A 56,375-nucleotide genomic window follows, 5' to 3' on the forward strand; every position below is an offset into this window, starting at 1 on the left:
AGCGCTTGTCGGGCCGACCATCTGCTGGCATGGCTGCGCGGCGGCGTGATCGGCCGTGGCGACGCCATCGAACTGGCCGAACCCTGGCACATCGAGGGCTGGCGACAGGCCCGAGCGCGCGTCTTCATTCAGGCACTGAAGCTGCATCGGACGTTCTTCGAGCTGGAGGCGGCACGGATGCGCTCCAACCTGTTTCTGATCAACGCGATGTTGACCGGCGCGCACCTGCAGGGATTCTCGCGCGAGGCGATTCGCTCGGCTTGGGCCTCGTTGTTTATGGTCGTGCCGGTACTCAGTAGCACCTTTGCCTCGTTCGCACGCTCTTTCCGCTCATTGGGGCCGGGGGAGATCGGCTGGCTGCTGGTGGATGAAGCCGGACAGGCCCCCCCGCAAGCGGCGGTGGGCGCGTTGTGGCGCTCCCGACGCGCGCTGCTGGTGGGCGATCCCCTGCAACTCAAGCCCATCGTCACCGTGTCCGACGCTGTGCTGGAACACATGCGCACGCGCTATCGCGTCGATGCGCATTGGCTCCCCAACAGACAGTCCGCGCAGACCTTGGCGGATCAGGCCACGACATGGGGCCGTCTGGCGGGGCCGACCGGCAGCAAGACGTGGGTGGGGCTGCCCTTGGTCGTGCATCGGCGCTGCGACAAGCCGATGCACGGGCTGGCCAACCGCATCGCCTACGACGGCGCCATGGTGTACGGCACCATCGCACCGCGCGCCGACAAGGAGACGCGCGCCCGCCTGCCGACGGGATGGATCCACGCCAGCGGAGCATCCGACGGGAACTGGGTGCCAGCAGAAGGAGAGGCCCTGCGGGCACTGCTGACTCTGCTGCGCGAGGACGGCGTGGATGCGGCCGAAATTTCGGTGATCACGCCCTTCAAGGCTGTTCAGGAAAACCTCAAACGCCTGCTCGGTGACTCGATGGTTTCCGGAACCATCCACACCATGCAGGGCAAGGAGGCTCCAGTCGTCATCATGGTGCTGGGCGGCAATACCGAAGGTCCCGGCGCACGCGATTGGGCAGTCTCGGAGCCTAATCTGTTGAACGTGGCAGCAACACGGGCCAAGCGGCGCTTCTACGTGATCGGTGACCGGAACGATTGGCAGAACCGGTCGTTGTTTTGCGATGTCATGGATCTCTTGCCGCTCCAGCGCCTTCCCGAGTGCGAAGCGATAGTGGCGACCTGACCTCAGTAATCGTGCCGGGCTGGGATCGATACGCGTGCGGGTCTTGCATCGATCCACTGGAGGCAAGCGAAGCGCGCAGCGCCGTAGGCGCGAAGGCGTGAGGGATTGAAGCCGAATGGCCGTGACGGCGAGGACGGCACGGGGCGCAGCCCGAAAGCCCGGCGGCGCATCGCGCCGACACGCCCCGGCTCCGAGCCTGCTATTACGCCGCAGGCCAGCTACATGAAGAAGCTGCCCTGATCGGAGTAACCCGCAGGCTCGATCCCAACATCCGCAATGCGCGACTGCAAAGCACGCTTGCAGTGGACATCCTCGCCACCGTCCTGAAGCCAAGCCCCCAAGCGCCGCTCCACCCAACCAGAAGCCACCGCGTCCCCACTGCTCAAATCGCAATACCACTCCGGCTGGATGTCAGCTTTCCGAGGCTTGAGAACAACATTGATGGAAAGCTCGCCGCCGCTGATCGCATCCACACTGGCGACCGCCGGCAGATCTCCATCGAACACGAAGCGATAGGTGCTGCGCTTGCAGTGATGACTGTCTTCGGCACCACCGGGCCACCAGTTCTCGCCTTCCGACAGCCCGAACAGGCGCTGTTCGAGGCCAGCGTTGACAGCCGCCACCATCAGATTTCGCCAGACCCACCAGCGCGCGCTGCGCTGCGTTCGCAGCGGGAAGGTCTTGAACGGCGAATAGGAGTGCTCGAACTCCGGCAGCAGCCGCAGATCGTCGGGTGCTGCGTAACCGAATTGCTGCAGGCGTTGCACCAGCCGGGCATTGCTCGGCTTCTGCGCCTCTGCGGTCGCGCGGCCAGCAAGCGCAGCACGCAGCGCCGCATGGGTATTGAATCCCAAGGCTGCGGCAACCGCTTCGCTCAGGTGGGACGAAGAAACACCTTTCACGCCCCGCTGTGCCCTCTGCTTGAGGGTGCGCAAGGCAGCTTCAGAAACGAAAAACGTTGAGACAGTCATGCCAAATTCCTCAGTGACTGGCCGATGTCTGCCGATTACGCATCGACCGGGGAATAGGCACGGTCAGCGAAGGAGAAGCGTGGAAACGTCGTTTAACCCGGCAGCAGGTTCAGCGTGACGCGGCTGCAGTTTTCATCATACCGCAAGGCCACCAGTACAGGCATGGCATTTTGCTGTGGATGTTGATGAAACCGGGCGCTGCCACTGCCGCGCCCGGATTTTTGCGTCCACCGCGCCCAGGGCGGAACGGCCTGGGCGCGGTGCTGATCGCGGTTATTCCTTCGTCTCGATGATCCACCACACGGCGCGCGGCAAGGCCTGGCCCGTGATGGGGTGAATATCCGTGAGGTCGGCGCGGGCCGTCCAGCCCGAGGCCGGTCGGTAGCCGCGCACATCGCCATCGCCGTGCCAGCGGCGGGCGCGTACCGTGCCGGGCACGTAGATCACCGCCATGTGCGGGCGGCTGGTGCTGGTGCGTGTCATGGGGGCTTCTCCTTCCAGCGAAGCACCCCGGTCGAAGCCGGGGCGCTCGCCTTCGGCGCGGGTCAAGCGGCCAGCGCCTCGGCCGGTTCATCAGCCACGGCCTCGGCGTCCTCCGGGGCGTCCTGCTCCGGACCTTCCACCTGTACCGCCTCCTGCGGCCCTTCGGCCTTGAAGATGGCGGGCATCCAGCCCGTGCCGTCGGCCAGCCGCTCGGCTTCGCTGGCAATGTCGGCCTTCTTGAGCTTCGCCAGCCGCGAGACGTGCTCCGGCGCGTACTCGGCCACGGCTTGCAGAATCACGGCCTTCGGAACGTGCTTGAAATATCCCTCTGCGGTCGGCATCCACCACGCCGCCATGTCGAGGCCCACGGCCTGCGCCAGTTCTTCGCCGGGCTGACGCTGCGTGGTGCGAGGCGTCACCACGTCCACCGTGGAAGCCACGCACACGGCCAGCAGCTTGACCAGCTCGCCTTGCTCCATTGCCAGCAGCGCGGCGAACAGTTCGGCGCTGTCCTCGGGCAGCTTGCCAGCCCATGCCTGTTGCAGTTCGCGCAGTGCCACGGCGGCGGACGATTCCGGCCAGTCCGGGGCCATGCTTTCCAACCGGTCTTGCTGCGTGAGGCGCACGCCCAGCGGCAGAGAATCACGGTTGAGGCCGTAGCGGCTTTCCTGCAAGACGGTCTGCACCATGCCATGCACCAGCGCGGCCAGCGCCGCTTGCGGATGCCGGGCGACTTCGATTTGCAGCGCGGCGGTGCGGTGCGCGCTCAAGCGCTGCGCCAACCGGTCGGACATGGCGGGGGCTTTTGCTTCGTCCGTCGTTTCGCCTTCGTCGTCGTTCTCGGCGTCCTCGCCGCCGAAGCCCTGCCGCAGCCGTTCCAGCGTGCGCAGCGCCTTGGCCTCGGCCTCGCGCAGCAGCCCGCGATGAATGACGGCCTCGCCGTTGCGGTCGATGGTGACGATGGCCCCGGCTGTGGCTTTCACGTTCGGGCCGTAGTCCTGCAAGCCATCTTCCAGGGCCTGCAATTGCTCGCCCAAGGCTTCGCCTTCCTCTTGCAGCGAATCGGCCTTGTCCTCGTCCTCGGCATCCAGTGCGGCGTCGAGCGCTTCGCCTACCTCCTGCATCTTGGTTTGCAGCTTCTCGATGCGCTGTGCCTCGCGCTTGCTCGGTTCGCGCCGCTCCCTCGGGGCGCGCTGGAAGGCGCGCAGGTCGGCATGGGTCACGCCGGGCGTGGCATCCACCCATGCCCAGCCTTCGGCCTTCACCTCGGCGGCGATGCCTGCTAGCTTGTCTTGCGCCAGCCGTTCCAGCAGCGCGGCATCGGTCAGATACACGCCCGCATCGCCTTCCGCGAACAGGTCGCGACGCACGCCACCGCCAGCGGACTCGTAGGCATCCAGCCCGACAAAGCGCACCTGCGGATGCCGGTAGGCGTCGATTTCGCGCTCGGTGAGACGTTCGCGCAGCGCGGACGGTTGGCGCTGCCACGTCGGCGCATCGTAAAACGCGCCTTCCTGCGCGGCGTGGTCGTCGGTGATGGAAAGGGCCATCAACTGATCGAGCGTGACGGCATCGGCGCGATAGTCGGTCATCAGGCGCGGCGAGACGTTCGCCAGCTTCAAGCGACGCTGCACCACCAGCGGCGTCACGCTGAAATCCGCCGCAATGTCCTCGATGGGCCTCCCTTCGGCCACCAGCGCGGCGAACGCCTCGAATTGGTCTGCCGGGTGCATGGCTTCGCGCTGTACGTTCTCGGTGAGGCTGGCGGTACGGGCAGTGCCATCGGCCACCAGCAGGCAAGGCACCTCCCATTCCTTCGGGATGCGGTGTTTCTTCGCCAGCAGCTTGAGGGCAGCAAGGCGACGGCCACCGGCCACAACTTCGTAATGCTCGCCATCGGCGGCGGTAATCACGATGAGGTTTTGCAGCAGGCCCACGCGCTGGATGGATGCGGCCAGTTCAGGGATGGACATGCGCGGGGTCTTGCGCACGTTGCGGCCCGTGGGGCGCAGCATCAGCCGCGACAGGGGAACCAGAATAAGGTTCTTGCTCGGATCGGCGGCTTCCAGCGGGATTGGGGCGGCGGTGTTGATGGCGCGGGCTTCGGTTTTGGTAATCGCGTTCATGGTGTATCTCCAATCAATTGAAACAAGGAATGGAGGGGAAACCGCCCCTCCGGCGGGAGGGACGATTCAGGCTTTGAGGGCGCGCATGCCATCGGCCAGCAGCCACAGGGCGCGGTTCAGACGGATGTTTTGATCAATGCCCTGTACCGGGCGTGTGCTCTGCCTGCGGCCATTCGCGGCGCGGCCATGCAATCCGCCCTTGGTCAAGTTCTCCTGCGTGCGGTTGAATACGCTCCACAGGTCGGGGCGGCGGTCGTCGAACCGGCGCGGCATCAGGATTTGCGATTCCTTGATGGGTGCGGGCTTGTCCGGGTCGTCGTACTTGAGGGACAGCGCAGCGCGGGCGAACACTTCGGCCTCGCCATCGTCCAGCGTGATGCCGCGCATCAGGTCGCGGGATTCCTTCACGTGCTCGAAGCCGCTCAACACTTGATAAGCGCCTTCGATGACGAGCCCGGCCACGTCACCCTTGTGGGGCACGCGCACATCTGCCACGGTGTCGCCGCAGACAAGGCCATTGCTGCAAACAAAGCGGAACATCCCGGCCAGCATCTGATAGCTGCTCGTGCCGTCGTGCGAGTTCAGCAGCACGATTTCATTGGCTTCTGCGCCGTTGATCTGGCTGGCGTGACGCAAGCGCAGCATGTGTTTGGTGTGTTCCCGCTTGCCTTCATCGCGCACGCGGGTCTGCGTCACCATGAAGGGCTGAAAGCCTTCTTTCCGAAGTTCGGCCAGCACGGCGGCGGTGGGGATGTAGCTGTACCGCTCGGAACGGCTCTCATGCGGGGCGTCCGCGAAGATGGACGGGGCCACGCGGCGGATTTGGTCATCGGATAGCGGGGAATCGCTGCGCAGCGACGGGGAACGGGAAGCGAAGCGGGATGCGAGTTGCATGGTCTTTCTCCTGACAAAAAGGGTTGGCTGTTCACACCGCACACCGGATTCCAAGATTCGGAGCCCAGCCTTTCGGCTGTTCGGTGCGGTCGGCACGAGGAACCCGGTTGGCCTCGTTGCCACCGTCTTTCCTGAGTTCATCGCCCGCGACGGTCAGGAGCGCGCGGACGGGGGCCGTCAAGGAGACAAGCGCAGGGTTGGTGCGGCCCGCAGGCGCAGCCGAGGACACGGCCCTGCGCGCCTTGACGGCACACGGACGCGGGCTACAGTCGCGAGCAAGGTGATGGAGTCAGGGGAGATGGCTGGACAGACAACGGCCTTCCCTGTGAGCTGACCGCACGGCAAGCGAAGCGCGCAGGCCCGGATTTGGAAGCCGGGCCGGAGGCGTCAGGGATGTGGAAGGCTGGCGAATGCCAGTCCCATCAGGGATGAGCGAATAGCGAACCTGGAGCAGCGCGGTCCGCGAAGCGGAGACGCGTGACGGTGAGATGTGAGTAGTATTGTTTTTCTGATAGATTGAACGGATAAATATTGTCCATTCACTCAGCAGAAATACTATGCAAAACCCAAATAATGCGACATTTCACTATTGCTGCATTTATGCTGCCAAAGGCATTATCGACCCGAATAAGAAGCTGGATTCGGCATTACTGAAAGACGAGAATGTTGTGGTTCGACTTCTAGGATCTGATGCTTATGAAAACCTGGTTTGGCGAATTGTTTCGCCGGCAGGCAAAAAAGGGATTGAAGATCTTGATGACAAGGCCAGAGAAAAACTTGAACTTCGCCGAAACAGCTTAATCCTTCAAGCTCTGCATCATGCTGTAATCCATGTCGAATCATGTCTTCCTCTAGATATTGTCCGCATTTATCAGGAGGAAAACTCCGAGCTACCAGCTTATGTTAAAGCCCCGCTAAAGAAAAATGCAGAACGTGCTTTTAAATCTGTTTCAGCAGCAATGACATTTGCCAGAGGGAATTTTCTCTCGAAAAATTATGATTTCATCCATGAGCAATACTACGTTACCGACGATCAATCTACGGTAATTCAAAAGCTGCACCCTGCCACTATCTCAGATGGGGATTTAAAGACGAAACTGAGTATGGAAGAGGTGCAGGTTACAGAGAAATTAGCATCCATTCTCCATAATGACAAAGAAATAAATAAGATAATTGATATCTACTCAGAGTCTCTTACGCCATACAAGAGCGGTCATCTTCATGCCTTTATTGCCGCGTGGACTGCTCTTGAAATGTTTGTTGCAACACAATTTAAAGAAATTCAATCAAGCGTAGCCATAAATATCAACGGAACTGCTGCACATAATGATTTTTCAAGCCGCATGCTTGCCGTCATGAAGGACAAATATCGCTTGGTAGATAAGTTTGCAGCTTTATCAAGCTATTATGAAGATGCAGATGCTGATGAGGACATAGCAGTACTCAAGAGCATAAAAGAAATTAGAGATAAGTTCTTCCATACAATGGAAGGAGAAATAAAGGACTTACCATTGGATCAGACTAGGGAATTGATCTCGAAGTACCTTCAAATCTATCTTGAAAGAAAATGTGAGGGCTTTGTTTTTCAAAAAGCTGCTAGATAGCACCGCACAACGCAAGCAGTCAGGTGTCAGCGACGGCTGCCAGGACGCAAGCACGCAAGGCGCACGCAGCCCTTGACGGCGAGAACGCCGTGATACGGTGAAGGGAACAGCAAGATCGCCCCACACCGCCACCGACCACACCTGCCTTCGGCAAGTGCGCAGCACGCGCAGGCCCACGAAGGCCGGAGCTGCGCCGTCGGACGCAGCAAAAAGGGGCCGAAGCCCCTGGGTTTAGAGCAGGCCACGCTCTGCGAATGACGTTGTGGCCTCGCCGCCGACGACGATGTGATCCAGCGTGCGCACGTCTACCAGCGCCAGGGCTTCCTTGAGGCGCTGGGTCAGCAGCTTGTCCGCCTGGCTCGGCTCGGAATTTCCGCTCGGATGATTGTGCGAAAAGATCACGGCCGCTGCGTTGTGTTGCAGTGCCGTTTTCACGACTTCGCGCGGATACACCGATGCCTGGTCGATGGTGCCGCGAAACATCTCTACGTATTCGATCAGACGGTTCTGGCTGTCGAGGAACAGCGCAGCGAAAACCTCGTGCTCGAAGCTGGCCAGCTTGGTGCGCAGATAGTCCTTGACCAACGCCGGCGAAGTAAACAGCGTCCCGCGCGGAATCTTCTGGTCGATGACATACCGCGCAGCTTCCAGAATTTGGCCGGCAGTGGCCGGGATATAACGCCCCTGGTCGTCACGCACCAGCAGCGAGGAATCGAGAGACAGAGAAAGTTGCGACATGATCGTGCTCCGGTTGCTCGGGCGGAATTGCCCGGAACCGGCTTCAGCACGGCGCAGCGCAAGCAGTCAGGGGTCAGCGACGGCCGCCAGGACGCAAGCGCGCAAGGCGCGCGCAGCCCTTGACGGCGAGAACGCCGTGATACGGTGAAGGGAACAGCAAGACCGCCCACCCCCACCCCGATGACACCACGGATGGGCAAGCGCAGCGCGCAGGCCCGTAGGGCCGGAGGCGTCAGGGATCAAAGCCGGATGGCCGCGACTCGGCACGTGGCGCGGGGCGTCGCCCGCGAGCCCGACGGCGGAACGCCGGGATGCCCCACTATTGGGTTTTGCTAAACAGACGGTTAAAACCATAGTGGTGAACCAGTACCGAGACGGGATCGGTGTTCATTGCGTCCGAAATAAACCTACAAATTTCGGACAGCCTCTTGTCATACGTCCGAAAAACGTATATAAATATCGGACAGGAGGAGTAATGTCCGCACTCAAATCCCACATCTCAGCCCTGATCGAAGCGGCCGAACCCGGACAAGTTTGGGTACCGACTGACTTTGCGCAGTTAGGTAGTCGTGATGCCATCGACAAAACTCTGCAGCGCATGGTGCAGGCGGGAGAGTTGCGTCGCATCGACAGGGGCCTCTATGACAGGCCCTCGCTCAACAACCTGACCAAGCGTCCTACTACCCCGGACTATCGCGCTGTAACTGAGGCCATTGCGCGCCGGGATCACCTGCGCATGCTGGTAGATGGCATGACTGCCGCCAATGACCTCGGCCTGACTGATGCGGTACCTGCTCGCGTCACCATCCATACCGATACCCGCCGCCGAGCAATTCAACTCGACAAGCTCACCATTGAGTTCAAGCAAACGGCACCCAGTCGCCTCTACTGGGCAGGGCGGCCGGCCATGCGCATCGTACAGGCGCTGCACTGGTTAAAAGACACGCTGACTTCTGAACGTTCTCTTATTCTGAACAAGCTGACCAAAGTGCTGGCCGACCCTATTCATGGCTCTGCGCTCCGCCAGGATCTGCTTGAAGGTTTCAACGTGTTGCCGGCATGGATGCAAAGTTTGGTCCGTGAACTCCCCGGATGTGACCCGCAGACTGCGTCAACCGCAACACCTCAATCACCCAGTAATGAAAAGCCTCCGTCTGCGCGACGCCGCTCGGTCAAAGATGTGGAGGTCCCTTGAATCCAGCATTCCATACCGTCATCACCGCCAGCGATGCCGAACGACGGGACCTGTTTCTTGGTGCCTCAGCACGCCTCGGCACAGCGGTTCAGAACATCGAGAAAGATTTCTGGGTCTGCTGGACATTGGATGCGCTATTCAACGGTCTGGAGGCAGGCGACCCCCGCTTGTTGTTCAAAGGCGGCACTTCGCTCTCCAAGGCCTTCGGCCTGATCTCCCGCTTTTCCGAAGACATAGACATCACTGTATTCCGTGATGACTTGGGACAAAGCGCCGAGATTGCCGACCTGGATGCGCTGAGTGGCAAGAAGCGCCGTGCACGTCTCGAAGCCATCCGCAATGCATGCCGGGCCTATATCGCAGGGCCATTGACCGCACAGTTCACGCATCTCGCGGCATCCGTCATTCCTGAGAACCGCTTCCGGCTGGAGCCCGATCCCGACGACAAGGATGGTCAGAGCCTGCTGTTCTGGTATCCCGCAGTCACGGCCACCACTGGCGACTACATCCGCTCAGCAGTCAAGATAGAGGCAGGAGCCAAGTCGGCACTCGATCCGCATGTCACGGCCTCCGTCACCCCCTACGTTACACAGGACCTCCCTGACCTGGACTTGACCGTGACGAATGTGATCACTGTGAAGCCCGAGCGCACCTTCTGGGACAAGGTCATGATCTTGCATGGACTACGCCAATGGCATGATCATCGCGGGGAGCTGCGACACGGCGGGCAACGCGTCTCACGCCACTACTATGACGTGCATCAACTGATGCAGGCGCCATCTGCAGCCGCGTGGCAAGTCGATCACGAGTTGGCGATCGACTGTGCCCACCATGCGAGGTTGTTCTTCGGTAGCGCCGATCTGGGGCTTGATATTGCAGTACCCGGTACGTTTACGCTAACGCCAAGTCCGGCGATGCGAGAAGCACTTGAAAAAGACTATGAAGCAATGGCTGGCATGGTCTTCGGCGACGTTCCTCCACTCGACGCGGTGCTGCGCAGCGCAGAACACTTCGAGCAGATCGTCAATGGCTCTGCAATGGCCGCACTCACCACAAAAGGAACGTAGCGACCATGAGCGACTACTTCAGCGATCGAGAAAATGGCCCGCGCGCCCGCACCCATCAGGTGATCTCGCCTGTTGTGTGGGCAGGCTTGGTGGGGACAGTGCAGGCATTGGTGAACAGCGGAGCTTTTGGCCTGCGATTTCCGGAGCGATGCTCGGATGGCCAAGTGATCTGCGGTTGCGACTCGGATGCACTTGCCGCATCCGTGATTGCAGAAATGCCAGGCTTGACTTGGCCGTTAGAAACGACGCGCGTTGAGGAAGACGGATTTTTCTCACAGCGACAGTCGTATGCGCCTGACACATTACTGGTTTTGGACTTTTTGGAATTCGTTTATGCCGCTGTGGCGCAACCGATCCCAGGCAAGCACCACGATTATTTCAACCACCATCATTTGACATTCGATCAAGCGGCCGGGCAGGAAGAATTCCGAAAGACCGTCAACCGAATTTTCGCGCGCAATGGTGTGGCGTTCGAGATGCTATCGACAGGCCGCATCGTGCGTGTTCTTCCTCCTGTGCTTGGCGACGATCTCAAGCGAACAACGTTTCGTAGCGGAGATCGCACGCTGGACAACATGCTGGAGGAATGCCGGAACAAATTTTCCGATCGCAATCCGCTTGTACGCCGTGAAGCACTGGAACGCTTGTGGGATGCATGGGAACGACTCAAGTCGTTGGCGGACCCTCGTGATAAGAAGCAGTCGATCAAGATTATCCTTGATGCCACGGCAGCAGAACCATCTTTGCGGTCACGGTTGGAAACGGAAGCGGTCGAACTGACGGCGATCGGCAATAGCCATCTCATCCGACACTCGGAAGTCAACCAAGTCGCTGTCATCGACGTGGATCATGTTGATTATCTGTTTCATCGCCTGTTCGCGATGATTCAACTGATGCTCAGAAGAAAGGGGAACGCATGAATGCTCGGACGCCTCACCGTGATGCAATCCGAATACTTTTCATTCTGAACGCCGGTGGCATGCCCTTGGTAGACCCAAACGATCAGACAGTCGCCAAGATTTTCAAAGGCGAGGCACGATTGCATGCCTTCGACTTCTGGATGCGCAACCCAGACTATCTGGCTAGCGAACTGTTGGACGGCTACGAAGCAACGGGCAACGCGGACTATCGTCAAGCTGCGGAAGCAATCTTCGAAAGCGATGAACCTGACTTGCGACGTATTCCAATGATTCGCTATCTGTTTGGTGCCTATGAACGACTCGACGATGCGCTTTCCTTGCTTAGATCACGTGACTTAGTCCGTATTACGGGCATCAAAGGAAAGGTGAAGGTCCACGAAACCGATTTCATCTTGACGGTTCGCGGAGTAGAGGTCTGCTCGAACGCTGTCGTACAGGAGCCAATTCTTGAATGGTATGCCCAACGGGCGGCCTTGGTTGCGGAAATCGCTGGCACACGAGGCGGCGGTGCTCTGAAGGATAAGCAGTACGAGCAGGCGACGTATGCTCAAACCCAACTTGGCGGGATCATTCCTCCGATTGGTACGGATGTACAACGAAGACTAAATCAACTCAAACAAACCGTCTGAAGGGGAAGATATGGCAAAAGAGAGCATGGAATGGCTGGACGCCATCGCAAGCCGAGCCAAGGTCGATACGAGTCGCGTGGAGTCAGTTTTGACCGCACGGCATATCGTGCCAACCCCGGTGCTACCCGCTCCACGCAGGATGAAGCTCTTGAGTATAGCTTTCGGTGGAACTAAGCAAGGCGTTGAGGACGACGGACTCTACACCTTTGAATGGCCAGAGCTGAATGAAGGACTATGGGGAATGATGACGGATCGCAACCTGCGCGGGAAGTCGTCGATCATCGAAGTCGTGCGATGGCTGATGCGCGGCAAGCCATCTCCGAATCTTCAAGATGACGTCAAGAGCTGGATACACAACGCTTGCCTGCGATTCGATCTTGATGGACTTGAGCATGAGGTGCAACTCGATTGTCAAAGCGGAGCTTCTGGCACGCTAAGCCGACGGTCATCGGCAACAGCAAACCCTACGGTACTCGCGTCCTTCAATAGTGATAAGCAGTTCGAGATGGTCATGTCGGACTTCTTTCTGCGTGCGTTCTCCATGGAGGGACTTGCGACATGGCGTGAAAGTGACTCCGAAGAAAAGACCGGCCATGCAGTCGTTCATGGCTGGCCTGCATTGTCAGGCGCGATGTTCATCGGCACAAACTATGACGTAGTGCTCGGTGATCTGCCCGCCACGACAGGAACTCAAGCGCGTTTAATGCAAATGTACCTCGGCGTTCCATGGGTTTCGACGCTGGCCACAGCAGCAGCGGCACTGAAACTCGTCGAGTCTGGAAATGAGCTGGAGGCCCGCCGTCGCAATCAGGGTGCACGTGCCAAGCAAGCCCGCGTCAAGGAAATCGAAGCAACGCTTGCAGAGAAACGAGAAGCATTGAATTCGCAACCGTCGGATGAGGCAATCCAGGCTGAGCTATCTGTTCTTAGCAGCAGGTACTCAGAAACCAAACGTCGAGAGAAGGCAATGCAAGAACGGTTTGATCGAGAGACGCTCGCTGAGCAGCAGGCCAGCGCTGCCTATCTGCAAGATCGCCGTGAATTACAGGCCCACCAAGATTCGATGGCGGCGGGTTCAGTCTTTCGTTTGCTCGACCCGAGTTGCTGCCCGCGTTGTGATCATGAAATCGATCAGGCGCGGAAGAAAAATGAGGCGACTAGCCATTCATGCTCTGTGTGCGGAGAGAATATTTCGAGCAGCGAGGACGCGGATGTTCTGAGAAAAGAACTTGAGGCGAGCGTCAAAGCGTCAAAAGCGGCATTCGACAAAGCCCAAAAGAATCGCAATTTGGCCGATGAAAGTCTCCAGGCCTTGCAAACGGATCTAGAGAACATCCAGACCAAGAGTGAAGCGTTGACACTTCAGCTTGGGTCGTTCGAGGCTCGAAAGCTACTTGCCAACGAGATCGCTGTACTTGAAGGTCGCCTTGAAGAAGCAGGCTTTGATCCTGGTAGCGATGATGTTACGGATGACGAAGCTGCCGTGCTCAAAGCCATTGTCAGCGAGACGGAAACACGGTCCAAAGCCGTCCGAGACGAGTTCCTAGGCGAGGTTTCCGCCAGTCTTCTTCACTTCGCCCAGCGCTTTGGCATGCACAGCTTGTCGAAGGCCCAACTGCGTGGAAATGCGAATCTGATCTTGACGAAGGGTGGCGCCGAGACATCGTTCAGCAAAGTGACGAAAGGTGAGCGCCTGAGGCTGAAGGTCGCCACAGTTCTCGCCATGATTCAGGTCGGTGAACGAAAGGGCGTCGGACGACACCCTGGCTTGATCATGATCGATTCGCCCGCTGCGCAGGAAATCGCGCCAGAAGATCTTCGTGAATTGCTCTCGGGGTTGAAAGACATTCGTGACGAACTTCCCCATCTCCAGATTTTCGTTGCAGGCGTAACCTCGAAAGCGATGATCGATCACGTTCCTGAAAGCCATCGCAGAGAAGCCACAAATGGAGGCTACCTGTGGTAATGACCGCACAGGGGGCTCAACTGCATCCAGTGGAAGTTACGCTGCATACGTTGTTGAGCCAAGGGGAACTGCCGAGCGTCGACAATCTGGGCGGATTCGAAGTAATTGTTGAGGCTACGCCAGCGCTGGGGACATCCCCTTTTGCTGGCGAAATTTTGTCTGCGGTTCTCCGAGATGCGAGCGACGCATTGGTCAAGGATGTACATCCATGGAAAGACCTGATCGATTGTTTGGTACGAGCCGCCATAAGTGATGTTGTGCTGATCGAAATGGTCGACGCGCTGAATTCTTGCCAATTGCCGGACGGTACTGCAAATGACGTATTCATGGCTTTCTTGCAGAAAGCGGTTGATGTTTCCGGTGCGATCACAGGCTATGCCCGAGCTGTAGCACTTGAGGGAGCTTTCCGGCTGGCTGCGTCTGATCGTCGGATGCAGCTTCGCCTGCTGGATGCCTTGTTGGGCATTCAAATTTCCGACGAACCGCATTTTCTTCGTCATGCCGCCAAGATTATGGGAATCGCCCACTCGCATTGGCGCGAAACGGAGTTGGTGGAAAAGCTACGCATCTTTTCCGAGTGCGAAGACGCAGCCTATGAAGCTAGCTTTGAGTTGGGGATGGCAGGTCTCGCAGCTGCGCTCGACGAACCGAAGAGAGAGATGGCAAATGCCATCTTTCTGGATTCCCTGCAGTGGTTCAAGAAAGCTGAATCATTGAAGGAAGCGGCACCGGAGGCAGCGCTGTATGGGGAATGTCTCACATTATTGACGGACTTCGATGCCCACAAGACCAACATTGAGTTGAGAGCGCGCAGCGCGACGATTCAGAAATCAGCCTTCGAACTCCTTGCCTGGCATGCCGACGAAAATTCGCCAACATGGTTGGGCGCACGGCATATACAGGCTGCATGCTGGAACGATCTTGCAGGAACGCTTGCGTCGCTTGCCGACAGTTTGCAGCAGATTAGCTGGTGGGAACCTAGGGTTGTGATCGAATGTCAGGTGCTGGCTGCTTACAGCGCGGGGCGAACGATCTTGAAACGCAGCCGAGATGGATATTTGGAGACTTTGCTGCGTCCCAGGATCGTGTCTTCGATCGCGCAGCGCGAAGGGCAAGCATATCTTTTGAAATGCTGGCTCAAACAAAACCGCGAGCACGAGCAGGTCCCCGAGGCCGATGCGATCCTGAGCGGCATTGATCGGTTTATGGCCGCTGATGCAGGGGCTCAGCGAAACCCCACTGAGGCAGCCACCGTTTGGGCGCCGGTCGCTGCCGTACTGTCACAAGCCCGTTGCAGTAAAGAAACCGAGCGGCGCGTAATCGAAGTAGTCTCGAACGCCTATGCGTTCAGTCTCGAAGGATTGAGCACGGCGGAGATCGATATCTTTGACCATTGCTTGGCCTCGGTGGAGCATCACCCGGACTACAGGGATAGTGTTCGAGGTGCCAAATTGTTCGGCACCGTTTTACTGTGGACGACCAGATTTCTTAAAAATCGTCTGGAAATTACAAAGAAGGATGATCCATCGGTCGCCTATCTGTTTGAGAAGTCTGATGGCACCCTGCCACCAGAGAGCGCACTTCAAGACGATTATTTCCGCTGGATAAGCACTCAATCAGCATCAGGTGAAATGGAGCCCACAAACCTTGGCGGGGGCCGCGCCGACGTGGCCCTGAAGGCCACGGGAGAACGCATGGTGATCGAAATCAAGCGTGAAATGGACGATGGGTCATTTGATTCGCTGGCGAGTCATTACGCGGGACAAACTACTGACTACCAGAATGTGAGTATTCGATTGGGGTTCCTGCTTGTCCTTGATCTAACCGCGCCGAAACTTGAAGGTACACCACACATCCGATCTTTGATGGAATGTCGCACCATACGGCGATCAGGTGAAAGTGAGCCGAGACACGTCGTTATTGTCAAAGTACCGGGTCGCCGGTACTTGCCAAGCGACATCAGTAAAAATGCGCACCTTTCAGGTACTACTGCAAAATCACCGAAGAAGCAGCCAAAGCGAAAGAAGGTGCCCGACTTGGCAATACAGGCAGCATCTGCGGCCAGCGCCCTTCCTGGTATCGCCGATGCCTCAGCTGGTTCGGATGAAAATTGAATATGGGGAGCCTCGATGCTTGAATGGTATTTAAAAGTAAATGCTGTGTTTCGTGCGATGCGCCAGAAAGCAATCGACGCTCAGGGTTTGCTCGCGGATGACGATAAAGCCGGTGCAAAATTGGTGAATGGTTATTTGAAAACAGACTACCAATCGCTTCGCAAACTTTGGACGGATGCGGGTTTCCCGGAGCAAGACATGGGAAACCTCGGAAGGCATATTGGGTTTGGAGACGTCAACGATTATGACGACATCCTTGCACGTGATCTACCACAGGTAGAGTCCAGGGCAGAAACGCATGCGCGCAGCGGAGCAGGTACGCAACCAAGCATTGGTTTCGAAGAACTGCTACATCCGGTCATCTTCGCTCATGCCTTTCAGCACTATGTGAACGGACACTACCGCGATGCCGTTCTGAACTCAATCGTTGCAATCTTTGATCTGATACGAGAGCGCACCGGCTTGGACCTCGACGGTGCGGCTCTTGCGACGCAAGCATTGAGTTTGGAGAAGCCGCACCTGATCCTCAGCGAACTTGACACGGAGTCGGGCAGAAATGATCAGAAGGGTTTCATGCAAATTTTAGTCGGTGCTTACCTTGGCATACGCAATCCCAAGGCTCATTCGCTAAATCATGATCTCGACCCGGAGAAGGCCGCTCAGTATCTGATCTTCGCCAGCCTTCTAGCCCGACGGATCTACGAAGCGAAAGACGCGCCGAAGACATGAGTTGAGCCAGTTGCATCGGTGGTTCTCGATATGACCGCCGGCTATTGGAACTCAGGCGATGTCCTGCGGAAGACCGCAGGCAGCGCAAAGAATCGAACACATTCTCAATGTGCTTCTGCACCAGGGCTTTCTAAGCAGAACAGGCCGCACATCATCACAGGGGCACCCAATGGCAAGAATAAGAAAGATCGAGATCTCCAACTTTCGTGGCATCCAGCAACTGGTGTGGTGTCCATCGCCTGGCATCAATTGTCTAATCGGCACGGGCGACAGCGGAAAATCCACGGTGTTGGATGCGATCGACCTGTGCTTGGGCGCTAGGCGCAATGTTCAGATTTCCGACGCTGACTTTTTCGGCCTGGACATCACCGCTCCCATCAGCATCACGCTGACGCTGGGTGCGTTAGATGACAGCATGAGTGCCCTGGAGAGCTTCGGTGCGTTTCTGCGCGGCTATCACGCCGCCACGGGCGTTGTCGAAGACGAGCCGTCCGCTGGTGCAGAAGTGGTTCTCTGCCTGAATCTGACAGTCGCCAGCGACCTGGAGCCATCCTGGACTCTCATCTCCGACCGAGCCTCCCAGCAAGGTCTGGTGAAGGCACTCGCGTGGAAGGACCGTCTGGCCCTGGCGCCGACACGCATCGGTGCGCTCGCTGACTACAACTTGGGCTGGCAACGAGGCTCGGTCCTGAACCGCATCTCGGAGGAGCGCGCTGATGCCTCGGCGGCACTTGTGAAGGCTGCGCGAGATGCGCGCGGCACCTTTGGCGATCAGGCCGAGCAGCAATTGAGAGAAGCGCTGGGGATCGTCGCTGCGACCGCTCAGGAACTCGGCGTCCACATCGGCGCGAAGGCGAGAGCACTGCTCGACTCGCATTCCGTGTCGTTCGGAGGCGGGACCATCTCCCTGCACAACGAGGGCGGCATCCCGCTTCGCAGTCTCGGCGTCGGGTCCACTCGCCTGTTGGTGGCTGGTCTGCAGCGTAGAGCTGCCAGCCAAGCGTCGATCGTCCTTTCGGACGAACTGGAGTACGGCCTTGAGCCACACCGCATTGCTCGGTTTCTCGGCTCTCTCGGAGCGAAGGAAGCGGCCCCGCTGCAGGCGTTTCTCACTACGCATTCGCCGGTAGCGCTTAGGGAGTTGTCGGGCGGCCAGCTCTTCGTGCTGCGCCGTAGTCTCCACCGTCACGAAGCCCGCATGGTGGGTACTGACAACGACACCCAAAGCACCATCCGCCTTTATCCCGAGGCCTTTCTGGCTGGCTCCGTGATCGTGTGCGAAGGAGCCAGCGAGATCGGACTTCTGCGTGGCCTGGATTTGCACCGGGTTGAACACGGCGGCGTGTCCCTGGCAGCACAGGGCATTGCTATGGTCGACTGTGGCGGTGGCGAGCCGGACCGCCCCTATGCTCGCGCGGCGGCCTTCCAGTCGTTAGGCTACAGGGTGATGGTGGTACGTGATGACGACAAGAAGCCCACACCCGCCATCGAACAGGCATTTCTGCAGGCCGGTGGCGCAGTCGTTGCCTACCGCGCAGGCCGCGCATTGGAGGACGAACTATTTGGCAGCCTCACGCCGGTGGCGTGTCAGCACTTGATCAAATATGCCCACGACCTGCATGGCGACCTGATTCATGAACACCTACGCACGGTCTCGAACAACACGCTGACCGTTCAGGCCGTCTGGGACGAAATCCAGAACACGCAAGCGCTGTCAGTACCAAGCCGAGCCATGCTCGGGCAGGCAGCGCGCATCCGCAAGGCCGGTTGGTTCAAGTCCATCTCTTGGATGGAGGACGTAGCAAGGACCATCGTGGCGCCGGACTTGCCGCTATGCGATCCAGGCTTCAAAGCACTGGTGGACCAGGTATCTGCGTGGGCAGCCCATGGCCCCCGCTGAAATCGACCTGCGCGCGATTGCCCGCGGTACCGTTACAGCACCGGCCGGGTGCGGCAAGACGCAGTTGATCGCTCACGCTCTGGCTGCTCACCGAGGTAGCAAACCTATCCTCGTGCTCACGCACACGAATGCTGGCGTGGCAGCACTTCGTGGCCGGCTGGATCGTGCCGGTGTGCCGCACAGTGCCTATCGATTGAGCACCATCGACGGCTGGGCCATTCGGTTGATTGCGAGCTTTCCGGGTCGCAGCGGTCACGACCCGGACATCCTGCGGCTTGCCACGCCAGCGCGAGACTACCCGGCGATCCGCGAATTCGCCTGGAAGCTGTTGCAGGCCGGACACGTCAGCGAGGTCCTGAAAGCGTCCTATGCGCACCTTATCGTTGACGAGTATCAGGACTGTTCGGTGCCTCAGCACTATCTCGTCTACTTTCTCTCTCTGATTCTGCCGGCCTGCGTGCTTGGCGATCCGATGCAAGGCATCTTCGGCTTCGGTGGTAACGCCTTGGCCAACTGGGAGCAGCAAGTGTGTGCGCATTTCCCGGTCGTGGCGGAACTGGCCACGCCGTGGCGGTGGCGCAATGCCGGTGCGGAAGCACTCGGACAGTGGCTTCTGGAGGCCCGGCGCCTGTTGGTGGCTGGTCAGTCGGTGGATGTTCGCACCGGACCACTAGCACATGTGACGTGGGTTCAGACCGTCCCGCCCAACGACCACCCGCAGCGACTAGCTGCCGCACGGACACTGCCGCCCACCGCCGACGGACATGTACTGCTTATTGCGGACAGCCGTAACCGTTTGAGCCAGCAGAACTTCGCAAGCCAGACGCCAGGGGCCTCGACCGTTGAGGCAGTCGACTTACAAGACCTCATTGCCTTCGGAAACAGCTTCGACGTTGCATCTGCAGGGGCATTGGGACAGTTGCTGGCGCTGGCGCAAAGCGTCATGACCAATGTGGGTGTCGCAGAGCTGACACGGCGTCTGGAGTCATTGACCCGAGGAACCGCGAGGAATCCGCCGTCCGCAGCGGAGAGCTGTGCCTTGGCGTTCCAGCGCGCCCCGTCCATCGCCGCAGCCGCAACACTGTTGTCGGAGCTGCGCGAAATGCCGAATGTGCGTGTGCATCGGCCCGCCATTCTTTACGGCGTGCTCAAGGCGCTCCGTGGAGCTTCGGCAGGAAACGTCCCGCTTGCGGAGGCTGCCAGGTGCGTGCGGGAAGAGAACCGGTTGTTGGGCCGCCCGTTACCCAAGCGTGCAGTCGGCAGCACGCTGCTGCTCAAGGGGCTGGAGGCGGAAGTGGCGGTCGTGCTGAATACGGAGGGCATGAGCGCACAGCACTTATATGTGGCCATGACCCGCGGATCAATGAAGCTGGTTGTGTGTAGCGCCAGCCCCATATTGGGCTAAGTAGGAGGGGAAGTGGCAAGAGAGAACAAATTTGGAAGCTCGGGCGGTGCAAAAGAGACGCCCGCTGGAAAGCTCATGGAGACGATTGTCGAGGACGTGATCAAGGCGAAGGCGATGCCCTTTGCTCAGTGGCAAGCCCTCAGCGCAAACCCCTTGGTTCCGCTTGCCATTTCGGTGTCCCAAGGCGGTCAGTATCCGGTCACACAAGTCGGCGTGGACGCAGCTCACATGCTGTCACAGCAAAGCTGGAAATCACTCGAAGCCTTGCGCCAGACAATTGACCGGGAGGCCTTCATGAAGCTCTCGTTCCAGGCGATCGGGGACACGCTTCGCGACTGCCAATCGCGCCTTCCAGAAGTACCGGGCGGTCAGAATGAGCAGGACATGGTGCTCGGTGACGATTTTTACGCTGCGCTCGTCGACGACTACCAAGCGCGCCTGCAGCAGCTTGCCGCCAGCGCAAGTCCCGATGTCGACCGGCATATCCCTTGCCATCTGTTTCACTCGGATCAGGCCGTGCCGGCATTTGCCGTGGGACCAGTGCGATTCCTGCCAAGAGCGGAATGGCTCGATTCCTTTGTCAAGGACTCGGAGGTCCGCGAGCTCATCCACCAGGTCGAGGCCCGTGAACTGGACATGGAGGAGTTGACCGCTCGATCAACTGTCGCCGAGAGTGGCCGCCGTGCATCGCATGCGTTGGATGTTCTGCGTACGCTACGCCATTACAGCTGGGTAGCGACCATCCGGATGGAAGGGCATGAGCATGCGCGGTCCCATTTCAAAGCGTCGGTGGTGGTGGGACTTGCGATTGACGCAATCGGACTGAGGTTCCAGGTCGAGGATGCGCGACGCTTTACCAAAGCTGGCAGGCAGCATCTTTTTGCAGAGGACCGGTTCGCGACCACGCTAGACGGACGGATATTGCGTGGATCGAGCGTACAGATGCCTGGCATTGGTGGACGCCCCGGTGCACTGGCCGCCAAGATGGCAGGCGAACAATCCTTCCTGGATGCCGCCGGGTGCGTCTTGCAGCACTACGTCGATGGACGACGAAGCGGACATGCGCTGCATCTCGTCGAACGCTGGGCGAATGCACTGTACTGGGTCGGTGAAGCTCGTCGTGAGGCTTCCGACTTCATGGCAGTGGTCAACTATGGCTGTGCCGCCGACGGGCTGTCGGGCGCAGGTGGCAAGGCGAGCGATATGACAAGCTTCGCCGAGACTGCGCTCAAGCCTGAGGGTGAGGCCGTGCCCGAGGGCGTGCTCACGGTGGATGTCGCAGTCCACAAGGTCTATCGAGAAGGCCGCAACAAGCTCGCTCACGGCGAAATGTCGGGACTACTGGAGGACCTTGCAGAGCCGCGAGCAATCGGCGAGGCGCTGCTGCCGGCACTGTTCGATGTTGTGACACCGGTGCTGGCTGACCTTTTACAGAACGAACAGAACCTGCTGAAGCTTGATGAGAAGAGAGCCTATCGTCTGCTTGAGGCAAAACTGGCAGCGCGCAAAGCGAACGCTTGACTTGACGGCCTGATTTTTTGACTCTTTGCGCGCTGACGACCGACTTGCATTGGTTCGCTACCAACTTGGTCGCCTTGCAGTCGCTAGCAGCGCCGAAGGTGCTGCTAGTGTAGTGCTTGCGAAATAGTGGAACCGTCTTGTTACCAATAGCCTTTGTTCTGACGGGTCTTGGGCGAATCAGATGGTTTCATCATTTGCAAAGCAGACCACTAGCGACGGAACGGATACCTTTCACCGGATTATGCCTTCACCTCTTCGGTACGGCGCGCCCCCGTGATTGTCTTGCGCCGATTGGCCACCAGCTCGGCGGCTTCCCGCACCGGCTTGTCCTCGGTGTGGACGTAGCGCATGAACATCACCACAGTCTTGTGAGCCGTCAGGGCCATGCCGACCTTGACCGGGATACCTGAATTGGCAATGTCGGTCGCCGAGCGATGGCGGATGCCGTGCGTCCCCACATGCGTTGCACCCGCCGCTTTGAGCGCACGGCTCCAGCCGCCGTAATACTCGCCCGTGGTCAAGGGTTGCCCTGGATGGCGCGGCGACGGCAGTACGTAGGGATTGCCTTCCGGCCTCGGCGCCGTCGAAAGCAGCCGGTAGGCTTCCTCGCTTATGGGCTTGGACATGCCGCCGGTCTTGCTGTCGGGCCAGACGACGCGGCGGTTTTCCAGATCGATCCATTCCCATTCGAGCGAGACGATTTCGCCACGGCGGCCGGCAAACTCGAATTGCAGGCGGATCGCTAACGGGATGACGTAGTTCTCCAGCCCCTCGGCCTCGATCTTGTCGAGCTGCCGGAACAGCTTGCCCATATCCTCGTCGCTGATAAGGTGGGTGGACTTGCCGGCAGGGAACATCGGGACATGGCGGCAAGGATTGGTGCCGTCAGGCCGATAGCCCCACACCTCGGCCAAGTTGAACATCTTGCGCAGGATGCTGAACGCCTTGTTTGCCTCGGTCTGCTTATACGATAGTTTTTCCATCAGTCCGGCAATGTCAGGGCGCTTCACGTCGTGGACCTTCTTGCGGCCCAGCAACGGGATGATGCAGCGGTCGATGACTCCTTGATAGCCGACTCGGGTGCTGGGCTTGTTGCGCTTTTTGGAGTGATCCTCCATGAACTTCTTGCACAACTCCTCGACGGTGGGCGCTTTGCGGGCTTCCGCCTTGGCTGCGCCGGGATCATCACCCCGGCGTACCTGGGCCAACCATTCCTGCGCGAGCGAGCGGGCCTGTTCGACGGTCAGTTCCCCGTACTGGCCCAAGGCGGGCTTGCGGCGCTCGCCGGCGTTCGTCCGATATTGGAGCATGAAAACCTTGCGGCCCGACGGGGTAATCTTGCACAAGAAGCCGGGCACCAGCGTGTCCCGGAGTTCGACGGCCTGCGCCTGTGGTTGTGCTGCATCGACAGCGGACTTGGTGAGCTTGATTTTTGCCACGATGACTCCTTGGAAAGACCCGGTTCCCAGGAGCCTTCTAGGGGCCAGCAGAGAGGAAGTCGGGTCAAGTTTCAGAAAGCACCGGCATATGATGAACTCGCCTAAGTTATTGATAAACCTGCTGTATCTAGTCTTGGCGTAGTCCAGCGAAGTGCCGGGCTGGAGTCATGGTGAAATAAAAAAGCCGACCGTTTTCACGGTCGGCTTTTTTGTGCCTCGGATAATGCGGATCAACGATCCTTGTTGTCCTCCAGGGCTGCCTTGTTCACTTCGACCTTGTAGCGGGCACGCAGGCCAGCCAGGTAGGCAGCGAAATCTTCCTGGGCCACCAGGGAGGTGTATTCCTTCTGCAGCACCTTGCGCTTGCCTTCATCGAGGGACGAGGGCTGGCTGACCTTCATGATCTTGTACAGCACATAGCCCCCGTTGTTGGGGAACTCCACCCCGGTATAGGCAGGCAGCTTGCCGGCGTCGGTCTTGAAGATGGCCTGCAGGGCGGCGGGCGGCACCTGGCGGCTGCCTTCCATGCGCGACACATTCTTCACCAGGGCCCAGCCCAGCTTGTCCTCGCCGGCCTTCAACTGGGCCAGCTTCTCCTCGCCGGCCTTCTTGGCCAGGGCGTTGCTCTCCTGAATCTTGAGAATCTCCTCGATCTGGCCCTTGACCGTATCGAACGGTTTCAGGCTGGCCGGCTTGTGCTCGACGATACGGGCAGCCACCAGGGTGTTGGGGGCGATTTCAACGGCTTCGGTATTGCGCTTGTTCTTCAGCACATCTTCGCCGAAGAGGGCGGCCAGCGCCTTCTCGTTGCCCAGGACTCCGGCGTTCTGACCGCCGCGACGGGAGAACCAACCGGTCTGCTGCAGCGGCAGCTTGAAACGGTCCGCCGCCGGCTTGAGGCTGTCGGACTGTTCATAAACCGTGTTGCTGAAGGCCTCAGCCGCTTCGGCAAACTTGCGGGAGGCTGCCTGACGCTTCAGTTCCGCTTCGATCTCCGGCTTCACCTCATCCAGGGTCTTCAGCTTGCCGCCCTTGATGCCGGTGACCTTGATGATGTGGAAACCGAAATCGGATTGAACCAGGCCGGACAGCTCGCCTTCCTTCTGGCTGAAGACCGCATCCTCGAAAGGCTTGACCATGCTGCCCTTGCCGAAGAAGCCCAGATCGCCGCCCTTGCTGGCAGAACCGGGATCCTTGGATTCGCGCTTGGCGATATCGGCGAACTTGGAAGGATTCTGCTGCACTTCCTTGAGCACGGCTTCGGCCTTGCTCTTGGCCTGGGCCACGTCGCTGCCGCTGGGAATGAGGATGTGGCTGGCACGGCGCTCTTCGGACTGCTGGTAGCGGTCCTTGTGGCCTTCGTACCAGGACTTGATCTCTTCCGGCGTCACGACCAGCTGGGCCAGCAGGGCATCGACCGACAGCTGCACGAACTCGGCCCGCACCTGCTCCGGAATTTCGAAGCTGGCCCGGTTTTCCTCATAGAACTTCTGCATGGCCTCGGCACTGGGCTTGGCCTGGGCCGCAAACTGCTCGGGCACGATACGCAGCTCTGCCACTTGCCGCTCTTCCGCCTGAATGCGCAGCATGGCTTCCGCGGCTGCAGCCGCCACCATGCCCGTATCGCTGACGGAGCCGACCAGCTGCTGCAGCGTCAGATCCTGACGCAACTGGGCTTCGAAACCGGTCTGGGTCAGACCCTGGGCCTTGAGGGCGGTTTCGTAACGTGCGGCGGAAAACTTGCCGTCTTCCTGCAGGGCGGGAATCTTGCTGATCACATCGCGCAGCAGGTCGTCGCTGGCCATGAGGCGGCGCTTGTTCGCCTCCAGCAGCAGCACCCGCTGATCCACCAGGGAATTGACCACCGCCAGGCGAGCCTCGGGAGACTCCATCAGCGCCGGATTGTAGTTGGGTCCCAGGGCACCCCGGAGCCGCTCCTGCTGGTTGCGCCAGGCCTGCTGATACTGCTGCAGGGTGATGGGCGTGCCACCGACAGTCGCCACATCGCGACTGTCGCCCGCATTGCGGATGTAGGATTCAACCCCCCAGAAAGCGAACGGCAGGGTGATCAATCCGAGAAATACCTGAACGATGCGTTTGTTGTTGCGGACGGCGTCAAACATAAGAAGGCTTCCGTTGTTTGGCTCACTGAAATAAAAAAAGGCGAACTTTCGTTCGCCTTTTTGCTTACTGGCGGAGTGGACGGGACTCGAACCCGCGACCCCCGGCGTGACAGGCCGGTATTCTAACCGACTGAACTACCACTCCTGACTAACTCTGTACGCTCTTTTTCTGGTGGGTGCTGACGGGATCGAACCGCCGACATCCAGCTTGTAAGGCTAGCGCTCTACCAACTGAGCTAAGCACCCGTGCCGTTTGGCTAAGCGCGAAAGACCGTTAGTTTACCGCATCCTTGAGCGCTTTACCAGCGCGGAACTTTGGCACCTTGGCTGCCTTGATCTTGATGGTGGCGCCGGTGCGCGGGTTGCGGCCGGAACGGGCAGCACGCTTGCCAACATAGAAGGTGCCAAAACCCACCAGGGTCACCATGCCGCCCTTCTTCAGGGAAGTCTTGACGGCACCGATGGTGGCATCAAGCGCACGGCCGGCTGCAGCCTTGGAGATATCTGCAGACTTGGCGATTTGATCGATCAGTTCAGATTTGTTCACGTAAGCCCCCTTACATAAAGGTTGTTAACAGGAAAGTCCTGCACGCACTTTTATAACAAGCCGGAAAACCTTGTGTCAAGCGGTTTCTAGCCGATTCGGGGGATATTCTGAGGGGGTGTTGCCATGCCGGAAGAATTGCATCCGGCATGGAAAAAATGGCATCAGTGGGTGATGACGCCGGAATTGGCGGAATCATCCGCCTGGGCGGCGACCGGCGCCGCTGCTTGATCTACAGCCGGCAGGGGCTCGGGCATGCGCTCCAGGGCGTGCTGCAGCACCTGGTCGATCCAGCGCACGGGAACGATCTCGATCTTGCCCTTGATGCTGTCGGGAATCTCGGCCAGATCCTTGACGTTCTCTTCCGGGATCAAAGCCTTCTGCAGGCCGCCGCGCACCGCGGCCAGCAGCTTTTCCTTGAGACCGCCGATGGCCAGCACCTCACCCCGCAGGGTGATTTCGCCGGTCATGGCCACGTCGCAACGCACCGGAATTCCGGTCAACACGGACACCATCGCCGTGCAGATGCCGATGCCGGCGGAAGGACCGTCCTTGGGAATGGCGCCTTCGGGCAGGTGGATGTGGATGTCGGTCTTCTGGTAGAAGTCGTCCTTGATGCCGAGGGACTGGGCCCGCTGGCGCACCACGGAAACGGCCGCCTGGATGGACTCCTGCATTACCTCGCCCAGCTTGCCGGTCTTGATGGTATTGCCCTTGCCTGGCAGGGCGGCGGTTTCGATGGTGAGCAGTTCGCCACCCACTTCGGTCCAGGCCAGACCGGTCACCTGACCCACCTGGTTTTCCTTTTCCGCCATGCCGAAGGTGTAACGGCGCACGCCGAGGAACTTGTCCAGATTGCGTGCCGTGACGGCCACCTTGGTCTGGCTCTTCTTCAGCAGCAGGGTCTTCACCACCTTGCGGCAGATCTTGGAGATTTCACGCTCCAGGCTGCGCACGCCGGCTTCCCGGGTGTAGTAGCGGATGATGTCGCGCAGGGCGCTTTCGGCCACGGCGATCTCGGTCTTCTTCAGACCGTTGTTCTTCATCTGCTTGGGCAACAGGTAGCGCAGGGCGATGCTGACCTTCTCGTCTTCCGTGTAGCCGGAGAGGCGGATCAGCTCCATCCGGTCCAGCAGCGGGCCGGGGATGTTGAGGGTGTTGGCCGTCGCCACGAACATGACCTCGGACAGGTCATATTCCACTTCGACATAGTGATCCACGAAGGTGGAGTTCTGCTCCGGATCCAGCACCTCCAGCAGGGCGGAGGAAGGATCGCCGCGGAAGTCCATGCCCATCTTGTCCACCTCGTCGAGGAGGAACAGGGGGTTCTTCACCGCCACCTTGGTCATGTTCTGCAGGATCTTGCCCGGCATGGAACCGATGTAGGTACGGCGGTGGCCGCGAATCTCAGCCTCGTCCCGCACGCCGCCAAGACTCATGCGCACGAACTTGCGGTTGGTGGCCTGGGCGATGGACTGGCCGAGGGAGGTCTTGCCCACCCCGGGAGGTCCGACCAGGCACAGGATCGGCGCTTTGAGCTTGTCCACGCGCTGCTGCACGGCGAGATACTCGAGAATGCGTTCCTTGACCTTCTCCAGGCCCCAGTGGTCCTTGTCCAGAATCTTCTGGGCTTCGGCCAGGTCCTTGGAAACCCGGGTCTTCTTCTTCCAGGGCAGACCCACCAGGGTCTCGATGTAGTTGCGCACCACGGTGGCTTCGGCCGACATGGGCGACATCAGCTTGAGCTTCTTCAGTTCGGACTGGGCCTTGGCGACGGCTTCCTTGGTCATGCCGGCGGCCTTGACCTTCTTTTCCATCTCTTCCAGGTCGGCCCACTCTTCGCCTTCGCCCAGTTCCTTCTGAATGGCCTTGACCTGTTCGTTCAGGTAGTACTCGCGCTGGCTCTTTTCCATCTGGCGCTTGACGCGGCCGCGGATGCGCTTCTCCACCTGCAGGATGTCGATCTCGGACTCGAGCTGGGTCAGCAGACGCTCGATGCGCCCCTTGATGTCGAACAGCTCGAGGATTTCCTGCTTCTGTTCGAGCTTGAGCGGCAGATGGGCAGCGATGGTGTCGGCCAGTCGGCCGGCCTCTTCGATGCCGGCAATGGAGGTGAGGATTTCCGGCGGAATCTTCTTGTTCAGTTTGACGTACTGGTCGAACTGGGCAATCACGGCCCGGCGCATGGCCTCCACTTCATGGTTGGGGCCGTCTTCGCCGGCGATGGGCGTGGCGGTGGCGAAGAACATGGTCTGCTGGTTGTCCACCGCAGTGATGCGGGCGCGCTGGGTACCTTCCACCAGCACCTTCACGGTACCGTCGGGCAGCTTCAGCATCTGCAGGATGTTGGCAACGCAACCGATCTCGTAGAGGTCCTCGGGAGCGGGATCATCCTTGGCAGCGGACTTCTGGGCCACCAGCAGGATGCTCTTGCCGGCCTCCATGGCGGTTTCCAGGGCCTTGATGGACTTCGGGCGCCCCACGAACAGGGGAATGACCATGTGGGGGAAGACCACCACGTCCCGCAGGGGCAGCAAGGGCAGATCCACGGGCTCGGAAGGTAATAGGGTAATGCTGGACATGGTGAGTCCTTATGAAAAGCAATCACCCCTGAAGATAGGGGCGATGGAAGGATTCTTCAAGCCCGGGGAGTCACCAAATTCGGCGACTCCCCGACTTGCAGGCAATGCGCGGGATCAGTTGGAGCCGGAAACCTTGGGCTGCTCGGCGTAGATGAGGATGGGCTTGGCTTCGCCGGAGATCATGCCTTCGTCGATCACCACTTTGGAGACATTGTCCATGCCCGGAAGTTCATACATGGTTTCCAGGAGCACGCCTTCCAGGATGGAACGCAGGCCCCGGGCGCCGGTCTTGCGCTCCAGCGCGCGGCGGGCGATGGCAGTGAGGGCCGCGGGACGCACTTCCAGTTCGGCGCCTTCCATGGCGAAGAGCTTCTGGTACTGCTTGATCAGGGCGTTCTTCGGCTCGATCAGGATTTCCACCAGGGCAGCTTCGGACAGTTCGTCCAGGGTGGCGATCACCGGCAGGCGGCCGACGAACTCGGGGATCAGGCCGAACTTGATCAGGTCCTCGGGCTCCACGGTGCGCAGCACTTCGCCGACGGCCTTCTTGTCTTCCTTGCTCTTCACTTCGGCGCCGAAACCGATGCCGCCACGGGTGGAGCGGTTGCGGATGACCTTTTCCAGGCCATCGAAAGCGCCGCCGCAGATGAAGAGGATGTTGGCCGTATCCACTTGGACGAAGTCCTGGTTGGGATGCTTGCGCCCACCCTGGGGCGGCACGCTGGCCACGGTACCTTCGATCAGCTTGAGCAGGGCCTGCTGCACACCCTCACCGGAAACATCCCGGGTGATGGAGGGGTTGTCGGACTTGCGGGAAATCTTGTCGATTTCGTCGATGTAGACGATGCCCTGCTGCGCCTTCTCGACTTCGTAGTCGCACTTCTGCAGCAGCTTCTGGATGATGTTTTCCACGTCCTCGCCGACGTAGCCGGCCTCGGTCAGGGTGGTGGCATCAGCCATGACGAAGGGCACGTTGAGCAGGCGGGCCAGGGTCTGGGCCAGCAGGGTCTTGCCGGAGCCGGTGGGACCGATCAGCAGGATGTTGCTCTTGGCCAGTTCCACGTCATCGGCGCTCTTGCCCTGATGGCGCAGGCGCTTGTAGTGGTTGTACACGGCCACGGAGAGGATCTTCTTCGCCACTTCCTGGCCGATCACGTACTGGTCCAGGATGCTGCAGATTTCCTTCGGCGTCGGCAGGTCGTCCTTGCCGCCCTTGCCGCCGACGTCACCGGCGATCTCGTCGCGGATGATGTCGTTGCACAGCTCGATGCACTCGTCGCAAATGAACACGGACGGTCCGGCGATGAGCTTCTTCACCTCATGCTGGCTCTTGCCGCAGAAGGAGCAATAAAGCAGCTTTTCGGCGCTGCCGCTTTTCTTTTCCGTCATATGTCGTCCCCTGCCTTATTTTGCTTCCTGGGCGTCGGCACGGCTGCTCAGAACCTTGTCGATCAGGCCGTATTCCATGGCTTCGGCTGCAGAAAGGAAGTTGTCGCGATCCGTATCCTTCTCGATACGATCCACGGGCTGACCGCTGTGCTTGGCCATGATCTCGTTCAACTTGGCACGCAGGGAGAGAATTTCCTTGGCGTGGATTTCGATGTCGGAGGCCTGGCCCTGGAAACCGCCCATGGGCTGGTGAATCATGACACGGGAATTAGGCAGCGCAAAACGCTTGCCCTTGGCCCCGGCGTTGAGCAGGAAAGCGCCCATGGAGGCGGCCTGGCCCATGCACAGGGTGGAGACGTCGGGCTTGATGAACTGCATGGTGTCGTAGATGGACAGGCCAGCGGTCACGGAACCACCCGGGGAATTGATGTAGAAGAAGATGTCCTTGTCGGGATTGTCTGCTTCCAGGAACAGCAACTGGGCCACCACCAGGTTGGCGGAGGCGTCGTTCACCGGCCCGACCAGGAACACGATGCGTTCCTTGAGCAGGCGGGAATAAATGTCAAAAGCCCGTTCACCGCGGCCGCTTTGCTCAACCACCATGGGGACCAGCCCCAGGGCTTGGGGATCCCACTGGCTGCCGTTATCGATCTTCATGCGCATCCTCTGTTTTTTGGTTGGGGGAGTCGAAGGTTTGGGACGTTGCGGTGACTTATTATGACGCAGGGGCCGCAAAAACTTGCAGCCCCCACGTTACTTCTTCTGCGGATGCGAAGCGCGTCTTAGGCGCGGCGACCCATCAGTTCGTCGAAGTCGGCGGTCTTGTCGGTAACCTTGGCCCGTTCCAGGACCCAGCTTACCACGTTATCTTCGACCACGACGGCCTCGACCTCGGCCAGACGCTGGGGCTGGGCGTAGTACCACTTCACCACTTCGTCCGGGTTCTCGTAGGACTGGGCAGCCTCTTCCACCATGGCTTTGATCTGCTCGGGCTTGGCGTACAGGTTTTCCACCTTCACCAGCTCGGCCAGCACCAGACCCAGGGTGACGCGGCGCTTGGCCTGCTCGCCGAACCACTCGGGCTTGACCGGCAGGTCCTTGCCCTTGAAGCCGCGGGCTTCCATGTCAGCCTTGGCGGCCTGCATCAGACGCTCCACTTCGCCTTCGATGAGAGCGTTGGGCACGTCGATGGGGTTAGCCTTGAGCAGGGCCTCCATGACCTGGTCCTTGGTCTGGGCCTGGATGCGCTTCTTCACTTCGCGACCCAGATTGGTCTGGATCTCGGCGCGCATCTTTTCCACGTCGCCGTCGGCGATGCCCATCAGCTTGGCGAATTCGGCATCGACCTCGGGCAGCTTGGCACCCTGGACTTCCTTGACGGTGATCTCGAACTGCACGGACTGGCCGGCCAGGTCCTTGGAGAAGTAGTCAGCGGGGAAGGTCATGTCGAAGGTCTTGGACTCGCCAGCCTTGAGGCCTTCCACGTTGTTCTCGAAATCGGCCAGCATCATGCCTTCGCCCAGGACGAAGGGGTAATCGGTGGCCTGGCCGCCCTGGAAGGCAACGCCGTCCTTCTTGCCAAGGAAATCGATGACCACGCGGTCGCCCTTGGCGGCGGCGCGATCGGCCTTGTCGAAGGTGACGCGCTGCTTGCGCAGGATGTCCAGGGTCTTGTCCACTTCGGCAGCGCCGACTTCGAAGGACAGACGCTCCACGTCGGTGGTGGAAACGTCGCCCAGGGTGATTTCGGGATAAACCTCGAAAATGGCGGAGAATTCCAGCTGGGTGTCGCTCTCGGTCTTCTTGGCCTCGATGCGGGGATAGCCGGCCACACGCAGCTTCTGGGCGGTCACGGCTTCGCCGAAGGCCTTGTCCACAGCGTCGGCCAGGGCTTCGTGGCGGGCCTGGGCACCGTACTGCTGCTTGACCATGTTGAACGGCACCTTGCCGGGACGGAAGCCGGGCAGCTTGACGCTCTTGCCCATGCGCTTCAGACGCTCGTCCACGTCCTTATCCAGATCGGCGATGGCAACGGCGATATCCAGGCGACGTTCCAGGGCGCTGGAGACTTGGGAATTCTCTTGCATGCGTTTTCCTTAGTGACAACAAGGGCAGCCTAGGCCGCCCGATCCGTGGTGCGAGAGAAGGGACTCGAACCCCCACGCCTTGCGGCGCTGGAACCTAAATCCAGTGCGTCTACCAATTCCGCCACTCTCGCGTAAACGAGCTATTTTACCCGAGTTGCCTCTATACTGTAAGCCTTGCCCCACGCCGCGAATCCGCGGGGGCCGCAACCGCCAGAGACGACGCCGGCCTGGCCCGGCAAGCGTCCGCCACGACCGCATGCCCATGCCCGTCGATCACTACGAAAATTTCCCTGTCGCCTCCATCCTCCTGCCCCGGCACCTGCGCCGCCCGGTGGAAGTCATCTACCGTTTCGCCCGCAGCGCCGACGACATCGCCGACGAGGGCGAAGCCGGCGATGCCGAGCGCCTGCAGGCCCTGGCAACCTACGACGCCGAACTGGAGCGCATCGAGGCCGGCATCACCCCGGAAACGCCCCTATTCCAGGACCTGGCCCCCATCCTGGTGGCCCACGACCTGCCCCTGCAGCCGTTCCACGACCTGCTCTCGGCCTTCGCCCAGGACGTCACGGTCAAGCGCTACGCCGATTACCCCGCCCTGCTCGACTACTGCCGCCGCTCCGCCAACCCGGTGGGACGCATCATGCTGCACCTGTTCGAAGCCGCCACGCCGGAAAACCTGGCCCGCTCGGACGCCATCTGCACCGCCCTGCAGCTGATCAATTTCTGGCAGGACGTGGCCGTGGACTGGGAGAAGCAGCGGGTCTACCTGCCCCAGGAGGACCTGCTGCGCTTCGACCTCGACGAAAAAGCCATCGCCGCCGGACAGGTCGACGAGGCCTGGTGCGCCCTCATGGATTTCCAGGTGCAGCGGGCCCGCCAGCTGATGCTGGACGGCGCCCCCCTGGCCCTGGACCTGCCCGGCCGTTTCGGCTGGGAAATCCGCCTGACGGTGGAAGGGGGCCTACGCATCCTGGAAAAAATCGGGCAGGTAGGGGGCGACGTTTTCCGCCGGCGCCCCCGTCTCGGCGGCGGCGACTGGTTGCTCCTGGCCTGCCGTGCCGCCCTCTTCCGCCACGGATGCCGCTAGAATCCCGCCCATGAATCCCCACGACTACTGCCAGCAGAAGGCAGCCGCCAGCGGCTCCTCCTTCACCATCAGCTTCACCCTCCTGCCCCGGGAGAAGAAGCAGGCCATGACCGCCCTCTACGCTTTCTGCCGGGAGGTGGACGACGTGGTGGACGAAGTCGAGGACCTCCAGGTGGCGGCCATCAAGCTGGCCTGGTGGCGCCAGGAGGTGGAACGGCTCTACGACGGCACGCCCCAGCACCCGGTGGCCCAGGCCCTGGCCGAGGTGATCAAGACCATTCCCCTGGATAAGGAACTGCTGCTGGAAATCATCGACGGCATGGAAATGGACCTGACCCAGGCTCGCTACGCCGACTTCAAATCCCTGCAGCTCTACTGCTACCGCGTCGCCAGCGTGGTAGGCCTGCTCTCCGCCGAAATCTTCGGCATGACGCAAAGGGCCACGCGCAAGTACGCCCACGACCTGGGCATGGCCTTCCAGCTCACCAACATCATCCGCGACGTGGGCGAGGATGCCCGCCGCGGCCGCATCTACCTGCCCATGGACGAACTGCAGCGCTTCAACGTGCCGGCGGCGGACATCCTCAACAGCCGCCCGACGGAAGCCTTCGCCGCCCTCATGCAGTTCCAGATCGAACGGGCCCGCGGCTTCTACGAGCAGGCCTTCGCCGCCCTGCCGGCGGCGGACCGCCGCCAGCAGAAGCCGGGGCTGGTGATGGCCGCCATCTACCGCAGCCTGCTGGAAGAAATCGCCGCCGAGCCCGGGCTGGTCCTCACCCACCGCATTTCCATCCCGCCCGGACGCAAGGCCTGGCTGGCGCTCAAGGCGTGGATCAAGGGCTGACGCCGTCCGGCACCGGGGCACCGGCCCGGGTCGCCATTGTCGGCGCCGGCTGGGCCGGCCTGGCCTGCGCCGTGGCCCTGGTCCGCCAGGGCATCCCCGTCAGCGTCTTCGAATCGGCGCGCCAGCCGGGCGGTCGCGCCCGCCTGGTCCAGGTCGAAGGCCTGGCCCTGGACAACGGCCCCCACCTGCTCATCGGTGCCTACGGCGCCACCCTGGAACTGATGGGCCAGATCGGCAGCGCCGGGCACCTGCGCCGGGCGCCCCTGGCCCTGCTGACGCCGCCCCACTTCAGCCTGCGCCTGCCGCGCCTGCCCGCCCCCCTGCACCTGGTCTGGGGCCTGCTCACGGCCAAAGGCGCCGGCCCGGGCGAGAAGGTCGCCGCCGCCCGCTTCATGCAAGCCCTCAAGGCCGGCGGCTACCGGCTGCCCGCCGACTGCAGCGTCAGCGAACTGCTGCAACGGCACCGCCAGGCCCCCCGGCTGACCCGTTTCCTGTGGGAACCCCTGTGCCTGGCTGCCCTCAACACCCCGGCTGCCGCCGCCTCGGCCCAGGTTTTCGCCAACGTCCTGCGCGACAGCCTGGGTGGCCCGGGAGGCGCGACGGACATGCTTTTGCCGACCACCCACCTGGGGGGCCTCGTCCCTGAACCCGCTACGGCCTGGCTGGCTGAAAATGGCCAGCCGGTGCGCCTCTCCAGCCGGGTACGCCGCATTTCGGCCAGCGGCGAGGGTTGGCGACTGGAGTGGGAAAACGAAGGACAGACGGGCAGCGCCGAATTCAGCCAGGTGGTGCTGGCCACCGCCCCCCAGCACGGCGCCGCCCTGCTGCCGCCGGCACCGGCCCTGGACGCCCTGCGCCGGCAACTGGCCGCCTTCGCCTACGAGCCCATCGCTACGGTGTATCTGCAGTACGACGCAGACGTAACCCTGCCCTTCCCCCTGCTGGGCCTGGCCGGGCCCATCGGCCAATGGGTCTTCGACCGGGGCCCTCTCGACGGCCACCGGGGCCTGCTGGCCTGCGTCCTCAGCGCCCACGGTCCCTGGGAAGCGCTGGCCCCCGAGGCCCTGGCCCAGTCCCTGCACCGGGAGCTGGAAAGCGCCCTCGGCCGCCCCCTGGCGCCACCCCGCTGGCAGCGCACCATCCGGGAGGCCCGGGCCACCTTCGCCTGCCGGCCCGATCTGGAGCGCCCCGCCAACGCCACGCCCCTGCCCGGCCTGTGGCTGGCCGGCGACTACACCGCCGGCGACTATCCGGCCACCCTGGAAGGGGCCGTGCGCAGCGGCCATACGGCCGCCCGCCTGATCGCCGCCAACCTGGCTTAAGCGCCCCGCCTCAGGGCCGGCCGGGAAGCCGGGGCAAATCGCCCCGCACCGCACACAGGCGCTGCACCATGGCCGCTTTCGGCGCCTCCACCTCTCCCGCCTCGTAGGCAACCACCTGCAGCCCCTGCTGCCGGCAGACCTCCAGCAACTCCCCCGGCTGCAGCAGGAAATCCGGCCGGCTCGGCTTGCCGAAACGCTCGTTGCCCGCCATGAAGGTCTCGTAGAGCAGCACCCCCCGGGGCGCCAGGGCTGCCGCCAGCAGGGGCCACAGGGGCCGGTGCAGATAGTTGGTGACGACGATGCCGTCAAAGCGGCGTCCGGCCAGGGGCCAGGGACCACCTTCCAGGTCCGCCGCCAGGGCTTCGATGCCCGGCAGCCCCGCCAGGGCGGCAATGGCTCCGGCATCCCGATCCACGGCCGTCACCGCCAGGCCCCGGGCCGCCAGCCAGCGGGCATGGCGACCGCTGCCGCAGGCCAGGTCCAGCACACTGCCGCCGTCGGGCAGGAGGTGGGCAAAGCGGGTGATCCAGGAGGATGGCGGCAGGATGGAAACAGGGGCGGACATGGGAGCTCCGGACGAAGGCTGGGCGAAAGCCGGAAGCAAGGGCTCCGGCCAAATATGGTGCGATGCAACATGGCGTACGGGTGAAACAGGGCGCTGCCGAATCAACCCCGGCAAGCGGCCGGGAATCGGCCCGACAGGCAGACTATAGGTTTAATTGTCACTTTCCTGACCTGGATCAAACGGCAACCGGGGGCTGCGGTTTTCCCCATGAGACACCTTCTGACTTTTGTGCTAGATTTTTGCGTCGCACAATATCAAACTGGAACTCGAATCAGCACCGGCCAAGCCGGGCTGGTCCAAAGCTCGGGGACAAGTCATGCACGAAGAAGAACACTACCTTACCAGCCTGTTCGAACCCAAGTCCGTCGCCGTCATCGGTGCCTCGGACCGGGAAAACTCCGTCGGCAACATCATCTACCGCAACATCGTGGCGGCCGGCTACAAGGGCCGCCTCTACCCGATCAACCCCAAGCACGACACCGTGCAGGGCGTGCAGGCCTACAAGTCCATCGAGGAGATCGGCGCCCGCGTGGACCTGGCCGTGATCGCCACCCAGGCCCGCACCGTGCCGGCCATCATCGAGCAATGCGGCCGCAGCGGCGTCAAGAACGTGGTGGTCATCACCGCCGGCTTCGCCGAGGCCGGCCACTCCGGTGCCGCCCTCGAACGCAAGATGGTGGAAATTGCCCGCAGCTACGGCGTGCGCATCCTGGGCCCCAACTGTCTCGGCCTGATCCGCCCGGTGCAGGGCCTCAACGCCACCTTCGCCAACATCTCCGCCAACCCGGGCAACCTGGCCCTAGTCTCCCAGTCCGGCGCCCTGTGCACCGCCATTCTCGACTGGGCCAAGGTCAATGACGTGGGCTTCTCCTCCGTCATTTCCACCGGCGGCTCCGCCGACATCGATTTCGGCGAGATTCTCGACTATCTGGTTTACGACAACCGCACCCACTACATCCTCATGTACGTGGAAGGCATCCGCAACGCCCGCCGCTTCATGAGCGCCATGCGTTCGGCCGCCCGCATCAAGCCCATCCTGCTGCTCAAGGCCGGCCGTTACGAATCCGGTTCCGTCGCCGCCCAGGTGCACTCGGGCATGGCCCTGGGCTCCGACGCGGTGTTCGACGCCGCCCTGAAGCGGGCCGGCGTGGTGCGGGTGCGCAACATCGGCCAGCTGTTCTACGCCGCCAAGGGCCTGGCCTCCAAGTTCCGCCCCGACGGCAACAAGCTGCTGATCATCACCAACGGCGGCGGCCCCGGCGCCATGGCCGCCGACCGGGCCGCCGAGCTGGGCATTCCCCTGGCCGACCTGTCCCAGTCCACCATCGCCTCCCTCAATGCGGTGCTGCCGCCCACCTGGTCCCACGCCAACCCCATCGACATCGTCGGCGATGCCACCCCGGAACGCTACCGGGACGCCATCCTGGCCGGCACCCAGGACCCGGAGGTGGACGGCATCCTGGTGATGCTGACGCCCCAGGCCATGACCCAGCCCGAGGAAGTGGCCAAGGCCGTGATCACCGCCAGCGAGACCTGTACCAAGCCCATCGTCGGCTGCTGGATGGGCGAACAGCAGACCTACCCGGCGCGCAAGATGCTGACCGAGGCCGGCATTCCCGCCTTCCGCATGCCGGAAACGGCGGTGGACCTGTTCTCCCATCTGTCCACCTACTACCGCAACCAGAAGCTGCTGCTGCAGACGCCGGAGCCCATCTCCCGCCAGGCCAAGACCGCCACCGAAGGCGCCAAGATGCTGATCGAGGCGGTGCTGTCGGAACGGCGCAAGGTGCTCTCCGAAATGGAATCCAAGTCCGTGCTGCGGGCCTTCAAGATTCCGGTGGCCCAGACCATGGTGGCCCGCACTCCCACCGAGGCCCTGCTGCTGGCCGAGCAGATCGGCTTCCCGGTGGTGATGAAGGTGGATTCCCCCGACCTGCCGCGCAAGTCCGAAGTGGGCGGCGTGCGTCTCAACATCATCTCCGCCGCTGCCGTGCGCAATGCCTACCACGACATTCTCGACACCGTGGGCCGCAACGCCCCCAGCGCCCGCATCAACGGCGTTTCCATCGAGCCCTTCGTGGCCCGTCCCAACGGCCGGGAACTGAAGGTGGGCGTGATCCGGGACCGGGTCTTCGGCCCCGTCATCACCTTCGGCGTCGGCGGTGCCGAGTGCGAGGTCTTCAACGACACCGCCGTGGCCCTGCCGCCCATGAACAGCTACCTGGTGGAAGACCTGATCCGTTCCACCCGGGCCGCCAAGATTCTGGGCGACTACCGCAACATGCCCGCCGCCAACATGGAAGCTCTGGAGGACGTGCTGCTGCGCATCTCCCAGATGGTGTGCGAACTGCCCTGGCTGCAGGAGCTGGACCTCAACCCCCTGATCGTCGATGAAAACGGCGCCATCGCCGCCGATGCCCGCATCGTCATCGACTTCGCCCCCTCATCCGGTGACCGCTATTCCCACATGGCCATCCACCCCTACCCGGCCCACCTGGTGGAGGACTGGGTCCTGCCCGACGGCCAGGTGGTGGTAATCCGCCCCATCCGTCCGGAAGATGCGGAAATGGAGAAGGAATTCGTCGCCCACCTGTCCGACGAATCCAAGTACTTCCGTTTCATGGACACCCTGCGGGAGCTGACCCAGTCCATGCTGGTGCGCTTCACCCAGATCGACTACGACCGGGAAATGGCCTTTGTCGCCGTCACCGAGGAGGACGGCAAGGAAGTCCAGGTGGGCGTCTCCCGCTTCGTCTCCAACCCGGACGGCGAGACGGTGGAATTCGCTCTGGCGGTGGCCGACGGCTGGCAGAAGCGCGGCGTCGGCCGCAAGCTGATGAGCGCCATCATCGAGTGCGCCCGGGCCAAGGGCTACCGGGCCGTGGTGGGCGACGTGCTGGCCCTCAACTCCAAGATGTTCAAGCTGATGACCAGCCTGGGCTTCACCATCCACCCCCACCCCGAAGATCCGGCTGTGAAGCGCGTCATCAAGCCCCTCACCGACTGATCCGCGCGGCGCCCCTCAAAAGGGGGCGGGGTCCGGGCCGGACCGCCACCAGGGACGGCCCCGGAAATCCCTGCCCTCGCCAACAAAGCAAAAGGGCCAGGCATGATGCCTGGCCCTTTTGCTTTGTATGGTTGCCGTAACCGGCTTACTTGCTGTTCACATCGTAGGGGTAGGACTTCTGGGCCACCTTGGCAGCCTTGAAGCCTTCCTGCTCTTCCTGGGGCAGTTCCTTGTCCCACCAGATGGCCCGGCCCTTGCGCTGGTCTTCCACCCACTCCGGGTTCTTAGCCAGCATTTCGCGCATGAATTTGGTGTGATCGGATTCGTACAGGGCCATGCCAGGGACTCCCAATGATTGGAGGGTTGAACGCAAGGCCCGGATTATAGCCCAACTCCCCGGAAATTCTGCTGCCGCCCCCGTGGGCCCGCCCCGCCTTGACACTGGCGATTTTATTACGTTAACGTCAACGTCAATAAACAATATAAAACGCGTTACGCGATCCGGGCAGGGGGGAGTCGGGCCGTCGTCGGCCGCTTCTCGATCTCAGGACCACCTGACCACACAGGCCGGTCCGTTCTCCCTGTTCTGTCGCGGGTTGTACCGGAGCAATCCGGCGTTGCCTTTTCACACTGAACGACAAAACAGAGGAGAACAAGTTGTCTGCTACTGAAGCCTTTCTCAAGGCCCGCGACTTCCTGCTGGCCCACCGCACCGACTACACCACCGCCTACAACGGCTTCCAGTGGCCCCAGCTGACCGAGTTCAACTGGGCCCTGGACCACTTCGACGTCATGGCCAAGGGTAACGACAAGCCCGCCCTGTGGATCGTCGAGGAAGACGGCACCGAGCACAAAATTTCCTTCGCCCAGATGTCCGCCCGTTCCAACCAGGTGGCCAACTTGCTCAAGGCCCAGGGCGTCAAGCGGGGCGACCGCATCCTAATGATGCTGGGCAACGAAGTGCCCCTGTGGGAAACCATGCTCGGCTGTATCAAGCTGGGCGCCGTGCTGATTCCCGCCACCACCCTGCTCACCCCCGAAGACCTGCGCGACCGCCTGGACCGGGGCCAGGTCAAGCACGTCATCATCGGCGCGGCCCACACCGACAAGTTCACCGACCTGGCCGGCGACTACACCCGCATCTGCGTCGGCGGCGAACCCGCCGGCTGGAAGTCCTTCAAGGACAGCCACACCACCTCCGCCGAGTACACCCCGGATGCCGCCACCAAGGTTTCCGACCCCCTGCTGCTGTATTTCACCTCCGGCACCACCTCCAAGCCCAAGCTGGTGCTGCACACCCACCAGAGCTACCCGGTGGGCCACCTGTCCACCATGTACTGGATCGGCCTGCAGCCCGGCGACATCCACCTCAACATTTCCTCGCCGGGTTGGGCCAAGCATGCCTGGAGCTGCTTCTTCGCCCCCTGGAATGCCGGCGCCTGCATCTTCCTCTACAACTACAGCCGCTTCTCCGCCAAGTCCATGCTCAATGTGCTGGAGAAGTACCAGGTCACCACCATGTGCGCGCCCCCCACCGTGTGGCGCATGATGATCCAGGAAGACCTGGCCGCCTATAAGGGCCGCCTGAAGATCCGCGAACTGATCGGTGCCGGCGAACCCCTCAACCCGGAAATCATCGAACAGCTGCAGAACGCCTGGAACATCACCATCCGCGACGGCTTCGGTCAGACCGAAACCACCGCCGAGATCGGCAACACCCCGGGCCAGCCCCTCAAGCCCGGTTCCATGGGCCGCCCCCTGCCGGGCTACCAGGTGGTGCTGGTGGATAGCGAAGGCAACGAGGCCGCCGAGGGCGAGATTTCCCTCAAGCTCAACCCGCGCCCCCTGGGCCTGATGGTGGGCTACTCCGGCGACGCCGAGAAGACCGCCGAAGTGATGCGCGACGGGGTCTATCACACCGGCGACGTGGCCACCAAGGACGAGGACGGCTACATCACCTACGTGGGCCGGGCGGACGACGTGTTCAAGGCCTCCGACTACCGCATCTCCCCCTTCGAGCTGGAATCCGTGCTGATCGAGCACCCGGCCGTGGCCGAGGCGGCGGTGGTGCCCTCCCCCGATCCGGTGCGCCTGGCCGTGCCCAAGGCCTACGTCATCCTGCGCAACGGCGAGAAGCCGTCCAAGGAACTGGCCAAGGACATCTTCGCCTTCCTGCGCGCCAACCTGGCTCCCTACAAGCGCATCCGCCGCCTGGAGTTCTCCGACCTGCCCAAGACCATCTCCGGCAAGATCCGGCGCGTCGAGCTGCGGGCCAACGAGGCCAAGCGCCGCAATGCCAACGAAAAGGGCGAGTGGGAATTCTTCGAGGAAGACTTCCCCGACCTGAAGGGCTGAGCCCCCGGGCTAGGGCAAAAAAAAAACGGCGGACCCGCGGGTCCGCCGTTTTTCATTCAGGACTGTTCCGGTCTACTGGAACACGATGGGCTGGGCGGCACCGGCGCAATAGTCGGCGAGAAAGTCGTCCACGGTTTCCGTGTCCGTCCCTTCGCCCACCACTTCCCGGATGGCCCGGTGGAACTGCTCCGCCCGCACGCCCTGAATGAACAGGGAGCGGTTCCCGGTCTTGTCTACCAACTCGAAACCGTACTGGGCCGGGTAGGCCAGAACCGAATACTCGTCGCTGCTGTAGAACGTGTCCATGATCGGGTCCTCTCGTGTTAAAACGAAGGGCGGCCATTCATCCTTTCCGCGTCTTCATCTCCCACATGGGAGTGCCACCCGCCGTTTTCAAGAGTATGAACCTTCCCCGGGGGAAAAAGTGCCCCGCCCCGGTGTTTTCCCCAGGTCGGAGGGTTACACTGCCGGCTCATTCAGAGGAACCGACCATGCCCTGCCGTTGCGCCTGGGTCAGCGATGACCCGCTCTACCAGCATTACCACGACACCGAGTGGGGCGTGCCCCTGCGGGACCCCGCCCGGCTCTTCGAATTCCTCCTGCTGGAAGGGGCCCAGGCCGGTCTCTCCTGGATCACCGTTCTGAAAAAGCGGGAAACCTACCGCCTCGCCTTCGACCAGTTCGATCCCCACCGCATGGCGGCCTACGACGAGGCCAAGGTGGCCAGCCTGCTGGCGGACCCGGGCATCGTGCGCAACCGGCTCAAGGTGGCCGCCTTCATCCAGAACGCCCGGGCCTGGCTGCAGCTGTGCGAGGAAGAAGGCGATGCCGCCGCCTACCTGTGGCAGTTCGTCGGCGGTAAGCCGCGGCAGAACCGCTGGGCCAGCATCGCCGAGGCGCCGACCCGCACCGCCGAATCGGACGCCATGAGCAAGGCCCTGGCCAAGCGCGGTTTCAAGTTCGTCGGCTCCACCATCTGCTATGCCTTCATGCAGGCCACGGGCATGGTGAACGACCACACCACCGACTGTTTCCGCCACGCCGAAGTGGCGGCCACGACCTAGGCCCGGCGGTCACGCCGCTGTCATGTGGGGGTGCTAAAAATGGAAGCCCCCCCACCCAGGAGACAGCCGCCATGTACGACCTGCAACCCGCTACCGCCGCCCTGCACCAGGGCTCCCTCAACGCCTTCTCCAGCATCGCAGGCCTGCTGCTCGATTCCGGCCACCGCACCCTGGACATCTGCAGCGCCGCCCGCCAGGACCTGCTCGAATCCCTGCAGGCGGATGATGGCGCCCTGCCCCGCCTGGACGCCGGCAAGACCGGCGACACCCTGCACCGCCACTCCCTGGCCCTGACCCAGGAAGGCCTGGGCGCCCTGATGGCCCTGCAGGAAGAGGCCATCCGCTTCTTCGAAGGCCACAGCCACGGCCTCAGCGCCTTCGTCGCCAACAGCATCGAAAAGGCCGGCAAGGGCCTGCCGGCGGAAATCCTGCCGGCGATGAACCTGTTCCAGCAGAGCGTCACCCAGCTGGACCACACCCTGGGCCACCTGGCCGCCAATGCCTCCCACACCGCCGCCGAGGCGGCCACCCAGATCGAGGCCAGCCTGGCCGAGGAAAGTGCCGCGAACGAAGAAAACGGCAGCAAGCCCCGCAGCGCCGCCCGCCGCAAGGGCGCCTGAAACACCGCACCGGGCGCCGGCGGCAGCCGCGCCCGGGCCCCCGTTTCAGGCCGCCGGGCGGAGCCGCCGCCGCCCGGCTACAATAGCGCCCCGCCCTTCCTCCCAGCGCTCCCCATGTCGGCATCCCAGAAACTCGGCAACACCACCTTCCACGGCCTCGACGCCGTCCGCCTCACCCTGCCCGACGGCAGCACCGCCGTCATCAGCGCCTTCGGCGCCCAGGCCCTGTCCTGGGTCCCCGCCGGCGGCGGCGAGCGCCTCTATCTCAGCCCCCAGGCCGACTTCGGCGGCAGCGTCCCCATCCGTGGCGGCGTGCCGGTGGTCTTTCCCCAGTTCGCCGAGCGCGGCCCCCTGCCCAAGCACGGCTTCGCCCGCACCGCCACCTGGACCCTGGAAGAGTGGCGTGAACAGCCGGAAGCGGAAGAAGGCGGCTTCGCCTGCGCCGTCTACAGCCTCACGGCCGACGACGCCAGCCGGACCCTGTGGCCCCACGACTTCCGCGCCGAACTGACCGTGGCCCTGACCCGCGACCGCCTGGACATCGAACTGGAAGTGGAAAATCCGGGCAACGAGCCCCTGGAATTCACCGGCGGCCTGCACACCTACCTGCGCGTCAAGGAAGTGGAGAACGTCACCCTCACCGGCCTCCACGGTAGCCGCCGCCAGCTTCCCGGCAGCCAGGAGACCAAGGTCGAGACCGGCCCGGAACTGATGGTGGATGACGAGGTGGACCAGGTCTATCTGGACGTGCCCCGCCCCCTGCTGCTGAAGGACGGACGCCAGGCCCTGGCCATCGCCAGCGAGGGCTTTCCCGACGTGGTGGTGTGGAACCCCTGGGAACACCGCTGCGCCAGCCTCAAGGACATGCCGGCCAACGGTTTCCGCCACATGCTGTGCGTCGAGGCCGTGGCCGTGGGCAAGCCGGTGGTGGTGGCCCCCGGCGCCTCCTGGTGGGGCCGCCAGACCCTGGTGACCCTGGACGCCTGATCCCGAAAAGCAGGCAGGGCGGAGAGGCAATATCCACGAGCCTCTCCGCCTGCACTACCCTGAAATAGCCGTCCCTCCTGCCTTTCCGGCCAGGTCCCTGAACCGGACCTGGCCAGCCACCCGACAGCCCGCACCTCCCGCCACCTCCCGCTGATCTCTGTGCTCTCTGTGGCCCGGATTTTTCGGTCTTCTCAAACCTGGCGCTGCCCCACCCCCAGGGCCGTCAGCACGGCGATGGACTGAAGGATGGCCACCCCCACCAGCACGCTGGCGAAATGGCCCGCATCGAGCATGGGCCCGAACAGCAGGGGCGACAGGGCCAGCCCCGTATCCAGCCCCGAATAGACGAAACCGTAGACCCGGCCGAAAGCCTGCTGGCCGAAACGGACCGCCGCCGCCCGGCGCACCAGCAGGTCCCGGGAAGGACCGGCCAGGCCGTTGCAGAAGCCGATGCAGGCCATCAGCAGCGGCACCAGGGTGGCCGGCACGACGCCGCTGGCCAGCAGCAGGGCCAGCAGGGCCGCCGTGGACAGGATCAGGGCGATACGCCGGTCATGGGCCATGGCCTTGCCGGCGAGAAAGCCGCCCAGGGCCATGCCGCCGGCCCCGCCCAGGAGGAAGGCGGTGATGGCGCTGGCCGCCAGGCCCACGGAGAGACCATAGACCTGCTGCAGCACCGGCGAGCCGAAATTCTGGAAGGCGCCGAAGGCGGTGGTGGTGAACAGGAAGAAGCCGAAGCACAGCCACACCGGGCCGCAGCCGAGGAAGGCGAAGGGGGAGCCGGCGGCCCCGTCGTGCCGGCTTGCCCCATGGGGCGGATCGGCCAGCAGATGGCGGAAGCAGAACAGCAAACCGAGGGCCAGCAGGGCCACCACGCTGGCGCCCAGGGCGGCGCCGCGCCAGCCGGCCAGGGCCGCGATGCCGGTAAGGAAGGCCGGTGCCGCCGCCCAGCCCAGGTTGCCCGAGAGGCCGTGGATGGAGAAGGCATGGCCCAGGCGGGCCGCGGAAACGTGGCGGTTGAGCAGGGTGAAGTCCGCCGGATGGAACACCGCATTGCCCAGCCCCGCCAGGCCGGCGGCCAGAAACAGGCCGGCATAGCTGTGGGCCAGGGCCAAAGCCACGCCGGCGGCCGCCAGGCAGGAGACGCCGAAGAACAGCACCCGCCGCGCTCCCAGCCGGTCCACGGCGAAGCCGGCCAGGGCCTGGCCGATGCCGGAAACGACGAAGAAGAGGGTCATGGTGGCCCCCACCTGGGTGAAGCTGAGGCCGAACTCCTGCATCAGCCAGGGAAAGAGGGGCGCCAGCAGGAGATGGAAGAAATGGGAGACGCCGTGAGCGAAGCCCACCACGCTGATGGTGGCGTATTCGCGCCGGCGCTGCAGTCTGGCGGTCTCGCCTGCTTCAGCGCCGGCAGGGGCGGCAGTCGTGTCGGTGACGGCGGCAGCGAGCGCCACAGGTTCGGGGGATGCCACGGCGGCGTTGCTATCGGTACCCATGGGCCCGGCTCCTGATGATGGAAAACAGGCAGGCATCCTAACCCTCCCGCCCCCTGGCAGAAACACGGCAGACGGACAATAATTGTCGCAATCCGGCCAGCCATACCGTACCGCTGACCGTACCGCTGACCGTACCGCTGACCGTACCGCTGACCGTACCGCCCCGGGCCGGCGCTGGCCCGGCCCCAGCGCCAACCCGCTCCGCCCCGGTTCCAGCCGGCAGATGCCGCCCCCAACCCGCTCCCTCCGGAAGACGCCCATGCCTGCCGCCCAGCCGCGCCTGCCCTACGATCCCTGGCCCCGCCGGCCCCCCAGCGCCGCCGAGCCGGTCACGGTGAACCTGCGCAAGGCACCGGCCGACGTGGAAATCCCCTGGGACAGCCACGACTGGGCCCAGCTGGCCTACCCCATCGCCGGCACCATCCGCCTGGCCACCGCCGACATGGCCTGGATCGTGCCGCCCCTGCGGGCCATCTGGATTCCGCCCCAGGTGGCCCACACCGTGGTCATGCTGGGCCAGGTGGAACTGCGCACCCTCTACGTGGATGCGGCGGCGGCCCCCCTGCCCCTGGATTCCTGCCGGGTGGTGGAGATCTCCGACGTCATGCGGGCCCTGAGCGAGGCCTTGGCTGCCAGCCCGGCCCCCGCCGAACCCCGGCGCGGCCTGATGACGGCCCTGCTGGTGGAGGAGATGCGCCAGGCCAAGCCCCTCTCCCTGGGCCTGCCCCTGCCCCGGGACCGGCGCCTGATGGCCCTCTGCCAGGCCCTGCTCGACCAGCCCGCGGCGGACCTCAGCCTGGAGGCCTGGGCCGCCCGGGTCGGCGCCAGCAGCCGCACCCTGGCCCGCCTCTTCCAGAAGGAGCTGGCCATGCCCTTCGGCGCCTGGCGCCAGCAGCTGCGCCTGTCCCGGGCCGCCGCCCTGGTGGCCCAGGGCCGCAGCCTGGGGGCGGTGGCGGCGGAACTGGGCTACGCCAGCCCCAGCGCCTTCTCCGCCATGTTCAAGCGGGCTTTCGGCCAGTCGCCGCGGCAGTTTTTCCGCCAGTAGCTGCGGCTCCTGTTACACACTGTATCAACCTGGATCAAATGCCCGGCCTAAACTTGTTGCATTGCAACATTCAACAGGCGCAGAATCGACCTCATCCCGAAGCCGTATCGCCTGAGGAGCCAGCCATGAACGCCATTGAACGCCAACAACTGACCTCCCTCCTGCAGCGACTGAGTCATGTGCAGTCGCAGCAAACCGAGGTGGAAATCGAATCCGTCATCCGCGAGGCCTGCGCCGGCCAGCCCGAGGTGGCCCGCCTCCTGGCCCAACAGGTCCTGGGCCTGGGCAACACCGCCCACGCCCCCTGCTTCCACTGCGCCCCGCCCGAAGGCAGCTACGCCTTCGAAGCCGCCGGCATCCCCCACCAGCACTGAGCCGGAGCCGCCCCCGGCGGCGGCTCTTCGCCCCTTCGCTTCCCTTCTCCCGGCCCCGCCCAGGGGCCGCAGCGGGCCTTAGGCCGGCACTTCCAGGCTGTCGCCGGTAAGGAAGAACTGCCCGCCCGCCACGTAATGCAGGGTGCGCAGTTCCTCCGCCGCGAACAGCCAGCGGCCGTCCCGGAAGGCCCGGTCGTCGGCCCAGGCCGCCACCACCTCGGCCAGGAACAGGTCGTAGGCCTGCTGGTTGTGCTGGTTGTGCTCTTCCGGCAGCACCCGGCATTCCAGCCAGGCGGCACAGCCCTCCACCAGGGGCGCCCCCACCTTTTCCGCCGGCGCCGTGGCCAGCCCCAGGCGCGCAAACTTGTCCCCGTCGCGGCCGCTGCAAGAACCCACGGCCACCACCGCCTCGGCCAGAGCCTTGCCGGGAATGCCCAGCACGAATTCGCCGGCGCCTTCCACCAGGCCCCGGGTATGGGCGCCCTTGTCGATCACCACCGCCACCTTGGGCGGCGAAAAATCCAGGGGCATGGCCCAGGAGGCCGCCATGACGTTGCGGCGCCCCTGGTGGGCGCTGCTGACCAGGGTCACGGGGCCGTGGTTGAACAGCTTGTAGGCCTGGGACAGGGGAACGGCGACACGCATCTTTTTCTCTCCAAGCAGGATGGGTACGGGAGCCTCAGTGGCCGCCCCGGTATTTCAGTTCGCCGGCCTCGACGGCAAAGCCCAGCCAGTTCTCCGGCGGCGGCAGGGGGCAGGTGGCGAAGGGGGTGAAGGCGCAGGGCGGGTTGTAGGCCCGGTTGAAGTCCAGCAGCACCTTGCCGTCCCGGGGCGGCGGGCAGCGCAGGAAACGGCCGGCGCCGTAGGTCAGGCGGCCGCTGCCGGCATCGCGGAAAACGAAGAAGACGCCCTCCTCTCCCGTTTCCATGGGCAGCAGGGCCACCGTCTGTCCGGCGTGGTCGAACACCGCCCGGTGCCGCACCGTCACCGCTTTCAGTTCGCCGGTCACCGTCGGCACTTCCATGGTGACGGGCTCGGCCAGGGTTTCCCAGGCGGCCTCGATGGACCAGGCCGGCGCATAAGGCAGGCACTCCAGCCCGGCAAAGGGCCGCTTCGCCTGCCACTCCAGATCCCGCAGGCGCACCGCCAGACGGCCTTCCCGCTCGATGACGAAAAACTGGTAGGCACCGCTGCGCACCGGCGTCGGCTCCCCCTGGGCGTCGGTCTGCAGAGCTTGGACCCCGCCGCCGGCGGGCTCCCAGGTGATGCTAGTGCCCTGCTAGCACAACAAGCCCAGGCGCTCCGGACCGTCGGGCAAGCGCACCAGGCAGTCGGCGCCCGCACCCACGGCGTTGTCGCCGGGCTCCAGCCAGATGAGGCCGATCAGGCCGGGCCAGCCTTGCAGCGCATCCAGTTCGGCCAGGCGGCGCTGGAACCAGCGCCGGTGCCGGGCCGCCGGAGAAGCATCGATATCGCTCATGGAATTCTCGCAAAAAGGGTTAGAGGCGAAAGCGCCGGGCCAAATCGAAGGAGTTGCGTACCCCGATGTCGCCGCTGTGGGCCCGGAGCCAGTCTTCGGCGGCGGCGTAGCCCAGGTCGTGGAGCTTTAGCAGGAAGGGCCAGTCGGCCGCCACCTTGGTTTCGGAGCCGAACTGGTGCAGCAGGTCGGCCGCCTCGATGAGATGGAAATGGGTCTGCAGGATGCGTTTTTCCAGCCCCCCCGCCTCCAGGCCCAGGCGCTCGGAGAAGTCGATGACGTTGGCGAAGAGCAGCATTTCCCGCAGCACGCTGGTGTTGAAGGCCAGTTCCATGGCCCGGGCGCGGATTTCCTCCACCGTGGTCGGCACCTCGCCGTAGGAGGGCGGCGCCAGCAGCACCAGCAGGATTTCCGGACTGTCGCATTCGTAGAACAGGGGGAACACCGCCGGGTTGGCAGAATAGCCACCGTCCCAGTAGGGCTCGCCGTCGATTTCCACGGCGTGGTGGATCATGGGCAGGCAGGCCGAGGCCAGGGCCGCCTCCACGCTCAGTTCGGCGTTGCGGAAGAGGCGCAGCTTGCCGGTATTGGCGTTGGTGGCGGCGAGGAACAGGCGCACCGGGCTGTGCCGGCGCAGGCCCTCGAAATCCACCCGCTCCTTGAGCAGCTGGCGCAGGGGATTGAAGTTGAGGGGATTCAACTGGTAGGGCGAAAGGTACTGGGTCCAGTTGAGCATCATGCGGGTGGCCGGCATCAGGGCCAGGCCTTCGCCGCCCTGCACCGGCATGGAGAGATCCAGGGGCACGCTGTCGGCGATGGCCTGCCAGAACTCTTCCAGGGCCAGGCGGGCCCACTGGGGACCGCCCTTCATCAGGCCGTCGGCCAGCACCAGGGCGTTCATGGCGCCGGCGCTGGTGCCGCTGATGCCGTCGAAGCCGTAGCGCCCGTCCGCCAGCAGGCAGTCGAGCACACCCCAGCTGTAGGCGCCGTGGGCGCCGCCGCCCTGGAGCGCCAGATTGAGGGCCAAACCCGTGCTGCCTGCTGCCGTCTGCTGAACTGCCATGACTGCTCCTCGGATTGACTGATGGGTTCCCGGCTAGGATACTTCGCCCGGCGCCGCGGCGGCGCATCTTGCCGCTTTTTGACGGGCGCCCTCGGCGGGGCCGCAGCCTTGCCGACCTTTCCCGAATCGCTCTGCCAGGATTTCCCCATGCTGCAAAAGCTCTCCTCCTTCCCCGGCGTGTCCGGTCCCGTGGTCATCATCGTCATGGACGGCTACGGCCTGCCCAAGACCGACGTCGGCAGCGCCATCGCCGCCGCCAGGAAGCCCACCCTGGACAAGCTCTTCGCCACTTGCCCGAACATCCGCCTGAAGGCCCACGGCACCGCCGTCGGCATGCCGTCGGACGACGACATGGGCAATTCCGAAGTGGGCCACAACGCCATCGGCGCCGGCCAGGTGTACGCCCAGGGCGCCGCCCTGGTGGCGGGCGCCATCGCCGACGGCAGCATCTGGCAGGGCCAGGCCTGGCAGGAGATCGTCGCCGGGGCCAAGGCCGGTCGTGGTGTGCTGCACTTCATCGGCCTCTTCTCCGACGGCAACGTGCACAGCCACATCGACCACCTCAAGGCCATGGTGGTCCAGGCCAAGGCCGAAGGCGTCAAGACGGTGCGCATCCACGCCCTGCTGGACGGCCGCGACGTACCCGAGACCAGCGCCCTGGAATACGTGGAGCCCTTCGAGGCTTTCCTGGCGGAGATTTCCGACCCATCCTTCGACGCCCGCATCGCCTCCGGCGGCGGCCGCCAGGTCATCACCATGGACCGCTACGAGGCCAACTGGGCCCTGGTGGAAGCCGGCTGGAAGACCCACGTGCTGGGCCAGGGCGAGCAGTTCGCCAGCACCGCGGAAGCGGTCAAGGCCCTGCGCCAGCGCCATCCCGGCACCATTGACCAGGACCTGCCGCCTTTCGTCATCGGCGCCAATGGCCAGCCCGTCGGCACCATCGAGGACGGCGACGCCGTGGTCTTCTACAACTTCCGCGGCGACCGGGCCATCGAAATCACCCGGGCCTTCGAGGAAGCGGATTTCGACAAGTTCGACCGCATCCGCATGCCCAAGGTCATCTACGCCGGCATGCTGCAGTACGACGGCGACCTGCAGCTGCCCAAGCGCTTTCTGGTGGCCCCGCCGGCCATCAAGGACACCATGGGCGAGTGGTTCGCCAAGAGCGGCGTGACCCAGTTCGCCTGCTCCGAAACCCAGAAATTCGGCCACGTCACCTACTTCTGGAACGGCAACCGCTCCGGCAAGTTCGAGGGCGAGACCTACCAGGAAGTGCCCAGCGACGTGGTGCCCTTCGAGCAGCGGCCCTGGATGAAATCCGCCGAGATCGCCGACGCCATGATCGCCGCCCTGAAGAGCGGCCAGTACAAGACCCTGCGCTGCAACTTCGCCAACGGCGACATGGTGGGCCACACCGGCAACTTCCGCGCCGCCACCCTCTCCGTCGAGGCGGTGGACCTGGCCCTGGAGCGCATCCTGCCGGTGATCGACGCCATGGGCGGGGTGGCCCTGATAACCGCCGACCACGGCAACGCCGACGAGATGTTCGAGCTGGACAAGAAGACCAAGCAGCCCCAGCTCAATGCGGACGGCTCCTTCAAGGCCAAGACCGCCCACACCCTCAACCCGGTGCCGCTGATCCTTTACGACAACGTCAGCGGCGGCAAGCTGGCCCTGAAGCAGACGGAAAGCGCCGGTCTCTCCAACATCGCCGCCACCGTGGCCAACCTGCTGGGCTACGACAAGCACGCCAAGTGGGACGAGAGCCTGCTGCAAATCCGCTGATCCCACGGCATCGGCGCAACAAGGAAACGGCGGCCCCAGGGCCGCCGTTTTGCATTGGCCCTTCTTGACGCAGCGGCTGGACGCCCCGTGGCACAGGGGTATGATGCTGGGCCATGGACAAGCTCGAAGTCTTCAACACCCTGGCGGCCGGGGTCGGCCACGGCGAACTCGCCTTTCCCACCAGCGCCCAGGTGGCCATCAAGGTGCGGCAGGCCCTGGACGATCCGGAGTGCCACATCGAAGCCGCCGCCCATCTGGTGCAGGCCGAGCCCCTGCTGGCGGCCCGGGTGGTGGCCATGGCCAACTCGGTCACCTACAACCGTGCCGGCAATCCCGTCACCGACGTGCGCACCGCCGTCGCCCGCCTGGGCTTTCGCACCGTGCGCGCCCTGGCCATGGCCCTCATCACCCGCCAGCTGTCCGGCAGCCCCAGCGATCCGGCCTTGCAGACCATGGCCGCCCAACTGTGGCAACACACGGCCCATGTGGCCGCCCTGGCCCACGTCATCGCCCGCCGGGTGACCAAGGTGGATGGGGAAACGGCCATGTTCGCCGGCATCGTGCACGAGGTCGGCGGCTTCTACCTGCTGTCCCAGGCCAAGCGCCAGCCCGGCCTGCTGGACGGGGATTTCGACGCCTGGATGGAAGGCGGCGAAATGATCCTGGGCCGGGCCGTGCTGCAGGTGCTGGAAGTGCCGGCGCCGGTACTGGAAGCCATCGAAGCCTATTGGGATGGCTTCCTCGCCATCCCGCCCCACTCCCTCGGCGACACCCTGCTGCTGGCCGAGGAACTGTGCCCCGTACCCTCGCCCCTGCACCGCTTCAACAGCCGCGGCGCAGCCCCGGGCGGCGCAGCCCCGGGCGGTGCCGACATGGGCGCCGGCGCCAATCTGGACATGGTGCTGGGGGAGGAAACACTGAGCGGCATCCTGGCCGAAGCGGCGGAAGAAGTGGGCTCCCTCACCGGCGCCCTGCAGTTCTGACGCCTTTCCAGCCGCCGGCAACATGGCGGCACCCCATCCCCTGGAAGCCTCATCCGGCGGACTTCCCAGCCATGCCATGCCGGAGATCGCCTATCCGCGCGCCTCTCCGGCCACCCCATCCAAGCGGCCATGAAAAAGCCGCCGACGGCCAGGCCGCGGCGGCTGCTTTGCTGCGGCGGCAACGCCGCCCCGCGAGACCCTCAGACCAGGGTCAGGGTGACGTCGATATTGCCCCGGGTGGCGTTGGAATAGGGGCACACCTGGTGGGCCTTGGCCACCAGTTCCTCGGCCGCCTGCCGCTCCAGGCCCGGCAGGGCGATGCGCAGTTCCACCTCGATGCCGAAACCGGCGGGGATGACGCCGATGCCCACCAGGCCCTCGATGCTGGCCTGGGCCGGGAAGGCGATCTTGTCCCGGGCGGCAACGAACTTCATGGCACCCATGAAGCAGGCCGAATAGCCGGCGGCGAAAAGCTGCTCCGGATTGGTGCCGGCACCGCCGGCCCCGCCCAGTTCCTTGGGCGTGCTCAGGGTCACCTCCAGATGGCCGTCGGCGCCGACAGCACGGCCGTCACGGCCGCCGGTGACTTGGGCCTGGGCCCGGTACAGCACTTTTTCGATCGACATGGTCTTTCTCCTAGAAAAGTGGGAACTGCCTGCGACGACTTCGGAACGGTCCGGGCGCATCGCCGCCCATGAAAATCATCAAGAATCACTATTTAATAGCGTGCTATATATTTGCCGGAAGAAAAGGGCCGGGAGGCCCTCTTGTGCCGGCCCTTCACGCCATGGCCAGCCTTCAGCCGTAGGCCTGCAGCCGCCGGCGCAGGTCGTCCAGTTCGCCCTTGAGCCGGCCCAGCTCGTCGGTGGAGCAGGCGGCGGCGCAGAGCATGGCGGCGGGCACGGCCTCGGCCTGGCGGCGCAGCTCCTGCCCCGCCAGGCTCAGGCTCACCACCACCTGGCGCTCGTCGCTGGCGGCCCGGCTGCGGCTGAGCAGGCCCGCCGTCTCCAGGCGCTTCAAGAGGGGCGTCAGGGTGGCCGAATCCAGGCCCAGGGGCTCGCCGATCTCGGACACGGTGAGGCCATCCCGCTCCCACAGCACCAGCATCACCAGGTACTGGGGATAGGTCAGGCCCAGGGGGCCCAGCACCTTGCGATAGACCTTCTGCATGGCCAGGGTGGTGGCATACAGGCTGAAGCAGAACTGGTTCTGCAGCAGCAGGGAGGCCGGGCTTGGCGGGGTGGCGTTGTTGGGCTTGTCATCCATGGCGCCCATATTAAATAGCGCGCTATTTAATTGCAAGCACTTTTATTAACCTCCGGACGCCAGGCTTCCCAGCCAGGCCAGCACCGCCAGCGCGGCCAGGGCGCCGCCCCGGGTGCACCAGGGCGGCCGCCAGGCCAGCAGGAACACCAGGCCGGTGGCCGCAGCGGAGAGCAGGCCGATCCACAGCACCACGCCCTGGGCCGCGCCCCAGCCCGCAAGACAGGGCACCAGGGCCAGCAGGCAGCCGCTCCAGCCGGCCAGGCGCAGGCCCCGGCCCCGTCCCGGTGTCAGGGGATGGTGGTAGCGCTGCCGGTAGTGGCGGGCCATGCCCAGGCACAGGCCCAGCATGCCCAGATAGGCCAGGCCGAGACTGGCGGCGGCGTGCAACCAGGAAATGTTCATGCTGCCTCCTTGGCCGCTGCGGCGGCAAAACGGCGGCTCACCCGCCATCCCAGATAGACCAGGGCCAGGCCGCCGACGAGGGCGGTCAAATCCACCCCCAGGCGCATGGCATCCAGCAGCCCCGGGGCGCCGGCCACGTCGCACAGAGGCAGCAGGGCCCAGGCCAGGCCGGCGGCGTAGAGCTGCCCGCGCCAGGCCGCGCCGGGGGCACGCAGGCCGGCATGGACCAGGGTCAGGGCCCACACGGCGAAGAAGGCGCCGACCTCCCAGGCCGCCCGCTCCGCCAGGTCCGCCGGCAGCAGCCGGTTGGCCCAGAGGAAGGCGGCGCTGGCCAGCATCACTCCGGCCACGGTGGCCACGTTGAGGCTTTCAATGGCGCCATAGACCCGGGCCGTGGCGGCCCCGAATTCATGGCCGGGACGCTTGCGCCGCTTGATGGTGAACAGCACCAGCCCCACCGCCATCATGGCGGTGCCGGCAACGCCGGAGAGGAAATACAGCCACTGGGCCGGATAGCCGCCGAAATGGACCAGGTGCAGCCCCACCTGGGTGCGGAAGGCGTAGGCCACCGGGTTCCACTCGGTCTGCCGCCCCAGTTCCCAGCCGCTCACCGCGGCGAAGGTGATGTGGTCGGCGACGGCGCCGAGGCGGTCGTCCAGATGGCGCATGAACTGCACCGTGGCTTCCCGGTCGCCGGGGGCGCGGATGCCGATCCAGCCCACATGGCCGGCGCCCAGGACCGTCTCCGCCTCCTGCAGCAGGGGCGCCAGGGACGGCAGGGGCGCCGCCACGCCGGCCGGCCGGCGCTCGAAGCTGCGCACCACGTCGCCCCGGGGGCCGCCGGCCTTGCCGTCGTAGAAATGGTAGGTGGCGGCGGGCAGGTAGCTGTCCACCAGGATCACCACGCCGGTATAGGTGATGAGCAGGAGAAAGGGCAGGCCGAGGACGCCGAGGACGTTGTGGGCGTCCAGCCAGCTGCGCTGGGCCGAGGACTGGGGGCGGAAGGTGAAGAAATCCTGGAAGATTTTCTTGTGCACCACGATGCCGTTGATCAGGGCCGCCAGCATCACCAGCCCCACCAGGCAGACGATGGCCCGCCCCACCTTGCCCGCATCCAGTTCGGCGTGGAAGTGGGTGAAGAAATGGCCCCCTTCCGTGGCCCGCACCGGCAGCACCTCGCCGCTTAGCGGATGCAGGACTTCCTCCCGGGTCTGCTCCCGGTTGCCCCAGACGATGCCCACCGCCGGCTGGCGGGACGAGGGCATCTGCACGCGCCAGATGGGCGCTCCCTCCCCCACCTGACGCAGGCGCGCCTCGGCCACCGCCAGGGCCCGGGCCGGCTCGGCCGGGGCATGGCGGATTTCCGGGCGCATCCAGTGGCTGATCTCCGGCTCGAACACGGCCAGGGTGCCGGTGAAGAAAATGGGCACCAGCAGCCAGCCGAAGAGGAGACCGCTCCAGGTGTGCAGCCAGGACATGGACTGGGTGAACGTGGGGGCCTTCATGACAGCACCTTTCCCAGGTAGCCGAGGCCGGCCAGCAGGGTCGCCAGGGCCAGCAGCCAGCCCCAGGCCCGGGCGGCGCTGGAGGCGGCAAAGGCCCACAGCAGGGCCAGCAGCAGGGGGACGGGCAGGATCTGGCCCATGAGGAACCACAGGCTGACCCGGGCCAGGGGCAGCCACACCCCCAGGGCGAAGACCAGGGCCCAGGCGGCCGCGTAGCCCCCCAGGCCGGCCGCCAGGACGCGGCTCAGGACCTGGGTCCAGGATTGGTAGATACGCATGGCAATGCATCCGAAAAGGGGCCAGGGGCCCCGGTTGGCGAAGGAAAGGACGAACACGGCAATGGGCGGCCTCAGGGCGCCATGGCCTCGGGATCGCCGAGGAAGGCCAGGGCCCGGGTCAGGGAGGGCAGGATCACCGAGCCGTGGTTCTCCCCGGCCAGCACCTCGTAGCGCACCGGCCCGGCCAGGCGGGCGCCGCCGGCCAGCCACAGGCCCATCTCCCGGGCGTCGGTGACCATGGGCCGGCTGGCCAGGAGGCGGGCCCGGGGCGAATCCGGGTTGTCGCTGGGCGGATCGTCCTCCCGGGCGCCGACGGTGATCAGCACCTGGGCCTGGCGGCGGGCGCCGGCGGCCAGTTGCTCCCGCTCCAGGCGCAAGTAGCGGTCGCCGTACCAGACCGAGGGACTGGCGGCGACGTAGGTGTGGAAGGCCTGGGGCCGGGTGAACAGCACGTGCAGGGCGAACAGGCCGCCGTAGGAATGGCCGAACAGGCCCTGGCGCGCCGGATCCACCGGGAACTCGGCGGCGATGAGGGGCTTCAGCTCCTCCTCGATGAAGGCCAGGAAGCGGTCGGCGCCACCCTGACGCTCGCCGCCCCGCTCGGATTTGGGCCGGCCGGGCGGCAGGGGCGGCGTGTAGTCGTCGGCCCGGGCCGTCACCGCCTCGTCGGCGGAACCCGGATAGCCGATGGCCACCACCAGGGTGGGCGGCACGCCGGTGACGGCGGCACGCTCGGCCATGCGCCGGGCCACCACCGACAGGGTGGGAAAGGCCGTATTGCCGTCCAGGGCGTAGAGCACCGGGAAGCCGGCGGCAGGGGCGGCCCCGGCCGGCTTGGCGACGAAAATCCGGTAGGTACGGCCGGTATGGCGGGAGGTCACGTCCCGCTGCAGGGACTGGGGCAGTTCCACCGGACGCCAGGCGGTCTCGTCGCGAGCCAGGGCCGGACTGCCGCCCAGGGGCAGCAGGGGCGCCAGCAGCAGGCCCAGGAGAAGGCCGCGGCCCAGGCGCAGGGACAACAAGCTCATAGATTGCATGGATGCCTCGAAAAAAAGAGCCCCCGGGCATTGCCACGGCCCGGGGGCGGGAGGAACGGACTCAGAAGTCCACCGAGGCCGACAGGCTGACGCTGCGGGGCGCGCCGATGGTGGCCATGGAATAGCTGTCGGAGAAGCTGCCGGAGAAGTAGTTCTTGTCGAAGACGTTGTTCACGTTGGCGCGGAA

Annotated in this window: 51 protein-coding genes and 3 tRNA genes (2 of these 54 cut by a window edge); 24 read left to right on the plus strand and 30 right to left on the minus strand. The window is 63.5% G+C overall.

All coding sequences use genetic code 11. From position 1 onward, the window contains the following. Positions 1–1,197, plus strand: the end of a protein-coding gene (locus AZSP09_RS05220) for a DEAD/DEAH box helicase (RefSeq protein WP_197739055.1). It extends 2,349 nt beyond the left edge of the window; the window shows 1,197 of its 3,546 coding nt (coding positions 2,350–3,546); its start codon lies off the left edge, out of view; its stop codon occupies positions 1,195–1,197. Between the two features lie 218 nt (positions 1,198–1,415). Here AZSP09_RS05220 and AZSP09_RS05230 read toward each other — a convergent pair whose 3' ends face one another. From AZSP09_RS05230 to AZSP09_RS05245, 4 genes are all read right to left on the minus strand, one after another. Then, on the minus strand, positions 1,416–2,168 hold the full coding sequence (locus tag AZSP09_RS05230; protein ID WP_152089378.1) for a hypothetical protein: 753 nt from the start codon (positions 2,166–2,168) through the stop codon (positions 1,416–1,418). 273 nt (positions 2,169–2,441) lie between these two features. Further along, positions 2,442–2,651 carry a hypothetical protein gene (locus AZSP09_RS05235; RefSeq protein WP_152089379.1) on the minus strand — a complete coding sequence of 70 codons (210 nt, stop codon included), beginning with the start codon at positions 2,649–2,651 and terminating at the stop codon, positions 2,442–2,444. Between the two features lie 62 nt (positions 2,652–2,713). Further along, the gene (locus AZSP09_RS05240; RefSeq protein ID WP_152089380.1) at positions 2,714–4,777 is read right to left on the minus strand and encodes a ParB/RepB/Spo0J family partition protein; all 2,064 of its coding nucleotides are present in this window, start codon (positions 4,775–4,777) and stop codon (positions 2,714–2,716) included. Positions 4,778–4,843: 66 nt separating this feature from the next. Continuing rightward, positions 4,844–5,671, minus strand: coding sequence for a DUF932 domain-containing protein (locus AZSP09_RS05245; protein ID WP_148580993.1), 828 nt, complete (start codon positions 5,669–5,671; stop codon positions 4,844–4,846). Between the two features lie 557 nt (positions 5,672–6,228). Here AZSP09_RS05245 and AZSP09_RS05255 point away from each other — a divergent pair. Further along, positions 6,229–7,275 carry a hypothetical protein gene (locus tag AZSP09_RS05255; protein ID WP_148580995.1) on the plus strand — a complete coding sequence of 349 codons (1,047 nt, stop codon included), beginning with the start codon at positions 6,229–6,231 and terminating at the stop codon, positions 7,273–7,275. A gap of 231 nt (positions 7,276–7,506) precedes the next feature. On the opposite strand, the gene radC is transcribed toward AZSP09_RS05255, so the two are convergent. Next, positions 7,507–8,013, minus strand: coding sequence for a RadC family protein (radC, locus tag AZSP09_RS05260; protein WP_148580996.1), 507 nt, complete (start codon positions 8,011–8,013; stop codon positions 7,507–7,509). A gap of 475 nt (positions 8,014–8,488) precedes the next feature. Here radC and AZSP09_RS05265 point away from each other — a divergent pair, with 475 nt between their 5' ends. The 10 genes from AZSP09_RS05265 (at position 8,489) to AZSP09_RS05310 (ending at position 21,459) form a co-directional block, all read left to right on the plus strand. Beyond that, complete coding sequence (locus tag AZSP09_RS05265) at positions 8,489–9,208, plus strand: DUF6088 family protein (RefSeq protein WP_148580997.1); 720 nt, start codon at positions 8,489–8,491, stop codon at positions 9,206–9,208. Then, positions 9,205–10,275, plus strand: a complete 1,071-nt coding sequence (locus AZSP09_RS05270) for a nucleotidyl transferase AbiEii/AbiGii toxin family protein (protein ID WP_148580998.1) — start codon at positions 9,205–9,207, stop codon at positions 10,273–10,275. The genes AZSP09_RS05265 and AZSP09_RS05270 overlap by 4 nt, the downstream gene beginning before the upstream one ends. A gap of 5 nt (positions 10,276–10,280) precedes the next feature. Then, positions 10,281–11,195 (plus strand): AbiJ-NTD4 domain-containing protein, encoded by a 915-nt coding sequence (locus AZSP09_RS05275; RefSeq protein WP_148580999.1) that lies wholly within the window; start codon positions 10,281–10,283, stop codon positions 11,193–11,195. After that, positions 11,192–11,824: a hypothetical protein gene (locus tag AZSP09_RS05280; RefSeq protein ID WP_148581000.1), complete on the plus strand. Its 633-nt coding sequence runs from the start codon at positions 11,192–11,194 to the stop codon at positions 11,822–11,824. Before AZSP09_RS05275 ends, AZSP09_RS05280 begins: the two co-directional genes overlap by 4 nt. Positions 11,825–11,849: 25 nt before the next feature. Then, on the plus strand, positions 11,850–13,790 hold the full coding sequence (locus AZSP09_RS05285) for a large ATP-binding protein (RefSeq protein WP_197739056.1): 1,941 nt from the start codon (positions 11,850–11,852) through the stop codon (positions 13,788–13,790). Beyond that, a complete protein-coding gene (locus AZSP09_RS05290) occupies positions 13,790–15,904 on the plus strand; it encodes a hypothetical protein (protein ID WP_148581021.1) in 2,115 nt (704 codons plus the stop codon). Before AZSP09_RS05285 ends, AZSP09_RS05290 begins: the two co-directional genes overlap by 1 nt. 15 nt (positions 15,905–15,919) lie before the next feature. Further along, entirely contained in the window at positions 15,920–16,633 is a 714-nt protein-coding gene (locus tag AZSP09_RS05295) for a TIGR02391 family protein (protein WP_148581002.1), read from the plus strand. A gap of 169 nt (positions 16,634–16,802) precedes the next feature. Then, the gene (locus AZSP09_RS05300) at positions 16,803–18,533 is read left to right on the plus strand and encodes an ATP-dependent nuclease (RefSeq protein ID WP_148581003.1); all 1,731 of its coding nucleotides are present in this window, start codon (positions 16,803–16,805) and stop codon (positions 18,531–18,533) included. Further along, positions 18,520–19,938 (plus strand): UvrD-helicase domain-containing protein, encoded by a 1,419-nt coding sequence (locus AZSP09_RS05305; protein WP_152089381.1) that lies wholly within the window; start codon positions 18,520–18,522, stop codon positions 19,936–19,938. The genes AZSP09_RS05300 and AZSP09_RS05305 overlap by 14 nt, the downstream gene beginning before the upstream one ends. Before the next feature lie 75 nt (positions 19,939–20,013). After that, complete coding sequence (locus AZSP09_RS05310; RefSeq protein WP_148581004.1) at positions 20,014–21,459, plus strand: hypothetical protein; 1,446 nt, start codon at positions 20,014–20,016, stop codon at positions 21,457–21,459. A gap of 239 nt (positions 21,460–21,698) precedes the next feature. Here the strand turns inward: AZSP09_RS05310 and AZSP09_RS05315 are convergent, their stop codons facing one another. The 10 genes from AZSP09_RS05315 to AZSP09_RS05360 form a co-directional block, all read right to left on the minus strand. Then, positions 21,699–22,898 carry a tyrosine-type recombinase/integrase gene (locus tag AZSP09_RS05315; protein ID WP_148581005.1) on the minus strand — a complete coding sequence of 400 codons (1,200 nt, stop codon included), beginning with the start codon at positions 22,896–22,898 and terminating at the stop codon, positions 21,699–21,701. 230 nt (positions 22,899–23,128) lie between these two features. After that, on the minus strand, positions 23,129–25,021 hold the full coding sequence (locus AZSP09_RS05320) for a SurA N-terminal domain-containing protein (protein ID WP_152089382.1): 1,893 nt from the start codon (positions 25,019–25,021) through the stop codon (positions 23,129–23,131). Between the two features lie 68 nt (positions 25,022–25,089). Next, positions 25,090–25,166 (minus strand) — tRNA-Asp (locus AZSP09_RS05325). A 25-nt stretch (positions 25,167–25,191) separates the two neighbouring features. Next, positions 25,192–25,267: transfer RNA gene (locus AZSP09_RS05330), tRNA-Val, on the minus strand. A gap of 28 nt (positions 25,268–25,295) precedes the next feature. Beyond that, positions 25,296–25,568 carry an HU family DNA-binding protein gene (locus tag AZSP09_RS05335; protein WP_014237258.1) on the minus strand — a complete coding sequence of 91 codons (273 nt, stop codon included), beginning with the start codon at positions 25,566–25,568 and terminating at the stop codon, positions 25,296–25,298. A gap of 161 nt (positions 25,569–25,729) precedes the next feature. Beyond that, on the minus strand, positions 25,730–28,147 hold the full coding sequence (gene lon / locus AZSP09_RS05340) for an endopeptidase La (protein ID WP_152089383.1): 2,418 nt from the start codon (positions 28,145–28,147) through the stop codon (positions 25,730–25,732). Positions 28,148–28,261: 114 nt separating this feature from the next. Further along, entirely contained in the window at positions 28,262–29,536 is a 1,275-nt protein-coding gene (gene clpX / locus AZSP09_RS05345) for an ATP-dependent Clp protease ATP-binding subunit ClpX (RefSeq protein ID WP_014237256.1), read from the minus strand. Between the two features lie 15 nt (positions 29,537–29,551). After that, positions 29,552–30,193, minus strand: coding sequence for an ATP-dependent Clp endopeptidase proteolytic subunit ClpP (gene clpP, locus AZSP09_RS05350; RefSeq protein WP_014237255.1), 642 nt, complete (start codon positions 30,191–30,193; stop codon positions 29,552–29,554). A gap of 125 nt (positions 30,194–30,318) precedes the next feature. Beyond that, positions 30,319–31,623, minus strand: coding sequence for a trigger factor (gene tig, locus AZSP09_RS05355; RefSeq protein ID WP_014237254.1), 1,305 nt, complete (start codon positions 31,621–31,623; stop codon positions 30,319–30,321). Between the two features lie 46 nt (positions 31,624–31,669). Further along, positions 31,670–31,754, minus strand: a tRNA-Leu gene (locus AZSP09_RS05360). 131 nt (positions 31,755–31,885) lie between these two features. Between AZSP09_RS05360 and hpnC the strand changes: the two genes are divergently transcribed. Genes hpnC through hpnE form a run of 3 tightly spaced genes read left to right on the plus strand, consistent with a single transcriptional unit; the run spans position 31,886 to position 34,876 of the window. Further along, entirely contained in the window at positions 31,886–32,710 is an 825-nt protein-coding gene (hpnC, locus tag AZSP09_RS05365) for a squalene synthase HpnC (RefSeq protein ID WP_152089384.1), read from the plus strand. A 10-nt stretch (positions 32,711–32,720) separates the two neighbouring features. Then, positions 32,721–33,554 carry a presqualene diphosphate synthase HpnD gene (gene hpnD, locus AZSP09_RS05370; RefSeq protein ID WP_152089385.1) on the plus strand — a complete coding sequence of 278 codons (834 nt, stop codon included), beginning with the start codon at positions 32,721–32,723 and terminating at the stop codon, positions 33,552–33,554. Continuing rightward, positions 33,539–34,876, plus strand: coding sequence for a hydroxysqualene dehydroxylase HpnE (gene hpnE / locus AZSP09_RS05375; protein WP_232058854.1), 1,338 nt, complete (start codon positions 33,539–33,541; stop codon positions 34,874–34,876). The genes hpnD and hpnE overlap by 16 nt, the downstream gene beginning before the upstream one ends. Positions 34,877–34,886: 10 nt before the next feature. Here the strand turns inward: hpnE and AZSP09_RS05380 are convergent, their stop codons facing one another. Further along, a complete protein-coding gene (locus tag AZSP09_RS05380; protein ID WP_152089386.1) occupies positions 34,887–35,441 on the minus strand; it encodes a class I SAM-dependent methyltransferase in 555 nt (184 codons plus the stop codon). Positions 35,442–35,757: 316 nt separating this feature from the next. Here AZSP09_RS05380 and AZSP09_RS05385 point away from each other — a divergent pair, with 316 nt between their 5' ends. Continuing rightward, positions 35,758–38,448: a bifunctional acetate--CoA ligase family protein/GNAT family N-acetyltransferase gene (locus tag AZSP09_RS05385; RefSeq protein ID WP_014237249.1), complete on the plus strand. Its 2,691-nt coding sequence runs from the start codon at positions 35,758–35,760 to the stop codon at positions 38,446–38,448. 145 nt (positions 38,449–38,593) lie between these two features. On the opposite strand, the gene AZSP09_RS05390 is transcribed toward AZSP09_RS05385, so the two are convergent. Next, positions 38,594–38,785: a DUF3460 family protein gene (locus tag AZSP09_RS05390; RefSeq protein ID WP_014237248.1), complete on the minus strand. Its 192-nt coding sequence runs from the start codon at positions 38,783–38,785 to the stop codon at positions 38,594–38,596. Positions 38,786–39,105: 320 nt separating this feature from the next. On the opposite strand from AZSP09_RS05390, the gene AZSP09_RS05395 reads away from it, so the two are divergent. After that, the gene (locus AZSP09_RS05395) at positions 39,106–40,803 is read left to right on the plus strand and encodes an AMP-binding protein (RefSeq protein ID WP_152089387.1); all 1,698 of its coding nucleotides are present in this window, start codon (positions 39,106–39,108) and stop codon (positions 40,801–40,803) included. Between the two features lie 72 nt (positions 40,804–40,875). Here AZSP09_RS05395 and AZSP09_RS05400 read toward each other — a convergent pair whose 3' ends face one another. After that, entirely contained in the window at positions 40,876–41,109 is a 234-nt protein-coding gene (locus AZSP09_RS05400) for a DUF3567 family protein (RefSeq protein ID WP_014237246.1), read from the minus strand. 185 nt (positions 41,110–41,294) lie between these two features. Here AZSP09_RS05400 and AZSP09_RS05405 point away from each other — a divergent pair, with 185 nt between their 5' ends. The 3 genes from AZSP09_RS05405 (at position 41,295) to AZSP09_RS05415 (ending at position 43,474) form a co-directional block, all read left to right on the plus strand. Then, positions 41,295–41,867, plus strand: a complete 573-nt coding sequence (locus AZSP09_RS05405) for a DNA-3-methyladenine glycosylase I (protein ID WP_152089388.1) — start codon at positions 41,295–41,297, stop codon at positions 41,865–41,867. 71 nt (positions 41,868–41,938) lie between these two features. Continuing rightward, positions 41,939–42,487: a hypothetical protein gene (locus AZSP09_RS05410; RefSeq protein WP_152089389.1), complete on the plus strand. Its 549-nt coding sequence runs from the start codon at positions 41,939–41,941 to the stop codon at positions 42,485–42,487. Between the two features lie 114 nt (positions 42,488–42,601). Further along, positions 42,602–43,474: a D-hexose-6-phosphate mutarotase gene (locus AZSP09_RS05415; protein WP_152089390.1), complete on the plus strand. Its 873-nt coding sequence runs from the start codon at positions 42,602–42,604 to the stop codon at positions 43,472–43,474. Between the two features lie 191 nt (positions 43,475–43,665). On the opposite strand, the gene AZSP09_RS05420 is transcribed toward AZSP09_RS05415, so the two are convergent. Beyond that, the gene (locus AZSP09_RS05420; protein ID WP_152089391.1) at positions 43,666–44,970 is read right to left on the minus strand and encodes an MFS transporter; all 1,305 of its coding nucleotides are present in this window, start codon (positions 44,968–44,970) and stop codon (positions 43,666–43,668) included. A 259-nt stretch (positions 44,971–45,229) separates the two neighbouring features. Here AZSP09_RS05420 and AZSP09_RS05425 point away from each other — a divergent pair, with 259 nt between their 5' ends. Next, entirely contained in the window at positions 45,230–46,015 is a 786-nt protein-coding gene (locus tag AZSP09_RS05425) for an AraC family transcriptional regulator (RefSeq protein ID WP_152089392.1), read from the plus strand. Between the two features lie 125 nt (positions 46,016–46,140). Further along, positions 46,141–46,389: a hypothetical protein gene (locus tag AZSP09_RS05430; RefSeq protein ID WP_014237240.1), complete on the plus strand. Its 249-nt coding sequence runs from the start codon at positions 46,141–46,143 to the stop codon at positions 46,387–46,389. Positions 46,390–46,467: 78 nt separating this feature from the next. On the opposite strand, the gene AZSP09_RS05435 is transcribed toward AZSP09_RS05430, so the two are convergent. From AZSP09_RS05435 to AZSP09_RS05445, 4 genes are all read right to left on the minus strand, one after another. Continuing rightward, positions 46,468–47,034 (minus strand): flavin reductase family protein, encoded by a 567-nt coding sequence (locus AZSP09_RS05435; protein WP_152089393.1) that lies wholly within the window; start codon positions 47,032–47,034, stop codon positions 46,468–46,470. Between the two features lie 34 nt (positions 47,035–47,068). Next, on the minus strand, positions 47,069–47,587 hold the full coding sequence (locus tag AZSP09_RS20225; RefSeq protein WP_232058855.1) for a DUF1684 domain-containing protein: 519 nt from the start codon (positions 47,585–47,587) through the stop codon (positions 47,069–47,071). A gap of 81 nt (positions 47,588–47,668) precedes the next feature. Further along, the gene (locus AZSP09_RS20230) at positions 47,669–47,869 is read right to left on the minus strand and encodes a hypothetical protein (RefSeq protein WP_232058856.1); all 201 of its coding nucleotides are present in this window, start codon (positions 47,867–47,869) and stop codon (positions 47,669–47,671) included. Between the two features lie 19 nt (positions 47,870–47,888). Continuing rightward, positions 47,889–48,929: a patatin-like phospholipase family protein gene (locus tag AZSP09_RS05445; protein WP_152089394.1), complete on the minus strand. Its 1,041-nt coding sequence runs from the start codon at positions 48,927–48,929 to the stop codon at positions 47,889–47,891. Positions 48,930–49,076: 147 nt separating this feature from the next. Between AZSP09_RS05445 and gpmI the strand changes: the two genes are divergently transcribed. Next, on the plus strand, positions 49,077–50,717 hold the full coding sequence (gene gpmI, locus AZSP09_RS05450; protein WP_152089395.1) for a 2,3-bisphosphoglycerate-independent phosphoglycerate mutase: 1,641 nt from the start codon (positions 49,077–49,079) through the stop codon (positions 50,715–50,717). A 113-nt stretch (positions 50,718–50,830) separates the two neighbouring features. Further along, positions 50,831–51,700, plus strand: a complete 870-nt coding sequence (locus AZSP09_RS05455; RefSeq protein ID WP_152089396.1) for an HDOD domain-containing protein — start codon at positions 50,831–50,833, stop codon at positions 51,698–51,700. A 200-nt stretch (positions 51,701–51,900) separates the two neighbouring features. Here the strand turns inward: AZSP09_RS05455 and AZSP09_RS05460 are convergent, their stop codons facing one another. From AZSP09_RS05460 to AZSP09_RS05490, 7 genes are all read right to left on the minus strand, one after another. Continuing rightward, positions 51,901–52,326: an organic hydroperoxide resistance protein gene (locus AZSP09_RS05460; RefSeq protein WP_152089397.1), complete on the minus strand. Its 426-nt coding sequence runs from the start codon at positions 52,324–52,326 to the stop codon at positions 51,901–51,903. 172 nt (positions 52,327–52,498) lie between these two features. Continuing rightward, complete coding sequence (locus tag AZSP09_RS05465) at positions 52,499–52,966, minus strand: MarR family winged helix-turn-helix transcriptional regulator (RefSeq protein WP_232058857.1); 468 nt, start codon at positions 52,964–52,966, stop codon at positions 52,499–52,501. 45 nt (positions 52,967–53,011) lie between these two features. Beyond that, positions 53,012–53,368, minus strand: coding sequence for a DUF3325 domain-containing protein (locus AZSP09_RS05470; RefSeq protein WP_172974699.1), 357 nt, complete (start codon positions 53,366–53,368; stop codon positions 53,012–53,014). Further along, positions 53,365–54,873: a PepSY-associated TM helix domain-containing protein gene (locus AZSP09_RS05475; RefSeq protein WP_152089400.1), complete on the minus strand. Its 1,509-nt coding sequence runs from the start codon at positions 54,871–54,873 to the stop codon at positions 53,365–53,367. The genes AZSP09_RS05470 and AZSP09_RS05475 overlap by 4 nt, the downstream gene beginning before the upstream one ends. Further along, positions 54,870–55,151: a hypothetical protein gene (locus AZSP09_RS05480; RefSeq protein ID WP_152089401.1), complete on the minus strand. Its 282-nt coding sequence runs from the start codon at positions 55,149–55,151 to the stop codon at positions 54,870–54,872. The genes AZSP09_RS05475 and AZSP09_RS05480 overlap by 4 nt, the downstream gene beginning before the upstream one ends. 71 nt (positions 55,152–55,222) lie before the next feature. After that, positions 55,223–56,188 (minus strand): alpha/beta hydrolase, encoded by a 966-nt coding sequence (locus AZSP09_RS05485; RefSeq protein ID WP_014237228.1) that lies wholly within the window; start codon positions 56,186–56,188, stop codon positions 55,223–55,225. Between the two features lie 61 nt (positions 56,189–56,249). Beyond that, a protein-coding gene (locus AZSP09_RS05490) for a TonB-dependent receptor (protein ID WP_152089402.1) crosses the window boundary here: on the minus strand, positions 56,250–56,375 show its final stretch. 2,295 nt of this gene lie beyond the right edge of the window; 126 of the gene's 2,421 nt are visible here — the last part of the coding sequence; its start codon lies off the right edge, out of view; the stop codon is at positions 56,250–56,252.

The organism is Azospira sp. I09 (assembly GCF_009177135.1).
In the GTDB taxonomy this organism is placed as follows: domain Bacteria; phylum Pseudomonadota; class Gammaproteobacteria; order Burkholderiales; family Rhodocyclaceae; genus Azospira; species Azospira oryzae.

What these genes read in the sequence shown, in the direction of transcription:
- AZSP09_RS05425 (WP_152089392.1), top strand. Translation starts at nt 45,230, where the DNA reads ATGCCTGCCGCCCAGCCGCGCCTGCCCTACGATCCCTGGCCCCGCCGG.
- AZSP09_RS20230 (WP_232058856.1), bottom strand. Translation starts at nt 47,869, where the DNA reads ATGAGCGATATCGATGCTTCTCCGGCGGCCCGGCACCGGCGCTGGTTC.
- AZSP09_RS05280 (WP_148581000.1), top strand. Translation starts at nt 11,192, where the DNA reads ATGAATGCTCGGACGCCTCACCGTGATGCAATCCGAATACTTTTCATT.
- AZSP09_RS05475 (WP_152089400.1), bottom strand. Translation starts at nt 54,873, where the DNA reads ATGAAGGCCCCCACGTTCACCCAGTCCATGTCCTGGCTGCACACCTGG.
- AZSP09_RS05470 (WP_172974699.1), bottom strand. Translation starts at nt 53,368, where the DNA reads ATGAACATTTCCTGGTTGCACGCCGCCGCCAGTCTCGGCCTGGCCTAT.
- AZSP09_RS05415 (WP_152089390.1), top strand. Translation starts at nt 42,602, where the DNA reads ATGTCGGCATCCCAGAAACTCGGCAACACCACCTTCCACGGCCTCGAC.
- hpnD (WP_152089385.1), top strand. Translation starts at nt 32,721, where the DNA reads ATGAATCCCCACGACTACTGCCAGCAGAAGGCAGCCGCCAGCGGCTCC.
- tig (WP_014237254.1), bottom strand. Translation starts at nt 31,623, where the DNA reads ATGCAAGAGAATTCCCAAGTCTCCAGCGCCCTGGAACGTCGCCTGGAT.
- hpnC (WP_152089384.1), top strand. Translation starts at nt 31,886, where the DNA reads ATGCCCGTCGATCACTACGAAAATTTCCCTGTCGCCTCCATCCTCCTG.
- lon (WP_152089383.1), bottom strand. Translation starts at nt 28,147, where the DNA reads ATGTCCAGCATTACCCTATTACCTTCCGAGCCCGTGGATCTGCCCTTG.
- radC (WP_148580996.1), bottom strand. Translation starts at nt 8,013, where the DNA reads ATGTCGCAACTTTCTCTGTCTCTCGATTCCTCGCTGCTGGTGCGTGAC.
- clpP (WP_014237255.1), bottom strand. Translation starts at nt 30,193, where the DNA reads ATGAAGATCGATAACGGCAGCCAGTGGGATCCCCAAGCCCTGGGGCTG.
- AZSP09_RS05310 (WP_148581004.1), top strand. Translation starts at nt 20,014, where the DNA reads ATGGAGACGATTGTCGAGGACGTGATCAAGGCGAAGGCGATGCCCTTT.
- AZSP09_RS05405 (WP_152089388.1), top strand. Translation starts at nt 41,295, where the DNA reads ATGCCCTGCCGTTGCGCCTGGGTCAGCGATGACCCGCTCTACCAGCAT.
- AZSP09_RS05400 (WP_014237246.1), bottom strand. Translation starts at nt 41,109, where the DNA reads ATGGACACGTTCTACAGCAGCGACGAGTATTCGGTTCTGGCCTACCCG.
- gpmI (WP_152089395.1), top strand. Translation starts at nt 49,077, where the DNA reads ATGCTGCAAAAGCTCTCCTCCTTCCCCGGCGTGTCCGGTCCCGTGGTC.
- AZSP09_RS05465 (WP_232058857.1), bottom strand. Translation starts at nt 52,966, where the DNA reads ATGGATGACAAGCCCAACAACGCCACCCCGCCAAGCCCGGCCTCCCTG.
- AZSP09_RS05235 (WP_152089379.1), bottom strand. Translation starts at nt 2,651, where the DNA reads ATGACACGCACCAGCACCAGCCGCCCGCACATGGCGGTGATCTACGTG.
- AZSP09_RS05455 (WP_152089396.1), top strand. Translation starts at nt 50,831, where the DNA reads ATGGACAAGCTCGAAGTCTTCAACACCCTGGCGGCCGGGGTCGGCCAC.
- AZSP09_RS05240 (WP_152089380.1), bottom strand. Translation starts at nt 4,777, where the DNA reads ATGAACGCGATTACCAAAACCGAAGCCCGCGCCATCAACACCGCCGCC.
- AZSP09_RS05480 (WP_152089401.1), bottom strand. Translation starts at nt 55,151, where the DNA reads ATGCGTATCTACCAATCCTGGACCCAGGTCCTGAGCCGCGTCCTGGCG.
- AZSP09_RS05445 (WP_152089394.1), bottom strand. Translation starts at nt 48,929, where the DNA reads ATGGCAGTTCAGCAGACGGCAGCAGGCAGCACGGGTTTGGCCCTCAAT.
- AZSP09_RS05420 (WP_152089391.1), bottom strand. Translation starts at nt 44,970, where the DNA reads ATGGGTACCGATAGCAACGCCGCCGTGGCATCCCCCGAACCTGTGGCG.
- AZSP09_RS05435 (WP_152089393.1), bottom strand. Translation starts at nt 47,034, where the DNA reads ATGCGTGTCGCCGTTCCCCTGTCCCAGGCCTACAAGCTGTTCAACCAC.
- AZSP09_RS05300 (WP_148581003.1), top strand. Translation starts at nt 16,803, where the DNA reads ATGGCAAGAATAAGAAAGATCGAGATCTCCAACTTTCGTGGCATCCAG.
- AZSP09_RS05385 (WP_014237249.1), top strand. Translation starts at nt 35,758, where the DNA reads ATGCACGAAGAAGAACACTACCTTACCAGCCTGTTCGAACCCAAGTCC.
- AZSP09_RS05245 (WP_148580993.1), bottom strand. Translation starts at nt 5,671, where the DNA reads ATGCAACTCGCATCCCGCTTCGCTTCCCGTTCCCCGTCGCTGCGCAGC.
- AZSP09_RS05320 (WP_152089382.1), bottom strand. Translation starts at nt 25,021, where the DNA reads ATGTTTGACGCCGTCCGCAACAACAAACGCATCGTTCAGGTATTTCTC.
- AZSP09_RS05285 (WP_197739056.1), top strand. Translation starts at nt 11,850, where the DNA reads ATGGAATGGCTGGACGCCATCGCAAGCCGAGCCAAGGTCGATACGAGT.
- AZSP09_RS05295 (WP_148581002.1), top strand. Translation starts at nt 15,920, where the DNA reads ATGCTTGAATGGTATTTAAAAGTAAATGCTGTGTTTCGTGCGATGCGC.
- AZSP09_RS05305 (WP_152089381.1), top strand. Translation starts at nt 18,520, where the DNA reads ATGGCCCCCGCTGAAATCGACCTGCGCGCGATTGCCCGCGGTACCGTT.
- AZSP09_RS05430 (WP_014237240.1), top strand. Translation starts at nt 46,141, where the DNA reads ATGAACGCCATTGAACGCCAACAACTGACCTCCCTCCTGCAGCGACTG.
- AZSP09_RS05290 (WP_148581021.1), top strand. Translation starts at nt 13,790, where the DNA reads ATGACCGCACAGGGGGCTCAACTGCATCCAGTGGAAGTTACGCTGCAT.
- AZSP09_RS05390 (WP_014237248.1), bottom strand. Translation starts at nt 38,785, where the DNA reads ATGGCCCTGTACGAATCCGATCACACCAAATTCATGCGCGAAATGCTG.
- AZSP09_RS05255 (WP_148580995.1), top strand. Translation starts at nt 6,229, where the DNA reads ATGCAAAACCCAAATAATGCGACATTTCACTATTGCTGCATTTATGCT.
- clpX (WP_014237256.1), bottom strand. Translation starts at nt 29,536, where the DNA reads ATGACGGAAAAGAAAAGCGGCAGCGCCGAAAAGCTGCTTTATTGCTCC.
- AZSP09_RS05275 (WP_148580999.1), top strand. Translation starts at nt 10,281, where the DNA reads ATGAGCGACTACTTCAGCGATCGAGAAAATGGCCCGCGCGCCCGCACC.
- AZSP09_RS05230 (WP_152089378.1), bottom strand. Translation starts at nt 2,168, where the DNA reads ATGACTGTCTCAACGTTTTTCGTTTCTGAAGCTGCCTTGCGCACCCTC.
- AZSP09_RS05460 (WP_152089397.1), bottom strand. Translation starts at nt 52,326, where the DNA reads ATGTCGATCGAAAAAGTGCTGTACCGGGCCCAGGCCCAAGTCACCGGC.
- AZSP09_RS05380 (WP_152089386.1), bottom strand. Translation starts at nt 35,441, where the DNA reads ATGTCCGCCCCTGTTTCCATCCTGCCGCCATCCTCCTGGATCACCCGC.
- AZSP09_RS05410 (WP_152089389.1), top strand. Translation starts at nt 41,939, where the DNA reads ATGTACGACCTGCAACCCGCTACCGCCGCCCTGCACCAGGGCTCCCTC.
- AZSP09_RS05485 (WP_014237228.1), bottom strand. Translation starts at nt 56,188, where the DNA reads ATGCAATCTATGAGCTTGTTGTCCCTGCGCCTGGGCCGCGGCCTTCTC.
- AZSP09_RS05265 (WP_148580997.1), top strand. Translation starts at nt 8,489, where the DNA reads ATGTCCGCACTCAAATCCCACATCTCAGCCCTGATCGAAGCGGCCGAA.